This window comes from Massilia aquatica (genome assembly GCF_011682045.1).
Taxonomy (GTDB): domain Bacteria; phylum Pseudomonadota; class Gammaproteobacteria; order Burkholderiales; family Burkholderiaceae_D; genus Telluria_A; species Telluria_A aquatica.
In genome coordinates, this window is the sequence record NZ_VVIW01000037.1 from 1 (window position 1) to 48,109 (window position 48,109).

General features: G+C 66.2%; 42 protein-coding genes, 1 pseudogene and 1 riboswitch. Of the genes and pseudogenes, 29 read left to right on the plus strand and 14 right to left on the minus strand.

The window, feature by feature from the left end; genetic code table 11:
• Positions 1-5 precede the first annotated feature (5 nt).
• The 6 genes from F1609_RS31750 (at position 6) to F1609_RS31775 (ending at position 9,165) form a co-directional block, all read left to right on the plus strand.
• Positions 6-2,252 carry a condensation domain-containing protein gene (locus F1609_RS31750; protein ID WP_441294937.1) on the plus strand — a complete coding sequence of 749 codons (2,247 nt, stop codon included), beginning with the start codon at positions 6-8 and terminating at the stop codon, positions 2,250-2,252.
• Positions 2,253-2,326: 74 nt separating this feature from the next.
• Positions 2,327-3,532: an efflux RND transporter periplasmic adaptor subunit gene (locus F1609_RS31755; RefSeq protein ID WP_196785513.1), complete on the plus strand. Its 1,206-nt coding sequence runs from the start codon at positions 2,327-2,329 to the stop codon at positions 3,530-3,532.
• Position 3,533: 1 nt separating this feature from the next.
• Entirely contained in the window at positions 3,534-6,686 is a 3,153-nt protein-coding gene (locus F1609_RS31760) for an efflux RND transporter permease subunit (RefSeq protein ID WP_167081559.1), read from the plus strand.
• A gap of 149 nt (positions 6,687-6,835) precedes the next feature.
• Positions 6,836-7,219, plus strand: a complete 384-nt coding sequence (locus F1609_RS31765; RefSeq protein ID WP_167081561.1) for a nuclear transport factor 2 family protein — start codon at positions 6,836-6,838, stop codon at positions 7,217-7,219.
• A gap of 75 nt (positions 7,220-7,294) precedes the next feature.
• Positions 7,295-8,698 (plus strand): MATE family efflux transporter, encoded by a 1,404-nt coding sequence (locus F1609_RS31770; protein ID WP_167081563.1) that lies wholly within the window; start codon positions 7,295-7,297, stop codon positions 8,696-8,698.
• The gene (locus tag F1609_RS31775) at positions 8,677-9,165 is read left to right on the plus strand and encodes a hypothetical protein (RefSeq protein ID WP_167081565.1); all 489 of its coding nucleotides are present in this window, start codon (positions 8,677-8,679) and stop codon (positions 9,163-9,165) included. Before F1609_RS31770 ends, F1609_RS31775 begins: the two co-directional genes overlap by 22 nt.
• A 292-nt stretch (positions 9,166-9,457) precedes the next feature.
• Here F1609_RS31775 and F1609_RS31780 read toward each other — a convergent pair whose 3' ends face one another.
• Complete coding sequence (locus tag F1609_RS31780; protein ID WP_167081566.1) at positions 9,458-9,601, minus strand: hypothetical protein; 144 nt, start codon at positions 9,599-9,601, stop codon at positions 9,458-9,460.
• A gap of 202 nt (positions 9,602-9,803) precedes the next feature.
• On the opposite strand from F1609_RS31780, the gene F1609_RS31785 reads away from it, so the two are divergent.
• The 10 genes from F1609_RS31785 to F1609_RS35485 all read left to right on the plus strand — a co-directional run bounded on the left by F1609_RS31785 (position 9,804) and on the right by F1609_RS35485 (position 21,282).
• Positions 9,804-11,990: a sensor histidine kinase gene (locus F1609_RS31785; protein WP_167081568.1), complete on the plus strand. Its 2,187-nt coding sequence runs from the start codon at positions 9,804-9,806 to the stop codon at positions 11,988-11,990.
• Positions 11,987-12,610, plus strand: coding sequence for a response regulator transcription factor (locus F1609_RS31790; protein ID WP_167081570.1), 624 nt, complete (start codon positions 11,987-11,989; stop codon positions 12,608-12,610). The genes F1609_RS31785 and F1609_RS31790 overlap by 4 nt, the downstream gene beginning before the upstream one ends.
• 49 nt (positions 12,611-12,659) lie before the next feature.
• Complete coding sequence (locus F1609_RS31795) at positions 12,660-13,064, plus strand: response regulator (protein WP_167081572.1); 405 nt, start codon at positions 12,660-12,662, stop codon at positions 13,062-13,064.
• Positions 13,061-15,259 (plus strand): EAL domain-containing protein, encoded by a 2,199-nt coding sequence (locus tag F1609_RS31800; RefSeq protein WP_167081574.1) that lies wholly within the window; start codon positions 13,061-13,063, stop codon positions 15,257-15,259. Before F1609_RS31795 ends, F1609_RS31800 begins: the two co-directional genes overlap by 4 nt.
• Positions 15,240-16,187 (plus strand): sensor histidine kinase, encoded by a 948-nt coding sequence (locus tag F1609_RS31805; protein ID WP_167081576.1) that lies wholly within the window; start codon positions 15,240-15,242, stop codon positions 16,185-16,187. The genes F1609_RS31800 and F1609_RS31805 overlap by 20 nt, the downstream gene beginning before the upstream one ends.
• Position 16,188: 1 nt before the next feature.
• Positions 16,189-17,181 (plus strand): cytochrome-c peroxidase, encoded by a 993-nt coding sequence (locus F1609_RS31810; protein ID WP_167081578.1) that lies wholly within the window; start codon positions 16,189-16,191, stop codon positions 17,179-17,181.
• The gene (locus F1609_RS31815) at positions 17,178-18,992 is read left to right on the plus strand and encodes a DAHL domain-containing protein (RefSeq protein WP_229422173.1); all 1,815 of its coding nucleotides are present in this window, start codon (positions 17,178-17,180) and stop codon (positions 18,990-18,992) included. The genes F1609_RS31810 and F1609_RS31815 overlap by 4 nt, the downstream gene beginning before the upstream one ends.
• Entirely contained in the window at positions 18,989-20,320 is a 1,332-nt protein-coding gene (locus tag F1609_RS31820; RefSeq protein WP_167081580.1) for an ATP-binding protein, read from the plus strand. Before F1609_RS31815 ends, F1609_RS31820 begins: the two co-directional genes overlap by 4 nt.
• An 89-nt stretch (positions 20,321-20,409) precedes the next feature.
• Entirely contained in the window at positions 20,410-20,952 is a 543-nt protein-coding gene (locus F1609_RS31825; RefSeq protein WP_167081582.1) for a PEP-CTERM sorting domain-containing protein, read from the plus strand.
• Between the two features lie 165 nt (positions 20,953-21,117).
• Positions 21,118-21,282, plus strand: coding sequence for a hypothetical protein (locus F1609_RS35485; protein WP_370661697.1), 165 nt, complete (start codon positions 21,118-21,120; stop codon positions 21,280-21,282).
• Here the strand turns inward: F1609_RS35485 and F1609_RS31830 are convergent.
• Positions 21,248-21,625 (minus strand): annotated as a pseudogene (locus F1609_RS31830) (TetR family transcriptional regulator); the annotation flags it as partial. The gene F1609_RS35485 and the pseudogene F1609_RS31830 overlap by 35 nt on opposite strands.
• Before the next feature lie 210 nt (positions 21,626-21,835).
• Between F1609_RS31830 and F1609_RS31835 the strand changes: the two are divergent.
• Positions 21,836-23,050, plus strand: coding sequence for an arabinose transporter (locus tag F1609_RS31835; RefSeq protein WP_167081586.1), 1,215 nt, complete (start codon positions 21,836-21,838; stop codon positions 23,048-23,050).
• A 79-nt stretch (positions 23,051-23,129) separates the two neighbouring features.
• Here F1609_RS31835 and ribB read toward each other — a convergent pair whose 3' ends face one another.
• The 4 genes from ribB to F1609_RS31855 form a co-directional block, all read right to left on the minus strand.
• The gene (gene ribB, locus F1609_RS31840; RefSeq protein WP_167081588.1) at positions 23,130-23,801 is read right to left on the minus strand and encodes a 3,4-dihydroxy-2-butanone-4-phosphate synthase; all 672 of its coding nucleotides are present in this window, start codon (positions 23,799-23,801) and stop codon (positions 23,130-23,132) included.
• A gap of 109 nt (positions 23,802-23,910) precedes the next feature.
• A riboswitch (FMN riboswitch) is annotated at positions 23,911-24,082 on the minus strand.
• A gap of 258 nt (positions 24,083-24,340) precedes the next feature.
• Positions 24,341-25,321 carry a magnesium/cobalt transporter CorA gene (gene corA / locus F1609_RS31845; RefSeq protein ID WP_167081590.1) on the minus strand — a complete coding sequence of 327 codons (981 nt, stop codon included), beginning with the start codon at positions 25,319-25,321 and terminating at the stop codon, positions 24,341-24,343.
• Positions 25,318-26,940, minus strand: coding sequence for a RimK family ATP-grasp domain-containing protein (locus F1609_RS31850; protein ID WP_167081592.1), 1,623 nt, complete (start codon positions 26,938-26,940; stop codon positions 25,318-25,320). Before F1609_RS31850 ends, corA begins: the two co-directional genes overlap by 4 nt.
• Before the next feature lie 15 nt (positions 26,941-26,955).
• A complete protein-coding gene (locus tag F1609_RS31855; RefSeq protein WP_167081594.1) occupies positions 26,956-28,158 on the minus strand; it encodes a GNAT family N-acetyltransferase/peptidase C39 family protein in 1,203 nt (400 codons plus the stop codon).
• A gap of 237 nt (positions 28,159-28,395) precedes the next feature.
• Here F1609_RS31855 and F1609_RS31860 point away from each other — a divergent pair, with 237 nt between their 5' ends.
• The 4 genes from F1609_RS31860 to F1609_RS31875 are packed head-to-tail and all read left to right on the plus strand — an operon-like array spanning position 28,396 to position 30,198.
• Positions 28,396-28,707 carry a hypothetical protein gene (locus F1609_RS31860; protein ID WP_167081597.1) on the plus strand — a complete coding sequence of 104 codons (312 nt, stop codon included), beginning with the start codon at positions 28,396-28,398 and terminating at the stop codon, positions 28,705-28,707.
• Positions 28,704-29,342: a ParA family partition ATPase gene (locus F1609_RS31865; protein ID WP_167081599.1), complete on the plus strand. Its 639-nt coding sequence runs from the start codon at positions 28,704-28,706 to the stop codon at positions 29,340-29,342. Before F1609_RS31860 ends, F1609_RS31865 begins: the two co-directional genes overlap by 4 nt.
• Positions 29,343-29,374: 32 nt before the next feature.
• Entirely contained in the window at positions 29,375-29,590 is a 216-nt protein-coding gene (locus F1609_RS31870) for a hypothetical protein (protein ID WP_206752979.1), read from the plus strand.
• Positions 29,587-30,198 (plus strand): GNAT family N-acetyltransferase, encoded by a 612-nt coding sequence (locus F1609_RS31875; protein ID WP_167081603.1) that lies wholly within the window; start codon positions 29,587-29,589, stop codon positions 30,196-30,198. The genes F1609_RS31870 and F1609_RS31875 overlap by 4 nt, the downstream gene beginning before the upstream one ends.
• Here the strand turns inward: F1609_RS31875 and F1609_RS31880 are convergent.
• Entirely contained in the window at positions 30,187-30,786 is a 600-nt protein-coding gene (locus tag F1609_RS31880; RefSeq protein WP_167081605.1) for a manganese efflux pump MntP, read from the minus strand. The two genes, F1609_RS31875 and F1609_RS31880, sit on opposite strands and share 12 nt — an antisense overlap.
• Positions 30,787-31,241: 455 nt before the next feature.
• On the opposite strand from F1609_RS31880, the gene F1609_RS31885 reads away from it, so the two are divergent.
• From F1609_RS31885 to F1609_RS31905, 5 genes are all read left to right on the plus strand, one after another.
• Positions 31,242-31,883 carry a TetR/AcrR family transcriptional regulator gene (locus F1609_RS31885; protein WP_167081607.1) on the plus strand — a complete coding sequence of 214 codons (642 nt, stop codon included), beginning with the start codon at positions 31,242-31,244 and terminating at the stop codon, positions 31,881-31,883.
• 173 nt (positions 31,884-32,056) lie between these two features.
• Positions 32,057-32,710, plus strand: a complete 654-nt coding sequence (locus F1609_RS31890; protein WP_167081609.1) for a protein-L-isoaspartate O-methyltransferase family protein — start codon at positions 32,057-32,059, stop codon at positions 32,708-32,710.
• 12 nt (positions 32,711-32,722) lie between these two features.
• On the plus strand, positions 32,723-33,046 hold the full coding sequence (locus tag F1609_RS31895) for a rhodanese-like domain-containing protein (protein ID WP_167081611.1): 324 nt from the start codon (positions 32,723-32,725) through the stop codon (positions 33,044-33,046).
• Between the two features lie 133 nt (positions 33,047-33,179).
• Positions 33,180-34,538: a TolC family outer membrane protein gene (locus F1609_RS31900; RefSeq protein ID WP_167081613.1), complete on the plus strand. Its 1,359-nt coding sequence runs from the start codon at positions 33,180-33,182 to the stop codon at positions 34,536-34,538.
• A gap of 82 nt (positions 34,539-34,620) precedes the next feature.
• Complete coding sequence (locus F1609_RS31905) at positions 34,621-36,207, plus strand: DUF8224 domain-containing phage-derived protein (protein WP_167081615.1); 1,587 nt, start codon at positions 34,621-34,623, stop codon at positions 36,205-36,207.
• 25 nt (positions 36,208-36,232) lie between these two features.
• Here the strand turns inward: F1609_RS31905 and F1609_RS31910 are convergent, their stop codons facing one another.
• A complete protein-coding gene (locus F1609_RS31910; RefSeq protein ID WP_167081617.1) occupies positions 36,233-36,691 on the minus strand; it encodes a hypothetical protein in 459 nt (152 codons plus the stop codon).
• A 181-nt stretch (positions 36,692-36,872) separates the two neighbouring features.
• Between F1609_RS31910 and F1609_RS31915 the strand changes: the two genes are divergently transcribed.
• A complete protein-coding gene (locus F1609_RS31915; protein ID WP_167081619.1) occupies positions 36,873-38,015 on the plus strand; it encodes a sensor histidine kinase in 1,143 nt (380 codons plus the stop codon).
• Between the two features lie 18 nt (positions 38,016-38,033).
• On the opposite strand, the gene F1609_RS31920 is transcribed toward F1609_RS31915, so the two are convergent.
• From F1609_RS31920 to F1609_RS31945, 6 genes are all read right to left on the minus strand, one after another.
• A complete protein-coding gene (locus tag F1609_RS31920; RefSeq protein ID WP_187363183.1) occupies positions 38,034-39,167 on the minus strand; it encodes a sensor histidine kinase in 1,134 nt (377 codons plus the stop codon).
• Between the two features lie 162 nt (positions 39,168-39,329).
• Positions 39,330-39,743 (minus strand): lactoylglutathione lyase, encoded by a 414-nt coding sequence (gene gloA, locus F1609_RS31925; RefSeq protein ID WP_167081621.1) that lies wholly within the window; start codon positions 39,741-39,743, stop codon positions 39,330-39,332.
• Between the two features lie 90 nt (positions 39,744-39,833).
• The gene (locus F1609_RS31930) at positions 39,834-42,530 is read right to left on the minus strand and encodes a TonB-dependent receptor plug domain-containing protein (RefSeq protein WP_167081623.1); all 2,697 of its coding nucleotides are present in this window, start codon (positions 42,528-42,530) and stop codon (positions 39,834-39,836) included.
• Positions 42,531-42,711: 181 nt separating this feature from the next.
• Positions 42,712-43,140: an OsmC family protein gene (locus F1609_RS31935; RefSeq protein ID WP_187362516.1), complete on the minus strand. Its 429-nt coding sequence runs from the start codon at positions 43,138-43,140 to the stop codon at positions 42,712-42,714.
• 109 nt (positions 43,141-43,249) lie between these two features.
• Positions 43,250-44,563 carry a PQQ-dependent sugar dehydrogenase gene (locus F1609_RS31940; RefSeq protein WP_167081625.1) on the minus strand — a complete coding sequence of 438 codons (1,314 nt, stop codon included), beginning with the start codon at positions 44,561-44,563 and terminating at the stop codon, positions 43,250-43,252.
• Positions 44,560-44,880: a hypothetical protein gene (locus F1609_RS31945; RefSeq protein WP_187363184.1), complete on the minus strand. Its 321-nt coding sequence runs from the start codon at positions 44,878-44,880 to the stop codon at positions 44,560-44,562. Before F1609_RS31945 ends, F1609_RS31940 begins: the two co-directional genes overlap by 4 nt.
• Positions 44,881-45,280: 400 nt before the next feature.
• On the opposite strand from F1609_RS31945, the gene F1609_RS31950 reads away from it, so the two are divergent.
• Together F1609_RS31950 and recN are read left to right on the plus strand one after the other, a co-directional pair.
• Positions 45,281-46,183, plus strand: coding sequence for an NAD kinase (locus tag F1609_RS31950; RefSeq protein ID WP_167081627.1), 903 nt, complete (start codon positions 45,281-45,283; stop codon positions 46,181-46,183).
• Positions 46,184-46,235: 52 nt separating this feature from the next.
• Complete coding sequence (gene recN / locus F1609_RS31955) at positions 46,236-47,900, plus strand: DNA repair protein RecN (RefSeq protein WP_167081628.1); 1,665 nt, start codon at positions 46,236-46,238, stop codon at positions 47,898-47,900.
• Positions 47,901-48,109 lie beyond the last annotated feature (209 nt).

Genomic DNA, 48,109 nt, shown 5'->3' on the forward strand with positions numbered 1-48,109 from the left:
GGGGGGTGGCCCCCCCCCCCCCGCCGCCCGCCCCCCCCCCCCCGCGGGGGGGGCCCCCCCCCCCGCGGGCGCCCCCCCCCCCGGGGGGGGCCCCCCCCCCCCGCCGCATCGGGCTGACCCATGCGCTCGAGCGCGCGCTGGGGGCGCGCACCACGCCGGTGGTGACTTTCAGTTCGGTCAACGGCTGGTTCGGCGGCACCGGTTTCGCCGAGTATGCCGGCGCCTGCGCCTACCAGGCGGCCTACGCCGTGCGGCAAACCCGGCGCGGCGAGCGCCGCCATTTCTGCCTCGATTGGAGCATGTGGAAACAGGTTGGCATGGCCGCCGGGGTGGCGCCCGAGATGGTAACGCTGGCGCGCCGGCGCGGCTTCGACAGCCTCGCGCCGGGCCAGGGCCTGGCCTCGCTGCACGTGGCGCTGGACGCTGGCGGCGCGCGCCAGCTGATCGGCCTGTGCCCGCAGGCGCACCCGGTGCTGCGCCTGCTGCCGGCGGCGCTGGTGCAGTACCAGATCGACGCCGCCGGCGCCGCCGACGGCGCGCGCGTGGCCGCCATGCTGGGCGTGGCGCCGTCGCAGGTGCATTGCACCCGGGGCGCGCGGCGCCCGGCGGGCACGCTGCCGCCGGCCCACGCGGCCGCGCTGCTGGCGGTGTTTCGCGACGTGCTGGTGCGCCCCGGCTTGAGTGAGGACGACAACTTCTTCGCCAACGGGGGCGACTCGATCCGCGCCATCCAGGTGGTGGCGCGCGCCGCCGACCTCGGCCTGAAGTTCAGCGCGCTCGACCTGTTCGAGCACAAATCCGTGGCCGCGCTGCTGGGCCACCTGGCGCTGCAGCGCGACCCGGCTGCGGCCGATGCCGACGAGGGGGGCGACGACGGCCAGCCGGTGCCGGTGCCGGTGCCGCCGATCTTCAGCTGGTGGCTGGAGGGGGCGCAGCGGCGCGCGATGCGCGACCATTTCACGATGGGCATGCGCTACCGGCTCGACGCCGATCTGGCGCCGGCCCAGATCCAGGACGCGCTGCTGGACCTGATCGCGCGCCATGACGCCTTGCGCCTGCGCCTGTACCGCTGCGATGGCACGGGCGCCTGGCGCCTGGCGCCGGCCGGCACGGCTGCGGCCAGCCTGGCGTTCGCGGCGCACCGGCTGGCCGGCGGCGAGGAGGGCGCGCCGGTCGACGCCATCGAGTCCGCCATGCATCGCGGACTCGACCTCGAAGCCGGGGTGCTGGTCAGCGCCGCGCACCTGGCCTTTGCCGACGCCGGCACGGCCCAGCTGCTGCTGGTGATCCACCATGCGGCCATCGACGGAGTTTCCTGGCGCATCCTGGAGGATGAACTGCGCCTGCTGCTCGACGCCCGGCGCCGTCCCGGCGCCGGCGTGGGCGCCGCCCCCGCCATCGGCTTCCTGGACTGGAGCCGGCGCCTGGCGCAACGGGCCCGGCGCAGCGACGGCGCGGCCCTGGCCGACGCCTGGGCCGCGACCCTGGCGCAGCCGGCCGGGGTGCTGCCGGGCGTGGACGGGCGCGCGCTGCGCGAGGCCGACACCGCCATCGCCAGCCGCGTGGTGTCGATCGAGGCCTTGCGCCTGCTGGGCGACGCCAGCGTGTACGAGCTCTTGCTGGGCGCGGTCGGCTGGAGCCTGGCGGCGTGGATGGACAGCCAGGCCGTGCTGCTCGATGTCGAGGGACACGGCAGGCTGAGCCGGGTGATGCCGGAGGACCTGGGACGCACCGTCGGCTGGTTCACCTCGATCGCGCCGCTCAGGCTCGATTTCGCCGGCTGCCGCGATGTGTCCGAGGCCCTGGCAGCGGTGCGCGCCGCCGCCGACGCCCTGCGCGGGCGCGACCTGGAATGGGGCATGCTCGCCCACATGGGGCTGTGTCCGCCGTCGCATCGCTTGCGCGCGCTGGCGCCGCGCCAGATCAGCTTCAACTATCTGGGCTCGTTCGACAGCGCAGCGCAGGGGCACGCCCTGCTGGCGGCCGTGCCCGGTTCGCTCAGCGCCGAGCAAAGCCCGGACGCGCCGCGCCGCTACGCGATCGACATTGCCGCCCAGGTCAGCAACTGGGAACTGGAACTGTCGGTCAAGTATTCGCCGCAGTTGCACGGGCATGCCGTGATCGCCGCCTGGCTGGACGGCTACGAGCGCGCGCTGCGCCAGTTGCTGAGCAGTCCCGGACATCCAGGCATCAGCGCGGCCGACATGCGGCTGGTGCTCGATGAAGTCGGGTTCGACACCGAGCCATGCTAGGGCGGGCGGGCGCAGGCGGAGCGCGGCGCGGGGTTTTTCATACAGGGGACCAGCTACTTATGCAGATACATCACTTGAAGCGAACCCTGGCGCGCATGGCGCTGGCGCCACTGTTGCCGCTGGCGCTGGCCGCCTGCGGGCGCGCCGCCGATCCGGCGCGGGCGGCCGCGGCGGCGCCGCCCGCGGTCGCGTTCCAGGTGGCGCGCGCGCGCGACCTGCCGGTCGCGTTCGAATACATCGGCCAGACCAGCGGCTCGCGCGAAGTGGAAATCAGGGCGCGCGTGAACGGCATCATCGAAAAGCGCTTTTACCAGGAAGGCAGCCTGGTCAAGGCGGGCCAGCCCCTGTTCCAGATCGAATCGGCCTTGTACGCGGCCGCGGCGGACGAAGCCGGCGCGGCCGCAGCCAGCACCGAGGCCGAACTCGGGCTGGCGCAGCGCGAACACGCGCGCCTGCAGCCGCTGGCCAACGCCAGGGCTATCAGCCAGCAGGCCTGGGACAATGCCGCGGGCCGGCTCGAGCTGGCGCGCGCGCGCCATCGGCAAGCCCAGGCCAGGCACGCCAGCGCACGCGTGGAGCTGCGCTACACGCGCGTGTCCGCGCCGATCGCCGGCATCGTCGGGCGCGCCCTGAAGGTGGAAGGGGCGCTGGCCGTGGCCGGCGGCGACAGCCTGCTGGCTACCCTGGCGCAGGTCGACCCGGTGCATGTGCATTTTTCGATCCCGGAGCAGGAGCACCAGGACATCCAGGCCGACCTGGCGGCCGGAGCGCTACGGCTGGCCGGCAAAGGCTATCTGATCAAGCTGAAAAGCTCGACCGGCGCCTGGCTCGCGCCCAGCGGCAAGCTCGATTTCAGCGACTACAAAGCCGACCCCGCCACCGGCAGCTATGCCGCCCGCGCCGCGTTCGCCAATCCCGGCGGCGCGCTGGCGCCGGGCCGTATGGTGCGCGTGGTGCTGATCGGCGCCATCCGCCCGCAGGCGATCGCGGTGCCGCAGCGCGCCGTGCTCGACGGCCCGCAGGGAAAATTCGTGTATGTCGTCGGCCAGGACCAGGCCGGGCAGGCGGTGGCCGAGGCGCGCCCGGTGACGCCGGGCGACTGGGTGGCGGCCGGCCCCGGCCCGCAAGGGGAGGGCGGCAGCTGGATCGTGCGCCAGGGCTTGCGCGCCGGCGACCGGGTGATCGTCGACGGCATGGCGCGCATTGGCGCGCCGGGCACGCCGGTGCAGGCGAGCCCGGCCAAGGAGCCGGGCGCCGCGGCGCCGGGCGAGGGAGGCTGAGATGCTGTCACGTTTTTTCATCGACCGCCCGGTGCTGGCGCTGGTCGCTTCGCTGTTCATCATCATCGCCGGGCTGGCCTCGGCGGGCGCGCTGCCTGTCGGGCAATATCCGGACCTGACGCCGCCGGTGGTCCAGGTGACTGCCACCTATCCGGGCGCGTCGGCGGCGCTGGTCGAGCAGACCGTGGCGGCCCCGATCGAAAGCGCGCTCGGCAGCGTCGACGGCTTGATGTACATGTCCTCGACCTCGTTTTCGAACGGGGTGGCCAGCATCGCCCTGACGTTCGAACCGGGCAGCGACGCCGATCTGGCGGCCCTGAACGTGAACAACCTGATCAAGCAGGTCGACGCCCGCCTGCCGCAGGAAGTGCGGCGCCAGGGCGTGGTGGTCGAAAAAGGCTCGACCGCGTTCCTGCAGGTGGTGGCGTTCTACGCGCCCGACGGCGGCATGGACGACCTGGCGATCTCGAACTATGTCACCCTCAACGTGCTGGACCGGATCAAGCGTATTCCCGGCACCAGCAACGTGCAGATTTTCGGGGCCAAGGATTACGCCATGCGGATCTGGCTCAAGCCCGACAAGATGGCGCAGATGGACGTCGGCGTGGACGACGTGACGCGCGCGCTCAACGAGCAAAATGCGCAGTTCGCGGCGGGCAGAATCGGCCAGTCGCCGGCCGCCCCCGCGCAGCAACTGGTCTATACCGTCACCAGCGGCGGGCGCCTGGAGACGGCGCAGGAGTTCGGCGACGTGATCGTGCGCGCCAGGCCCGACGGCAGCCAGCTGCGCCTGAAGGACATCGCCCGGGTCGAGCTGGGCGCCAGGGATTATGATTTCGTCGGCCGCATCAACGGCAAGCCGGCCACCCTGGTCGGCATTTATCTCAAGTCCGGCGCCAACGCGCTCCAGACCGGGGCCCGGGTCAAGCAGGAGGTGGCGGCGCTGGCGCAGCGTTTTCCGAACGGCATGCGCCACGCCATCCCGTACGACACCACGCGCTTCGTTGAGGTGTCGATCCGCGAGGTGCTGCTGACCCTGGCCGAAGCCATGGCGCTGGTGTTCCTGGTGGTGTTCCTGTTCCTGCAAAACTGGCGTGCCACCCTGATTCCGTTCGCGGCGGTGCCGGTGTCGCTGATCGGTACCCTGGCCGGGCTCCTGCTGCTCGGTTATTCGATCAATACCCTGACCCTGTTCGGCATGGTGCTGGCGATCGGCATCGTCGTCGACGACGCCATCGTGGTCCTCGAAAACATCGAACGCCTGATGCACGAGCAGCACCTGGCGGCGCGCGCGGCGGCGCTCCAGGCCATGCGGGAAGTGACCGGGCCGGTGGTGGCGATCGTGCTGACCTTGTGCGCGGTGTTCGTGCCGATCGCCTTCCTGGGCGGCCTCACGGGCGTGCTGTACCGGCAGTTTGCCGTCACCATCTCGATGGCGGTGGTGTTGTCGGGCGTGGTGGCGCTGACCCTGACCCCGGCCCTGTGCGTGCTGCTGCTCGGTCCCGCCCGGCGCGAGCCGCATGGGTTCTTTCGCTGGTTTAACGCCTGGTTCGCCGCCGTCACGCGGCGCTATACCGGCGCGGTGGCCTGGATGATCAAGCGCAGCGCGCTCGGCTTGGTCCTGTTCGCGGCCATGGTGGCGCTCACGGCCGGCTTGTGGAGGACGATTCCCGGTTCGCTGGTGCCGGACGAAGACCAGGGCTACTACATCGCGGCCCTGTACCTGCCCGACGGCGCCTCGCTGCAGCGCACCGACAGCGTGGTGGGCGAGGCGCTGGCGGCGATCCGCTCGAACCCGGCCAACAAGGATGTGATCGCCTTCACCGGACTCGATTTCATCGGCGGCGGCTTCAAGAACAGCGCCGCGACCTTTGTCGTGACCCAGCAGGACTGGAGCCGGCGCAGCGTTTCCACCCAGGCGCTGGTGGGCGAGTTTTTCGCCAAGACTGCGGGCATCAAGGAAGCGCTGGCGGTGGCCTTCAATCCGCCCGCCATTCCGGGCCTGGGCAATACCGGCGGGATCGAGTTCTACCTGCAAAACCATGGCGAGGGCGGCAACGCCCGGCTGCAGGAAGGCATGCAGGCGCTGCTCGCCGCGGCGGGCAAGAGCGGCGTGCTGGCGGGCGTGCAGACGCTGTCGCGGCCATCCTCGCCGCAACTGCACATCAATGTCGACCGCGACAAGGCCAAGGCGCTCGGCATCGCGCTCGACAGTGCCTTCAACACCGTCTCGGCCATGCTCGGGACTTATTACGTCAACGACTTCAATAAATCCGGGCGCGCCTGGCAGGTGCTGCTCTCGGCCGACATCCAGTACCGCCAGCGGCCCGACGACATCGGCAGGATTTTCGTGCGCAGCGAGCACGGCAGGATGGTGCCGCTGTCGGCTTTTGCCAAGGTCGAGTTCAGCAGTGGCGCCGACAGCCTGGCGCGCTTTAACAACCTGCCGGCGCTGCCGATGATCGGCAGCGCCGCGCCTGGCTACAGTTCGGGACAGGCGCTGGCCGAGATCGAGCGCATCGCCCGCGAGGTGCTGCCGCCCGGTATCAGCCTCGATTGGAGCGGCGCCTCGTTCCAGGAAAAACGGGCGGCCGGCAGCACCGGGCTGACCCTGGCCATGGCCGCGTTCATGGTGTTTTTGATCCTGGCGGCGCAGCACGAACGATGGCTGCTGCCCTTGCCGGTCTTGCTGGCCTTGCCGTTCGGTCTCTTCGGCGCCCTGGTCGCGGTGGCCATGCGCGGCCTGGCCAACGATGTGTACTTCCAGATCGGCCTGGTCACGCTGCTGGGCCTGGCCGCGAAAAATGCCATCCTGATCGTCGAGTTCGCTGTGCTCAAGAGCGGCGAGGGCTGCGACAGCGCCGTGGCGGCCATCGAGGCGGCGCGCCTGCGCTTCCGTCCGATCCTGATGACGTCGCTTGCCTTCATTCTCGGGGTGCTGCCGCTGGCGTTTTCCTCCGGCGCCGGCGCCGAAGCGCGGCGCTCGGTCGGCACCGGGGTCATGGGCGGCATGCTGGCGGCGACCTTCCTGGCGATATTTTTCGTGCCGCTGTTTTATACCGTCGTCGACCGTGTCGCCGCCAGGCGCGCCGGCGCGCCGGCGGCGCAGGCGGAGCGGCGGGCGGACAGGCCGGCAGTGGGCCTTCCGGAGTGAGAAAAGACACGGTTTTCATGCATGCGGCATCGCCGCGGCGCAGAAACGACGCGGCGGCAGCAAAGTTCAACCACGGGAGGCGATTCATGCATAAGATTGTCAGGAACGATGAAACATTGAGGGAAACTTATTCTTTGTATGGAGGAAGCATGAAAGAGACGGAAAAACACACCCTGATCGCGCGTTACCTAGCCGCCTACAACGCCTTCGATATCGACGGCATGATGGCGGTGCTGTCGCCCGAAGTGGAGTTCGAAAATTATTCGCAAGGCACGCTGACGGTGGCGGCCAGGGGCGCCGACGAGTTCAAGCGGCTGGCCGAACAGTCCAAGACCATGTTCTCGGAGCGCGAGCAGCGCATCACCGAACTCGGTCACGCGCAAGACTGCGTTGTCGCCAGCATCGCTTACCGGGGCCGCTTGTGCCTGGACATCCCGGACGGGCCGGCGGCCGGGTCCCTGCTCGAACTGAGCGGCAGGTCGGAATTCTCGTTCGACGGCGACCGCATCAACAAGATCGTCGATCACAGCTAAGTACCCTGCGCGGCAGAAGCTCATCGCCCGCCTGCCCTCGACCTTGGCGGCGCGGGATTTTTTTAAGGAATCATCATGCCAGCTTCGAAACAAACGTCGGTGTTTTCCCTGCTGCGGCAGGCCTTGCGGGGAGACCAGCAGGAATTTACCGACGGTAGCATCAACCGCGCCATTTTTCTCCTGTCCGTGCCGATGATCCTGGAGATGGCGATGGAAGCGCTGTTCGCCATCGCCGATGTGTTTTATGTCAGCCAGCTCAACGATAACGATGCGCTGGCCGCCGTGGTGCTGACCGAATCGATGCTGACCCTGGTGTATTCGGTGGCCATGGGCCTGGGGATCGGCGCGACGGCGATGGTGGCGCGCAGGATCGGCGAAAAGGACCGCGTCTCCGCCGCCGAGGTCGGCGTGCAGGCGATTTACCTGGGCCTGGGCTTCTCGCTGGTGGTCATGCTGATCGGCCTGCTGTGGTCGGACCAGCTGCTGGGGTTGATGGGCGCCAGCCGGCGCGTGGTCGACAACTATGCCGGGTATACCTATTGGATGCTGACAGGCAATATCACGATCGTCATGCTGTTCGTGATGAACGGCATCTTCCGCGGCGCCGGGGAGGCCTCGGCCGCGATGCGCGCCCTGATCATCGCCAACGGCCTGAACCTGGTGCTGGACCCGATGTTCATCTTCGGTTTCGGGCCGGTGCCCGCCTGCGGCGTGGAGGGCGCGGCGATCGCCACCAATATCGGGCGCGGCGCCGGGGTGCTGTACCAGGTCTACTACCTGTTCAGCGGCAAGAGCGTCGTCAAGATCAATGCCGGCAACTTCCGGCCGAATCCGGAAACGATCGTCAACCTGCTGAAGGTGGCCGCCGGCGCCACTGCGCAATTTCTGATCGGGGCGGCCAGCTGGATTTTCCTGGTGCGCATCATGGCGCCGTTCGGCAGCGCGGCCCTGGCCGGTTACACGATCGCAATCCGGGTCATCGTCTTCGCTATCCTGCCGTCCTGGGGAATGGCGAACGCCGCCGCGACCCTGGTCGGCCAGAACCTGGGGGCCGACAAGCCAGAGCGGGCCGAACAGTCGGTATGGCGCACCGGCTTCCTCAACATGCTGTTCCTGGCGGCCGTCACCGTGGTGTTCATGCTGTTCGCCCGCAAGATCGTGGCGCTGTTTACGGTCGACGAGGAAGTGATCCTGCACGGCACGCGCTGCCTGCAGTTCGTCAGCGCCGGCTATGTCTTCTATGCTTATGGCATGGTGATCAACCAATCCTTCAACGGCGCCGGCGACACCCGCACCCCGACCATCCTGAGCCTGGTCGGTTTCTGGCTGTTCCAGATCCCGTTCGCGTATTACCTGGCGACTGCCTTGCGGCTGGGACCGGACGGCGTGTATATCGCCATCGTCTCGGCCGAGACGGCGATGGCCATCGCCGGGATTTACCTGTTCCGCCAGGGTAAATGGAAAGCGGTGCGGATCTGACGGCGCCGCGCGCCGCCCTGCTCGCCATGATGGCGGCGCTTGCCCTGCTGTATGTGCCGGACCAGTTCTTTGAACGCAGCACCCTGCCGGCGCCGGGGCTGTCCGCCGGCGCCGCCCTTGCCTGGCCGGCCTGCCTGCTCAATGATGCCCTGCGCCAGGCGCTGGCGCTGGCGCTGGTGCTCGGGCTCGGTGCGCGCATCAGGATGGCGGCGCCCGGGCATGGCGCTGCCGTGCTGGCGCTGGGGGCGCTGCTGGTGCTGATCCTGCTGCTGGCGCTGGGTGTGCGGATCGTGGCGCCGGCCTGCCTGGCCGACGCTGGCCTGGCGGCATGGATCGACCCGGCCCGGCGCGCGGCCATGGCCCACGCTTTTGCTTTGCTGCACCAGCAGGGCGCGCTGCTGACCGCGCTCTCTTGCGCAAGCTGGGTTTTTATCGCGCTCAGCCCCGCTCGCGTGCCGGCGCCTTGAGCTTGTTGTTGTCCGGCACCTTGTTCCGTCGGTCCCTGCACGGTCCTCCGAAGCACCGTCCGGCAACACAATCCGACGCTGCGACGCGTCCAGGGCAACGCGCACACGCCCCTGCCAGGGCCCGTCCAGTTTCATCCGCTCTACGAGCCGGCTTGTGATAGCGTCGCCTGGCGGTCCCCTTCGAGCCCGGTTCGATCGCGGCTAGGTAGCTCTACTCATACCCGAGCTTGATTGCAAGCTCGGCTTGGCGCATGCCGCAAAGGAGTAAGCGGTAGCTGAGCGGCGTTGTAGATCAGCCGTTAAATCTGTGCAGGTCCGATGTCTGTTCGGTCAGCAGCAGGCGCCCGCTCGGCGCGACGAGGATGAAGTCGGTCTCGCGCACGGCGGTGCCGGTGACCGACATGGCTTGCCAGCCGCTGGGATGAATGTGGGCCATGCAAGCGCGTTGTGGTGGTGGTGCCTCCCATCATATTGCAAGAACGCGGCGGGGGGCGGAACGCAGGCGTGCGCGCGGCCGCCCCGGCGCCTGTTGCCCTTTCCTGCAATATTGTGACAAATATCAACAAATGGCTTCGTCAGGCTTGCAAATTATGATTGAATGGGGATCCGCTGCACTTCTCCCGGACTGGAGCTTGCCGATGCGCCTCGCCATGCATGCCGACCTCTCGAACGCGCCCGGCGTGCGGGTACGGCTGGCTGCGCTGGTGCTCGGCTCGGTGTTGCCGCTGGCGGCGATCGGGGTGTTCCTGATCGAAAATCTGTATGCCACCGAGCGCCGCCAGCTGATCGACGACACGCGCGCGCGGGTGCGCGCCATCACCGCCGCGCTCGACCGCGAATTCGACAGCACCATCGTGGCGCTGCAGGCACTCGGGACCTCGCGCATGCTGGAGGTGGGCGACCTGGCCGGCTTTCATACGCGCGCCCGCAGCGCCCTGGTCAACATGCGCGCCGACAGCATCGTGCTGGTCGGCACCGACGGCGCGCTGCTGATGTCGACCCGGCGCCCGTTCGGCCAGGCCTTGCCCAAGCTGCGCAGCACGCCGCTGCTGCGCCGCATCCTTGCCAGCGGCCAGCCGGGGGTGTCGGACCTGTTCATCGGCCCGCTCAGCGGCGACTATATCTATTCCATGGGCGTGCCCATCCGGCAGGGCGGCAGCATCGTGATGACGCTCAATGCCACCGCCACCCATGCCCAGCTGGCGCAAGTGCTGAAGGTGCAAGGCTTGCCCGTCAGCTGGCGCGCGGCGCTGGTCGACCGCAACGGCCTGGTGGCGGCGCGTAGCCATGCCATCGAGAAATTCCTGGCCAAGGAAATCCCGCCCGCGCTCAAGGCGCGCCTGGCCGCGCACAGCGAAGATGCGGTCGAATCGCAGACCCTGGACGGGATCCGCGTGTATACCGTGTTCAGCCGCTCCGCGTCGTCCGGCTGGAGCACCATCGTCGGCATTCCGCTCGATGAATTGACGCAGGGCTTGTACCGCTCGCTGCGCTGGCTGATCGCCGCCACCGTGGGCGCGCTCGGCATCGGCCTGGCGCTGGCCTGGCGCATCGGCGGCCAGATCGCCAGCTCGGTCCAGGCCCTGGTCGAACCGGCGCATGCGCTCGGCCAGCAGGCGCGCCTGGCGATTCCTCCCTTGTATTTCCGGGAAGCTAACGCGCTGGGTACGGCGCTGACGCGCGCCGGCCAGGATCTGCACGGCGCCCGCGCGGCGCGCCGCGAAAGCGAGGAGCGCCTGGCCCTGGCCGCCAGCGCGGCGCGGCTGGGAATCTGGGTACGCGACCTCGACAGCGGCGTGCTGTGGACTTCGCCCGACTGGCGCGTCCTGTTCGCCTTCGACCCCTCGCACGAGGTCGGCATCGACGACTTTATGCGGCGCATCCATGCGGACGACCGCGCCGGGGTGCAGGCCATCCTGGCGCAGGCGCTGGCCACGCGCCAGCGCTACGAGACCGAGTACCGCATCGAACTGCCGGACGGCAGCTTGCGCTGGATCGGCTCGCAGGGCAACGTGGAGGCCGACGCGAGCGGCACGGCGCGCCTGCTGCGCGGGGTCTCGTTCGACATCAGCACGCGCCGCCGCAGCGAACTCGACATCGAGCAGATGCGCAAGGAAGTGACCCACCTGGCGCGCGTGGCCCTGATGGGCGAGCTGACCGGGGCCATGGCGCATGAACTGAACCAGCCGCTCACGTCCATCCTCAGCAATGCCCAGGCGGCCCTGCGCTACCTGCGCCAGCAGCCGCCGCGCCTCGACCAGGTGCGCGCCATCCTGGCCGACATCGTCTCGGAAGACGAGCGCGCCGGCCAGATCATCGAACGCCTGCGGCGCCTGTTCGACAAGCGCGAAACGCTGCCGCAGCCGGTCGCCATCGACACCCTGGTGGCGGAAGTGGCGCACCTGCTGCGCAACGACCTGATCAACCATGGGGTGATCCTGGCGCTCGACCTGGGCGCGGGCGCGGCCGTGGTCGATGCCGACAAGGTGCAGCTCCAGCAAGTGCTGATCAATCTGCTGATCAATGCCTGCGACGCCATGGCCGAGCGCGGCAAGGACGACAGCCTGGTGCTGCTGCGCAGCGCCTTCGGGCCGGAGCGCACGGTACTGCTGAGCGTGTGCGACAGCGGCGCCGGCATCGCCCCGGCCGCGATGGCGCAGCTGTTTACGCCCTTCTTCACCACCAAGGCGAGCGGCATGGGCCTGGGACTGTCGATTTGCCGCAACATCGCGCAGGCCCATGGCGGGCGCCTGTGGGCCGAGAACAACGCTGGCCCGGGCGCCACGTTTTACCTGTCCCTGCCGCTGCGCGCGCCATTGCCATGACGCCGGCCCAGACCGTCTTCCTTGTGGACGACCAGGCGCTGGTACTGACCGCCCTGACGCGCTTGCTCGATGCGGCCGGCTATGCGGTGCGGGCGTTTTCCTGCCCGCACGCCTTCCTCGACAGCGGCGCCGCCCTGCAAGCGGGCTGCCTGGTGCTCGACCTGGACATGCCGCAGATGGGCGGCCTGGCCCTGCAGCAGCAACTGGCGGCGCGCGCCAGCATGCTGCCGGTAATCTTTCTCACCGGCCATGGCGACCTCGACAGCGGAATCCGCGCCATGAAGCTCGGCGCCGCCGATTTCCTGACCAAGCCGGTCGACGACGAGCGCCTGATCGCCGCCATCGAACTCGCTTTCGCGCGCAACCGCGAGGCGCAGCGGCGCGGCGCCGAACGCGCCGCCATCCTGGCGCGCCTGGCGAGCCTGACGGCGCGCGAGCGCGACGTCCTGGAGCTGGTGATTGAAGGCGCGCTCAACAAGCAGATTGCCGCCGCCCTCGGCACCGCCGAAAAGACGGTCAAGGTGCATCGCGGGCGCGTCATGGCAAAAATGCAAGTGCGCTCGGTCTCGGCCCTGGTGCGCCAGATCGATTGCGTGCGCGCCGGCGCGGCCGGCGAGTAAGACCAAGGTCCCATAGCGGCGCCGCGGCTTTGGCCTTACTGTGGCAAGCATGGATACCACAACCCCCTGGATTGCCATCGTCGACGACGAAGAAACCATTCGCTGCGCGCTGCTGCGCCTGCTCGACTCGGCCGGGCTGGCGGCGCGCGCCTACGCCGGCGGCGCCGCACTGCTCGAGGCCATGCGCGAGCAGTGGCCGTGCGCCGTCATCCTCGACCTGCACATGCCGGACATCGACGGCCACCAGTTGCAGGCGCGCCTGGCGCAACTGGCCCCGCAGCTGTGCGTGATCGCGATGACCGGCCAGCATTCGGCCGCGGCCCGGGCGCGCGTGCTGGCCTATCCGGGCGCGACCTATCTGAGCAAACCGATGGCCGAGCAGGTGCTGCTCGACGCCCTCGGGCGGGCGCACGCGGACTGGCTCGCCGCGCCGCGGGCCGGAGCGCGGCCATGATCGCCGCCGGCGCACTGCTCGGCGCGCGCATCCTGGTGGTGGACGACCACCGCGCCAATCTCGAGCTGCTCGAGATCCTGCTGGGCGCCGCCGGCTACACCAGCGTCACCACCTGCAGCGATGCGCGCGCGGTCTGTGCGCTGCACCAGGCCCACGATTACGACTTGATCATCCTCGACCTCAACATGCCGATGATGAGCGGCTTCGAAGTGCTGGCGCGCCTGAAGCTGATCGACGGCGACGGCTACCTGCCGGTGCTGGTGCTGTCCTGCGAAAGCGACTACAAGCTGGCGGCGCTGCAGGCCGGCGCGCGCGACTTCATCTGCAAGCCCTTCAATCACCCCGAGCTGCTCACGCGCGTGCATAACCTGCTCGACGTGCGCCTGCTGTATGCCGAAGCGCGCGAACGCGGCCAGCGCCTGGCCTGCTACGATATGCTCACCGGCCTGCCCAACCGCAGCCTGTTCGACCGCTCGCTGGAACGCGCCCTGCAGGCTGGCTGCGGGCCGCTGGCGGCGGTGATGCTGGTCGGCCTGGATGGCCTCAAGCGCCTCAACGATACCCTGGGCTACGTGGCTGGCGACGCCGTGCTGCGCCAGTGCGCGCAGCGGCTGGCGCAATGCGCTCCGCCCGGCAGCCTGATCGCGCGCGTCGGCAACAATGAATTCGCCCTGCTGCTGACCGGCCTGGCCACGGCGCGCGACGCGCTGGCGCCGGTGCGGCGGGTGCGCGCCGCGCTGGACCAGCCGTTCCACCTGCCGCACGGCAGCACCGGCCTGGCGGCCGCCATCGGGGTGGCGGTCGGCCCGGGCCAGGCCGGCCCGGACGACCCCGCCAGCACCCTGGTCAAGGATGCCGGCACGGCGCTGCATCAGGGCGCCCAGGACGGCCAGGATGGCTGCTGCTTCTTCACCGACGCCATGAATGCGCGCACCCAGGCCCGCTTCGCCCTTGAAAACGCCTTGCGCCAGGCCCTCGAGCAAGGCCAGTTCGAGCTGTACTACCAGCCGAAAGTGCAGATCAGCAGCGGCCGCGTGCGCGGCGCCGAAGCGCTGCTGCGCTGGAACCGTCCCGGCCATGGCATGGTGGCGCCGTCCGAGTTCATTGCGCTGCTCGAGGAAACCGGCCTGATCGTGCCGGTGGGCACCTGGGTGATCGACCAGGCCTGCCGCCAGCTGGCCGAGTGGGGCCGGCGCAGCCACGGCGCGCTGCCGGTGGCGGTCAACGTGGCGGGGGCCCAGTTCGCCGGCGGCGCCGTCGAGGCCGTGGTGGCGGCCGCCCTCGCGCGCCACGGCGTCGAGCCCGGCCTGCTGGCGCTGGAGGTGACCGAGAGCTCGCTGATGGGCGACACCGCCGCCACCGTGCGCACCCTGGTCGCCCTGCGCGCGATGGGCGTGCGCATCGCGATCGACGACTTCGGCACCGGCTATTCGAGCCTGGCCTACCTGAAGCATTTTCCGGTCGACGCGCTGAAGATCGATATCGCTTTCATCCGCGAGGTGACCAGCAACCCGAGCGACGCCGCCCTGGTCGACGCCATCATCGCCCTGGGCCATGGCCTCGGCCTGGAAGTCATCGCCGAAGGGGTGGAAACCGACAGCCAGCTGAACCATCTGGGGCGGCGCCGCTGCGACCAGATCCAGGGCTACCTGTTCAGCCGTCCGCTCAGTGCCGACGGCTTCGCCCGCCTGCTCGACGAGGGCAGCGGCCTGGCGCTGCCGGCGGCCGCGCCCGCCACCGGGCCGACCCTGCTGCTGGTGGACGACGAGACCTGCGTGCTGTCGGCGCTGGTGCGCCTGCTGCGCCCGGACGGCTACCGCATCCTGAGCGCCAGCAGCGCCGCCGAGGCGCTCGAACTGCTGGCCGTCAATACGGTGCAGGTGATCCTGTGCGACCAGCGCATGGATGGCATGAGCGGCACCGAATTTTTCGACATCGTCAAGGATATCTACCCGGACAGCCTGCGCATCATCCTGTCCGGGCATACCGAGCTCGACTCCATCCTGGGCGCCATCAACCAGGGCGCCTTGTACCGCTTCTACCTCAAGCCCTGGGATAACGACACCCTGCGCGAGCACATCCGTTGCGCATTCCGCCACTACTGGCAACTGCACGGACTGGCCGACGGCATGCCCGCCGCGCCGCCGGCCTTCCCCCCTCATTCAGGAGAGCACCATGTTCGCCATGTTTCATGACAGCGCGCCGCCGCGCGAAGCCGGCCGCGCGCAGGACGCGGGCACGCCCGCGCCGTTGCGCCCCAACGAGGAAGTGGCGGCCTTGCGCTGCGAACTGGCCGAGGTGCGCGCACAGCTGCGCCAGGTCGACAAGCTGGCCACGGTCGGCCATCTGAGCGCCAGCGCGGCGCACGAGATCGGCAATCCGCTTGGCTGCGTGTTCTCCAACTTCATCGTCATGCAGGGCTATGTCGAGGCGCTGCTGGAGATCGTGCAGCAGCGCGGGCACAACCCATACGGGCCCTGCGGCGCCGAGCACGACACGCGCCTGGCGATGCTGCGCCGCGAAGCGACGCTGGCCGGCCTGCGCCATGACTTGCCGGCGCTGATGGAGGAAACCTGCGGCGGCCTGGGGCGGGTGCGCGCCATCTTGCGCAACATGCAAGACTTCGCGCGCAGCGACGGCGGCGCCGGCTGGCGCTGGGTCGACTTGCACCACGGCATCGATGCCACCCTGGCCGTGGCCGCCACCCTGGTGCGCCAGCGCGCCGACGTGGTGCGCGAGTTCGGCGCACTGCCCCCGGTGTACTGCTCGCCGGAACAGATGAACCAGGTGGTGATGAACCTGGTCATCAATGCCACCCACGCCATGGGCGCCCGGCGCGGCACCCTGACCGTGCGCACCGGCGTGCAGGGCGAGCGCGCCTGGCTGTCGGTGAGCGATACCGGGGCCGGCATCGCGGCGGAACACCTGCCGCGCATTTTCGAGCCCTTTTTCACCACCAAGCCGGCCGGCGTCGGCACCGGCCTGGGCCTGGCGCTGGCGCGCGACATCGTGCAGGAGCACCGCGGCCGGATCGAGGTCGAGACCAGCCCGGGCCAGGGCAGCACCTTCCGCGTGCTGCTGCCGCTGCGCGTGGCGGGCGTGCCAGCCGGCCCTGCGTACTGAGATGGGCGCGCCCCTGGTTCGCCTCCCTTCGCTGGGCCCTTGGTCGCTGCGCGCCGTCGCCCTGTTCGCGGCGGCCGCGCTGGCGCCGGCGGCGCGCGCCGCGGCCGGCCCGGCGCTGGGCGAGGAGCCGATCAAGCCCTTGCCGCTGTCGCTGCACCAGGACCCGGCGCGCGCGGCCATCGGCCAGCGCCTGTTCGCCGATACGCGCCTGTCGGGCAATCGCCAGCTGTCCTGCGCCAGCTGCCACGACCTGGCGCGCAACGGCGCCGACACGCGCGCGCGCTCGGCCGGCATCAAGGGACGCCTGACCGCCCTCAACACCCCGACCGTGTTCAATGCCGCCTTCAATTTCAAGCAGTTCTGGGACGGGCGCGCCGATACCCTGGAACGCCAGATCGAGATCGTGGTGGCCGATCCGGTCGAGATGGGCGGACACTGGCCGGAGGTGGTGGCGCGCATCGGCGCCGACCCGGCCTACCGGCGCGCGTTCGGCGCCGCCTACCGCGCCGGCGTGAGCCAGGCCACCATCGTCGATGCCCTGGCCAGCTTCGAACGCACCCTGATCACGCCCGCCTCGCGCTTCGACCGCTATCTGCGCGGCGACGCGCGCGCCATCAGCAGCGCCGAAAAGGCCGGCTACGCCAAGTTCAAGCAGTATGGCTGCGTCGCCTGCCACCAGGGCGTGAATGTGGGCGGCAACATGTTCCAGAAATTCGGCGTGATGGGTGCGCTGCCGCCGGGCGCGGGTGCGGGCGCGCCGGGGCGCTTCGGCGTGACCGGCCTGGCCGAGGACCGCCAGGTATTCAAGGTGCCGAGCCTGCGCAACGTGGCCGACACCGCGCCATATTTCCACGACGCCTCGGCGGCCACCCTGGACGCGGCGGTCGACGCCATGTTCACCTACCAGCTGGGACGGCGCGGCTCGAAGGAAGACAAGGCCGCCATCATCCTGTTCCTGCGCACCCTGAGCGGCAAGCCGGGGACGGCGCCATGAGCGCGGCGCGCCGTGCGCGCCTGGCCTGGGCGCCGCTGGCCGGCGTGGCGCTGGTGCTGGCCGCGGCGCTGCTGTTCTTCCAGTTCAAGACGCGCAGCGTCGACCTGGCGGCGTATGCCGGCGACCTGTCCCTGCTGAGCCAGATCAAGCAGCTCGACGCCCACTGGGAGCTGAGCGCCATGAAATCGCGGATTGGCCTGAACCAGACCTACGACCCGCTGGTCGACCCGGTGCCTGCGCTGCGCGCCCTGCCGCAGCAGTTGCGCATGCTGGCGGCGCGGCCCGAGATGGGCGCGGCGCAGCGCGCCGCCAGCATCGCCGCCTACCAGCGCGCGCTGCAGGCCAAGATCGGCCTGGTCGAGTCCTTCAAGTCGCACAATGCGGTGCTGCACAATTCGGTGGCTTTCCTGCCGCAAGCGGCGCGCGACATCGGCAGCGGCGGCGCCCGCCAGCGGCGCGCCGCCGCGCTGGCGTTCGAGATCCTGCTGGCGACCCTGATCCACCAGCAGGGCGGCAGCGCGGCGCCGGCCGCCGCCATCGAGGAAGCGCTGCTGCGCCTGGCGCGCATGCGCCCCCGGCTGGCGCCGGACAGCGCCCACAGCATCGACCTGTTCGCCATGCATGTGCGCACCGTCTTGCGCGAACACGCGCTGGTCGGCGCGCTGCTCGAGCGCATCGTGCGCGCCCCGACCGCGCAACGGGTCGACGCCATCGGCGCGGCCGTCGGCGCCGGCCAGGCGCGCGCGGTGCAGCAACTGCAGCAGTACCGCTTCTACCTGCTGCTGTTCGCCGCCGCCCTGGTGGCGCTGCTGCTGTACGCAACCCTGCGCCTGGTGCTCAGCCACGCAACCATACGGCGCGGCAACGAGGCACTCCAGCATGCCAACGACCATCTCGAATCGCGCGTCAAGCTGCGCACGGCCGAACTGGCCGAGGCGCAGCAGCGCCTGATCGAGGCGGCGCGCAAGGCCGGCATGGCCGAGGTGGCGACCAATGTGCTGCACAATGTCGGCAATGTGCTCAACAGCGTGTGCGTGTCGGCCGGCCTGGTCAGCCAGCAATTGCGCCATTCGCGCGGCGCCGGCCTGGACCAGGCGGTGGCCCTGATCCAGGCCCAGGGCGCGGGGCTGGGCGCGTTTCTCGAGCACGATGCCCGGGGGCGCTGCCTGCCGGCCTATCTGGCCAGCCTGGCCGGCGCCATCGGGGCCGAGCGCCGTACCTTGCTGGAGGAGCTCGGCAGCATGGTGCGCTGGCTCGAGCACGTCAAGGAAATCGTCGCCACCCAGCAATCGTATGCCGGGGCGTCCTGCCTGGTCGAACTGTGCCGCCCGGCCGAGCTGATCGGCGAGGCGATCGGCATGAGCGCCGCCGCGCTGGCGCACGCGCAGGTGGCGCTGGACACCGACTTCGAGGAGCTGCCGGCCGCCTTGCTGGACCGGCACCGGGTCTTGCAGATCCTGCTGAACCTGCTCAGCAACGCGCGCCAGGCGATGGCGGCGCCGCCGCCGCCGCCGCAACCCGGCCGCGTCGCCATCGCCGTGCGCCTGGGCGCGGCCGGTGCGCGCGCCCTGCGCATCGAGGTGGCCGACCACGGCACGGGCATCGCGGCGGCCGACCTGACGCGCATCTTCGCCCATGGATTTACCACACGCAAGGACGGCCATGGCTTCGGCCTGCACAGCTGCGCTCTGGCCGCGCGCGAGATGGGCGGCCGTTTAAGCGTTCATAGCGCCGGCCCGGGCTGCGGCGCCACGTTCACCCTGGTCCTGCCGACCGACGGCCAGGCCCTGCCCGAGGAGGCCAGTACATGAGTTACGCGAATCGCCGCATCCTGTTGATCGACGACATGCCCTCGATCCATGAGGATTTCCGCAAGATCCTGGCGGCGCGCCCGGTCCTGTCCGAGCTGGACGCCATGGAAGCGCAGCTGTTCGGCAGCAGCAGCATGCCGGCGGCCGGCTTCGTGCTCGATTCGGCCTACCAGGGCGAGGAAGGGGTGGCGCTGGCGCGGCGCGCCTGCGCCGACGGCCTGCCGTATGGGCTGGCCTTCGTCGACATGCGCATGCCGCCCGGAATCGACGGCGCCGAGACCATTGCGCGCCTGTGGCAGCACGACCCGCAACTGCAGGTGGTCCTGTGCACCGCGTATTCCGACCACGCGTGGGACACCCTGCTGGCGCGGCTGGACGTGCGCGACCGCCTGCTGATCCTGAAAAAGCCGTTCGACGCCATCGAAGTGGTGCAGCTGGCGGCCATGCTGACGGCAAAGTGGTCGGCCACGCAGGCGGCGGCGTGCGAGTTGCGGCGGCTCGACGAGGCGGTGCGCGAGCGCACGGCGGCGCTCGACCGCGAAGTGGCCGCCCGCGCGCAGCTCGAAGGACGCCTGGCGCAAGCCGAAAAGCTGGCCAGCATCGGCCGCCTGGCCGCCGGGGTGGCGCACGAGATCAATAATCCGCTTGGCTTCCTGAGCTCGAACCTGCAAACGCTCGAGCGCTATGTGGGCGCCCTGCTGGCGCGCTCCGAGGGCGCTCCCGGCGCCGCCGATGGCGCCGAACTGGGCTACATGAAAGACGACTTGCCGGCCCTGATGGCCGAGTCGCGCGCCGGGCTGGCGCGGGTGGCCCGGATCGTCAAAGGCTTGCGCGACTTTTCTCCCGAGGAGACGGGGCAGGAATGGACGCGCGCCGATGTGCGCGTCTGCCTGGAGGCGACCTTGACGGTGCTGGGGGCGCGCATCGGCCAGGCCATCGCCGTCGAGCGCAGCTACGGGGTGCTGCCCGACATTGACTGCCGTCCGGCGCAGCTCAACCAGGTGTTCATGAGCCTGTTGAGCAATGCGCTCGATGCGATCGGCGCGGTCGCCGGCACGCTGGCCATCCGCGCCGGCAGCGCGGACGGCCAGGTCTGGATCGAAGTCGAGGACAGCGGCTGCGGCATCGGGGCGCAGCACCTGCCGCTCATTTTCGACCCCTTCTTTACCACCAAGCGCATCGGCCAGGGCATGGGACTGGGCTTGTCGCAGGTGTACGGCATCGTCCAGGCACACCAGGGCAGCATTGCGGCCAGCTCGGGCGAGGGGCGCGGCGCCATGGTGCGCGTGGTGCTGCCGGTGCGCCAGGCCGCGCCGCTGCGCGCATGAGGGCGGCCCTGTTTTACCGGCATGCGGCGTTTACGCGACATTCTTCTCATGTTTTTTTGTTAAGCTGATGGTTCTATCAGGAGACCACCATGCTCAAACCATCGTTACTGATTGCCGCCGCCTTGCTGGCGGGCAGTGCCCAGGCTGGCTCAACCCTCAGCCAGTTTACCTATACCGGTTTCTTCCACGAAGAAGCGGGGCAATTCCTGCCGAATGCGCACATAGACGGCTATTTTGAAACCGAAGACTTGAACGGCAATGGGGTCCTGGAACGCAGCGAGGTGTCGTCGTTCGTGCTCAACGGCCAGCAATATGTCGGCGGCTGCGGCCCGGAAGTGTTCCTGTGCGGGCTGTTCGACTTTTCCTATACCCCGGGCGCGGCGCTCAGTTTCAACAGCGCCTGGAGCACCGATCCCTGGAACGAGGCTGGCGTGGCGGGCGGCGAGGCGCTCAGCGGGGTCGAGGTCAAGGAGTACTCCTACTGGATGGGCAACGCGGCGTCGTATACCTTGCGCTGGACCGGGGACACCCTGTTCACCATCTCGCCGGTGCCCGAGCCGGCCACCTGCGCCATGCTGGCGCTGGGGCTCGGGGTGCTGGCCCTGGGCCACCGGCGCCGGCGTATTGTGTAGAAATATATATTGCATGATGGCAATTTCTGTATTGCCACCTCATTCACCAGTGCCTTGCTCATGATTGCTGAATAGAATTTTATTCAACAATCATGACCACGGGCTCATGAAATTTTCCAAAAGAAACATATCGTCTTCATCGACAGCGCCGTGGAAGACCGGACCATGTTGAGCGAGGCGCTGCGTCAGCGCGCCCGGATTGTGGTGTTGCCGGCGCAGTGCGATGGACTGGCGCAGATCGCGCTGCTGCTGGGCGGCCAGCCGCGCATGGCTTGCCCAGCGTCAGATAGCCCATCACCGCGTCGACGATCGCGCTTTCGATCGCGTTGATGGCGAAGCGGGGCGGATCGATCACGGCCGCGTGCACCATCGACTCGATGATGTGAAGCATGACCCAGGTCGCCAGGTCCAGGTCTTGCGGGGTGATCGCGGCGCGCCAGTCATCGAGCAGCGTGCGCACGCGCTGGAAGATGCCCCGGTCGGGCTCGCTCTCCGACCGGGGCGCGTCGAAGAAGGGGAATTCCAGGCCGGCCTTGTCGGCGATCAGGTTGGTGTTGGTGCCGGCATAGCCATGTTCGGCGAAAACGCGAGCCGTCGCCTCGAGTATCGTCTCCACGGTGTGTTTGGAGCGCGCCTGGCGCGGCTCTTTCCTTGGGCGGGGAATCGCTGGCATGAGCGATGTCTAATGCGAGTTTTCAGCATGAGCCACGGATTTTATAATTTGTTCCAATTGCGAGCAAATACTCGCCTTTATTTAAAACGCTTTTATCCATGCAATAAAAGCGGAGAAACGAGAAGCCGCTACCCGATATGGGTAAATCGCCTCGATGATGAATAACTGGACATTTCAACCTGGTAATAAACGCCCGATGAAAAAATATACATGACTTCCCACAAGCCAACAGCAAGCTCTCCCCCGGCAATCACCGGCGCGGGCCAGCAAAGCGTCCTGCAACAACTAGCGCCGATCGTACTGGCCGTGTTTGTCAGCTTCATGACGATCGGCATCGCCCTGCCCGTGCTGCCCCTGCACGTGCACGGCCAGCTCGGCATGAGCACCCTGATGGTCGGCATGGTCGCCGGCGCCCAATTCGCGGCCGCGCTGCTCACGCGCGCGTGGGCCGGCGCCCTGTCCGATACGCGCGGTTCGAAATGCGCGGTGATGACCGGTTTCGGGATCGGCATCGCCTCCGCCCTGGTCTATTTCCTCTCGCTGTATTGGGTGGACCAGCCGCAGTTATCGGTCGCCGTGCTGATCGTCGGGCGTGTCCTGCTCGGCTGCGCCGAAAGCCTGATCGTCACCGGCGCCCTGAGCTGGGGCGTCGGCCTGGTCGGCCCCCAGCGCGCCGGCAAGGTCATGGCCTGGGTCGGCATCGCCATGTACGGCGCCTACGCCGCCGGCGCGCCGGCCGGCATGGCGATCTACAAGGCCTGTGGCTTCAGCGGCATCGCCGCGGCCGGCATGATTGCGCCGCTGCTGGCCATGATCATGCTGTTCAAGGTGGACGCCATCGCGCCCGGCAAGCTGCGCCGCGTTCCGTTCTACAAGGTGCTCGGCATGGTCTGGCTGCCCGGCGCCGGACTGGCGCTGTCGAGCGTCGGCTTCGGCGTGATCACGGCCTTCGTGTCGCTCTTGTTCGCGACCAGGCAATGGGGCAGCCCGGCGCTGGCCTTCACCGCGTTCGGCGTCGGGTTCATCGGGGCCCGCCTGCTGTTCGGCCACCTGCCGGACAAGATCGGCGGCGCCAAGGTCGCCCTGGTATGCGTGCTGATCGAAGTGCTCGGCCAGGCCTTCATCTGGCGCGCCGAAACCCCGCTGCTGGCCTGCCTGGGCGCGGCCCTGACCGGTTTCGGCTATTCGCTGGCCTTTCCCGGCTTCGGCGTCGAGGCGGTCAGGCGCACCCCGCCCCAGAGCCGCGGCGCGGCGATGGGTGCGTACGTGGCCTTCCTCGACATTTCGCTGGCCATCACCGGCCCGCTGGCCGGCGCGCTGGCCAACGTGGCCGGCATCAGCGCGGTCTACCTGGCCGGCGCCGCCTGCGTCGGGCTGGCCGCGCTGGTCGCCATGCGCCTGCTGGCGCCGGCGCCGGCGTCCTGAATGCCGGGGGCGCCAAATTGACAGGGCTGCCGCCCGGCCCGCCAGGGCGCGGCCGGCCGCGCCCCGGGGGGGGAACGGATCAGGCCGGCGTGGCCATGTTACCGATGTGTACGGCCAGCTCATCGATCGTCAGCTGCACCAGGTCGTGCGACGCCGCGTACAGTTCGATCTGTGCGCCCTTGGCCATGCTGCCGTCGGCGTTCATCAGTTCGCACAGCACGGCTGCCGGTTTCAGGCCGGCCAGGCGCATCAGGTCGACCGAGCCTTCGGTATGGCCGCGCCGCTGCAGCACGCCGCCCGCCGCCGCCCGCAGCGGGAACACATGGCCCGGGCGCGCCAGGTCGTCCGGGCGCGCGTGGTCGGCGATGGCGGCTTTGATCGTGGTGACGCGGTCGGCCGCCGACACGCCGGTGGTGACGCCGTGGCGGGCCTCGATCGTGACGGTGAAGGCGGTGCCGTGGCGGCTGCCGTTGTTCTCGACCATGGCCGGCAGTTCCAGCTGCCGCAGGCGCTCGTCGGTCAGGCACAGGCAGACGATGCCGCTGCAGTCGCGGATCAGGCGGGCCATGCTCTCGGTCGAGATTTTTTCCGCCGCGACGATCAGGTCGGCTTCATTCTCGCGATGGAAATCGTCCATCAGCAGCACGGGGCGGCCCGCGCGCAAATCGGCCAGCGCGCGCGCCAGCCGCTCCGGAAACGGCGCCAGGCCCTCGGGTACATAAGGTGGGTTTAATTCAGCAGGTAAAAACATGAGAAACGCTCCGCATATGAAGATTGCAAAAGACGTTACAGGGGATTGGAATAGCCAGACGCAAGCGGCGCAGGCGCGTTCAAGGAACGCGCTGCGCATACCAAGCATGGCACATCGTCTTTCATCCGGACTATGACCGTCGGCCCTGGAATCACACCAGATCTGCTGACCCTGTTCTTTGAAAATGCGACCGAACAGGCGCTCGCGGGCTGATCCGGCCCATCGTGTGATGAACCGGTTTTACCGCCGGTGGGGAATTGCACCCCGCCCTGAAGACGTGCTAACTACCGGTGATTCCGGCACGGCAATTATACGCAGTTCGACGGTTTTGCGTGCCTGACCAGGCTGTTCATGGCGACGATGCGCGCGCTGGAATGCGAGTCGTGGGGCGCGTTTCAGCGACGCTTGCGCGCGCCTTCCGGCCAGCCGCAACCGATATGAAATGCGAGCCGGCCGCCGCGTTTTATTGTTGTTTTTGGCGCGCATAGCGGTTCTGCGAAGCCTGACCGCGTGCTTTCGCAGCGCCGCGCCGCGGGTGCTCAAAGCCATCCCACTCGCTTGAGCCGACGGTGCAGAAAAACGCTCACCAGAAAGATACCAAGCATGACGCAAGGGTAGCTCCAACGCCATTTCAATTCGGGCATGACGTCAAAATTCATCCCGTACAAACTGAATACCATGGTCGGAACGGCGAGAATGGCGCCCCAGCCAGCGAGGCGCTTGACCACCTCGTTCTGCCGGATCGTTACCTGGGCCAGCGCTACCTGCATGGCGGCATCGATCATCTCCCTTACCCGGTCCGCCGACTCCGTTACACGCGCGACGTGGTCGAGAATGTCGCGGTAGTAGATCCGGTTTTCTTTCGGAATAATGTCCCCGTGAAAGCGCAGCAACTGCGTACACACGTCGGTCAGCGGCCCGGCGGCCGCCTGCAAGGACAGCAGTTCGTTCTTCAGATTGTAAAACTCTTCCAGGTTACCGGCCGGAGGATTGGGCTGGAACAAGTCCTTTTCCACCTGCCGGAAGCGGTACTGGAGCGTATCCATGCAGGGCTGGTAATGGTCGACAATGAAGTCGACGATCGAGTACAGGACGTAGCCCGGTCCGGTGGCCAGCCTGGCCGGGGTGTTTTCGGTTTTTTCGCGCACGCTGCCGTACCCGTTCGATTTCCCATGCCTGACGGTGATGACGAAGCGACGCCCGACAAAGACATGGGTTTCGCCGAAGTGAATCGTTTGTCCCGCCAGCGTCACCGTGTGCAAGACCACGAACAAGGTCTCGCCGTATTCCTCGATCTTGGGGCGCTGGTGGGCCTTCTGGGCATCCTCGACCGCCAGTTCGTGCAAGTCGAATTCTTCCTGTACCCGCTCCATCAGTTCATGATCCGGTTCAACCAGGCCGAGCCAGACAAACGTCTCCTGCTGTTCCAGCGCCGTACCGATCTCGTCGATCGTGATCTCGCCGCGCTTGACGCCGTGCCGGTATACCGAACAATTTACCCTTGCCAAGCCCTCGTTCATGCAGCGGATCCGGTCTGCACGCGCGTCAGGCCGTGGGCCATATCGAGCCGGCGCACCAGGTCATGCAGCACGATGCGGTACATGTCGTCGCCCAGTACGGCGTCTTCATTGCCGGCATCGATATTCGGGTTGTCGTTGACTTCGATGACCACGGGACCGCGCGCCGTCATTTTCATGTCCACCCCGTACAGCCCGTCGCCGATCAGATTGGCCGCGGCGACCGCGTATGCCAGCAGGTCGGGCGGGACGTCGTCCAGCGCCACTGCGCGCGCGGCGCCAAACTTGGCCTGGCCGCCGGCATCGCGCTTGGCGATCTGCCAGTGATTCTTGGACATGAAGTACTTGCTCGCGAAAATCGCCTTCCGGTTCAACACGCCGATGCGCCAGTCGAAATCGGTGTACATGTATTCCTGCACCAGGATTAATGCCGACTGCGCCAGCAGGGCCTGGGCGGTTTCCTGGAATTGTCCGGCGTTGGCCACCTTGGTCACGCCGCGGGAAAAGGCGCCGTCCGGAATTTTCATGACCATCGGGTAACCGATTTCACGTTCGATGGCGCCGATGTCGGCAATGTCCGCGCGTTGCAGCGCATAGGTGTGCGGAGTCGGTATTTTGTTCAGGCGCATCAGGTCCGCCAGATACACCTTGTTGGTGCAGCGCAGGATCGACATCGGGTCGTCGATCACCACCATCCCCTCGCTTTCCGCCTTTTTTGCAAACAGATAGGTGTGGTGATTGATGGCGGTGGTTTCCCGGATGAACAGGGCATCGAATTCGGCCAGCCGCGAAAAATCCTTTTTCTCGATCAGGGTGACATCCATGGCCAGTTCGCGGCCCACGTCGACAAAGCGCTCCAGCGCTGCTTCGTTGCTCGGCGGCAGCTCTTCGTCCGGATCGCGCAAAATGGCGATATGGTAGCGGTACGGTTTGACCGGAGCCGGGGCCGGCATCGGTGCACGCTCGATGGCGCGCAGGGCGGCGCGCCCGCAGGTGAGCTGGGCGTCGCTGAGGGTGCTCACATTGTGCACCCGGATGGCGCCAATCTTCCAGTCCTCGCCGCGTTCGAACTCGACCCGCATCAGGGGGGTCGGGAAGGTTTCGAAGATCTGGCGCGCCAGGGCGGCAAGCGGGGTGTATTCGGTGGTGCCGAAATAGATATCCATGGAAAATTCGACGGGCATCGGACGCGCGCCCGCGTCCTCGAGCGACTGGTTCAATGCATAGTCCAGCTCGTCTGTATCAAGGCCGTAGATCGCTTTGCGCGACAAGTCGTTGATGGTTTTCACCGACGGCAGCACCGCCTGGCCGCGCGCCTCGGCCAGCAGCGAGCAGTAGTAACCGACCGACAAATATTTGTAGCTTCGGCACAGGTTGATGACGGTGCTTCCCGGCGCGCCGCCCTGGTCCGCCGAGCCCAGGAACTGGGCCGCAGTGACGATGGTGTACGGGGTGGCCGTATCGGGCCAGTCCTTGAGCTGCTCGACCACGATGATCAGGCGCGACGCCGTGCCGCGTGCGCGCAGCGTGGCAACGCGCGCGGTGGCGGGAGGTTCCTTGGGGTCGTCGTCGGCGCCAGCGGCAAACCGGGCAATCGTAGGGCGGGATAACTTGGTGCGCATGGGGTCCATGATGGGTCAGAAGGTGGGTTGAGCGGCCGCGCGGCCGGGCGTGGGAAAAGTGGAAGGGGGATAGATCACCACCACCGCCTTGGTGGCGTTGCGGCCATAGCGCGCCATGCGCTCGAAGTCTTTCTTCAGGATCGCCATGTTGATGCGCTCGTCCGCCGCCCGTCCGCTGGCGTTGTCGGGATCGTGGATGAAAAAGTAGCGCTCATCGCATCCGGTGAGCACCACCCAGTGCGGCGCACGCTCGCGCGTGAGCCTGTAGGTCGAGATCAGTACCAGCGCGATGCCGCCATCGAGATAGCAGCGGGTCAGTTCGGCCGTGCCGGCAACCCGGTGGTGGACCGCGATGCCGGCCTCGCGCGCCTGGCGCACGAAATCGTCATGCACCAGGGTGATGACGTCGCGCTTTTCTTCGCTGCGCACCGACTCGCGGAACAGCACGCCATCGCCATTGACGTAGATCTCGGTCGGATAGCCGCGCCTGTGCGCCGCCAGGGCCAGTCCGTAGGGCCCGCAGCCGCCGTGGCCGGCCGTCATGAAAATCGTGGTCGCTTCGCGCCAGATCTGCAGTTCCAGCGTACGCTCGAGCACCAGGGCATGGTCGAACGCTTTCATGGCCATCATCAGGCACGACGCGCCGCAGGTAAATCTCAGGGTCTGGCGGTAATAGACGGTCCGGGCCAGCTCGGGGCGCAGCCGCGCGGTGAGCGATTTTTCGAAGCGCAGCGCGTCCATGCCGTCCTCGTAGTAGGCGCCATGCTCGCCGAACACGGCATACCCGTGGCCAAGAAAGAGCCGCTGCGACGCCAGGTTATCCTTGCGGATCTCCAGGCGCATGGCCACGCAGTTGTGCGCCAGTGCCAGTTCTTCGGCGGCGCGCAGCAGTGCCGAAGCGACACCCTGGCCCAGCCAGCCGGGCGCGGTGGCGATCGAATACACGCGCGCCAGCGACACGTCGGCCCGGAACAACAGGGTGATATAGCCGCGCGCCTGTCCATCGGCTTCATCGATCAGGGTCACGGAGTTGCCTTCGGTAAGCAAATGGCGAAAGCTGCGGCGGCTGAGCCGGTCGGACTCGAAACTGGCCTCTTCGATGTCCAGCAAGGTCCTGATGTCTTCCGGACCCGCCTGGCGGATCCGGCCCGCTGCGACGCTGCGCGGCAAGGGCGCCCCGTCGCGTTGCGCGTCCCGCTGATCAATTACAGCACTCATCTCTGCCTCTTCCTTGTGGTTTGCTTGTTGGCAGCGGCAATCGTACACAGCGCCATATAAAAACGGCGTCAAGAACACAGGTCAAAGCGTAAACAACCCGTAAACAGCGCCCCGGCGTGGCGGGCGCCAGTGGGTTTTTACGCTGCGTTTACAGGCGGCGGGGAACTTTTTAGAACATCTTTACGGCTTGCTTGATACGCTGGTCGCAGTCAATCACCTACCACTGGCGGAGGCACCATGAACTCGTTTGCAACCCTGTATCCCTCATCCCGGCGCATCCCTGTCCGATCGGCGGCCGCCATGCGCATCTGCACCATCCGTATGTCGGTCGATGCCGGATCGGTCACGACCTTGCGTCAGCTGGCGATGCGGGTGTGCGGCGAGGCGCTGGAATTCATGCGCATCGCCATCTGCGCCGGCGGCGCCCGGATCGAAGTCTGGCTGTGCGTGCGCCAGTCCTGTGCCAGCGTGCTCAGCGAAACCATTGCGCGCCAGTTGCCCGGCGCCCGCTTCAAGGACATGCCGCATCGGGCGGGAGCGGCGCCATGATCGTCGCCATCGCAAGTATCCAGGGACACGCCCTCAAGGCGCTGCTGGCGGCGAATCTGGCGGTGTTGCGGGCCCGTAGCGGGCGCACGATCTGCATGATCGATGTCGATCCGTGCCGCAGCGCCTATCGCTGGAGTTGCGAGCGCAGCGCAGCGGGCCAGCGTCCCTCCGTGCCCACCCGCACGCTTGATGCGCGCTCGCTGGCGCGCGAGATTGACAACTTGAGTGCCGGCTTCAGCGACCTGCTGATCAATACCGGCGAGGTGGAAACCCAGGAAGCCCGTTCGGCGCTCATCGCCGCGCGCGTCGTGCTGGTGCCGGTGCAGGTCGGGGATGTCGATCTCGATTCGCGCTATCCGCTCATTGCGCGGCTTAATTCGGCCCGCATGTTCAATCCGTCCTTGAAGGTGCTGTTCGTGATCGTATCGGACGGGCCGGCACCGTCGCCGCAGCAGCTGGCGGCGGTGCGGCTATACGTCGCCCATGTCATGTCGGCCACCCTGGTCGCGACGGTGCTGCATGTACCGTGCAGCCATGACTACGGCCAGGGGCGCTGCGCAAGCGACGCGCAAACCTGCGATCCGGACGCCGCCGCCGAACTGCATGCCTTGTATCGCGAAGTCTATACGCACTGAGCGCGCCCCCTGATTCCCATTGCTTGCACCCGATGATGACTTTTCCCACCAAAGCCGTGCCCGTGAACAATCACCCCGCCTGCCGTCGTGGTCGTCGAACTGCCCGCAGGATTGCTCGTGGCAAGCGGCCGCTGGTAGACCAGCACGGACATGCCAGGTATTCGCTGTTCTGGATCACGCTCATTGCCTCGATCGCTGTGCTGGTGTTTTATATCGTGCGGACCATTATTGCCGAAGGTGTTGCATGAATGGTGGCCAGGGCGAGCCGGCTGTGCTCATCGGCAAGCGGGTCAGGCTACGCTTGATCGAAGAGCGCGATGCGCCTGGCTTGTTCGCGCTTTACTCGGACCAGGAGGTCATGCGCTATTGGAACCACGCGCCATGGACAGCGCCGCAGCAGGCCGACAGGGCGGTTGAAGAAGCGCGCTCCGAGCACGCGAGCGGCATCAGCCTGCATTATGTCATCGAGCACTTGTCCACAAAAAAGCTGATCGGCAGCTGCGCCCTGTACGCCGTCGACCGGGAAAACCGCTGTGCGGCGCTCGGCTACCTGCTGGCCAAGTCATGCTGGGGCCAGGGCTACCTGTCGGAAGCGATGCACTGCTTTCTTGATTACGCATTCCGGCAACTGACACTCGACAGTATCCATGCCGATATCCATCCCGCCAATGCCGCCTCTGCCAAGGCCTTGACCAGGCTCCGGTTTCGGCAAGACCGGGACCGGCGCGCAAGCTGGCTCGTCGGCGGCGCGCAATGCGCCACCGCGTCGTATCGCCTCACGCGGCGCGAGTGGTTGCTAGGATTGCACCATGGAAAAATCGATGCTCATCAGTTGCCTTGCCGGTCAAGATGGTAAAACGCTTTGCGGTATTCCTGCCAGGGCTGGCCGCGTATGTTCGTACAGGATAAGGCAGCCGATACTAATCAATACCAGCCCGCCGATAAGTTCCGCGCGCTTGCCGGCAATAGCGCCCAGAAGCCGGCCCATCATCACGCCGGCAGTGACCATGATGAAGGTGGAAAAACCGATCGCGGCCGCGGTAATGAGAATATCGGCGCCGAGTAGCGCCAGGCCAATGCCGACCACCATCGCATCAATGCTTGTGGCAAATCCGGTAAGGGCAAGCATCCAGAACGTGTGGCTTGCCGGCTTTTCCAGCGCCTCGCTCTCTGCGGAGACGGACGACTTGATCATCATCAGGCCGATGGCGCACAAAAGCACGAATGCGATCCAGTGGTCCCAGGCCGCGACATACGGTGCGGCTACCCGGCCCAGCGCCCAGCCGGCCACCGGTGTCAGCCCCTCGATGACGCCGAAGATCAAACCGGTTTTCAATGCTTCCCGCAGGCTCGGCTTGTGCAGCGCCGCACCTTTACCAATGGCGGCTGCGAACGCGTCTGTGGACATGGCAAGCGATAACGCTGCGGTAGATGCAAAATTCATCGATTCTTTCAGGAGTGGCCACGCCGGTCACGATCGAGCCTGGAGGTGCGAACCGGCTGCATGACAGCGACGCAATGGCGCGGCGTGGGTAAGGCGGGAGAGCGGCGCTTGCGCGCACAGCGTCACAGCAGCAGCCCGACGTTTTTGCATCGCCCGCGCGAACGCAGGCGGGTGCGCCGGGCCTGCCCGCATGTCGGGTGGGATCGGGCACGGCATTGGACATATTATAGCTGGCGGCGGACGCGCCTGCCATCCCGGCGGGACGCTGCGCCAGGCAGGATGGCCCTTCCGGGGCAGCCGGGAGCCCGCCGGGCTTGCCGCGCATGCCCCGTCCGCAGGTGCCTTTGTGCGATTTACAGTGCAAGCTGTTGTGTCGTCCAACGACCGCTAAACTTGACGGGGTGAAACCATCGGTCTATATTAATGACTCGCAAGTAAGTTACGGAATAGACCCCATGCAATGTCCCCTTGAGATGAAGCCGCGCTGGGAACGCCGTAAAGACGCGCGTCCCCAGGAGTTGCTCGCCGCCGCCCTCGACCTGTTCGTCGAGCGCGGCTTTGCGTCCACGCGGCTGGAAGACGTGGCCAAGCGCGCCGGTGTGTCCAAGGGCACCTTGTACCTGTATTTCACCAACAAGGAAGAGCTGTTCAAGGCCGTCGTGCGCGACACCATCGTGCCCGCCCTGGGCGCGGCCGAAGACATGATCGCCAGTTTCGAGGGCAACAGCGCCGACCTGTTGCGCGCCGTGATGATGGCCTGGTGGGAAAACGCGGGCGCCACCAAGTCGTCCGGCATGATCAAGCTGGTCATGGCCGAATCGAACAACTTTCCCGATATTGCCGTCTTCTACCGCGAAGAAGTCATCCTGCGCGGCAGCGGCATGATCAGCGGCCTGCTCGAGCGCGCCGTCGCCAAGGGCGAATTCCGCCCGCTCGATGTGTTCCTCACCACCCAGATCCTGATCGCTCCCATGCTCATGCTGATGCTGTGGAAGCATTCGATCGGCCCCTGCGAGATGTCGCAACTCGATCCGGTGGCGTTCATCGATTCCTTCCTCACCATGACCCTCGACGGCCTGCTGCCGCGCGCGCCATGAAGGCGCCGCGTAGGGCGTGCAGCGCCAGGGCGCCGATTTGGGGCGTTCATTCCCTCTAAACTGCAGACTGTCGCAATTTATGGCGATTGGTGGCCCCGGATCGTTAAGATGTGTGTTCCGAGGCCGTTCAACGATAAAATATCGGATTATTATTTTTCCTCACCGAGCACAAGATGAATATCGAACAAGCCCGTTTTAACATGATTGAACAGCAAATCCGCCCCTGGAACGTGCTGGACCAGGACGTGCTCGATCTGCTGGTGGTGGTCAAGCGCGAGGATTTCGTGCCCGCCACCTACAAGACGCTGGCCTTTGTCGATACCGAGATCCCCCTGCCGGGCGGCGAGGCGATGTTCACGCCAAAGATCGAAGCGCGCATCTTGCAAGATGTAGCCGTCAAGAAGCACGAAAATGTGCTCGAAATCGGCGCCGGCTCCGGTTACATGGCGGCCCTGCTGGCGCATAAGGCGCGCCACGTCACCACGGTCGAGATCAACCCGGAACTGAAGGAACTGGCCGCCAGCAACCTGGCCAACGCCGGCCTGAACAACGTCACGGTGGAACTGGGCAATGGCGCCGAAGGCTGGGATAAGGGCGCGCCGTTCGACGTCATCGTCATCTCGGGCGCGCTGGAATCCCTGCCGGAAGTGTTCTTGAAGCAGGTTAAGGTCGGCGGGCGCATTGCCGCGATCATCGGCCAGGCCCCGGTCATGTCGGCCCAGGTGATCACGCGCGTGTCCGAGACCGCGTACGACACGGTCAAGGTGTTCGAGACCAACGTCAAGATGCTGTCGACGTCGGTCAAGTCCTCGCATTTCACGTTTTAAGGCGGGGCCGGCATGCAGCAAATGACCGCCCCCGACCTGGCCGCCTGGCTGGCCGACCCCGCGCGCGCGCGTCCGTTGTTGCTGGACGTGCGCGAAAACTGGGAATTTGAAACCTGCAAGATCGAGGGATCGACCCAGATCGCGATGAACACGATTCCGGCGCGTATCGAGGAACTCGATGAAGAAGCCGAGATCGTCTGCATCTGCCACCACGGCGCGCGCAGCATGCAGGTCGCGGCCTTTTTGGAGCGCAACGGTTTTGCCCGGGTGACCAACCTGACCGGCGGCATCCATGCCTGGGCGTTGCAGGTCGACAGCAGCATGCCGCGCTATTGATGACGCGGTATTGAGCATGACGCTCAATACGATGACTACAAATCGCGGATAGCAATCACGCGCGGCGGCGGTGTCGGCCACCACCGGGCTGCAAGTTTTTTTAACTTTTTTGATGACTCCAATGGAGAATGCAATGCAGAAACCCCTCATGGCCGTGCTGATCGCCAGCGCATTTTTTTCCTTGAATGCACAGGCGGCAGACCTGATCCAGGTCTACCAGCAGGCGCTGGCCAATGACGCCGCGTTTGCCAGCGCGCGTGCGGCCCTGGCAGCCGGCATGGAACGGGTTCCGCAAGGCCGCGCAGGTCTCCTGCCCACGGTGGGCCTGAACGGCAGCATCGTCAAGAACGACGGCGAATCGACGCCGTGGAATATCGGCCAGACCGTGGTCCGCCCTGATGGCACCCGCGCGCTGGTCACCACCGGCGGCGCCAACGAGCGCACCACCACCCATACGCTGTCGCTGAGCCAGCCGCTGTTTCGCTGGGCTAACTGGCAGGCCTACGAACAAAGCAAACTGCAACAGTCGCAGGCCGAAGCCCAGTTCGCCCAGGCCCAGCAAGACCTGATCACGCGCGTCTCGCAAGCCTACTTCGACGTGCTGGCCGCGCAGGATACGCTGGAACTGAGCCGCGCCCAGAAAACCGCAACGACCGAGCAGCTTGCTTCAGCCAAGCGCAATTTCGAAGTCGGCACCCAGACCATCACCGACACCCACGAAGCCCAGGCCGCGTACGACCTGGTGGTGGCGCAGGAGTTTGCGGCGATTAACGACCTGGAAAACAAGCGCAGCGCCTTGCAGGCGATCATCGGCAGCGCCCCGACCGGCCTGGCCACGCTCAAGCCGGGCGTGCTGCTGGCCGCTCCCGAGCCGGCTGTGATCGATCCGTGGGTGAGCTCGGCCGAGACCCAGAACTACGGCGTCGTCGGCGCCCAGCTGGGCTATGAACTGGCCAAGCGCGAAATCTCGCGCACCCGCGCCGGCCATTATCCGACCCTCGACCTGACCGCCAACATCAGCCGCCAGAACATGACGGGCCAGACCTCGCAGTCGGGCAGGTCGGACGGCAAGGCGATCGGCATTTCCTACAATGTACCGATTTTCAGCGGCTTTGCCGTCACCAGCCGCGTACGCGAAACCATCGCGCTCGAAGACAAGGCCCGCAACGACCTGGAGGCGACCCGGCGCAACGCGGCCAACGTCGCGCGCCAGGCCTTCCTTGGCGTCAACAGCGGCTTGGCCCAGGTCAGGGCCTTGCAGGCGGCGGAAGTGTCGGGCAATTCGGCGCTCGAATCGAACAAGCTCGGCTACCAGGTCGGCGTGCGCATCAATATCGACGTGCTCAACGCCCAGCGCCAGTTGTATTCGACCCGGCGCGACCTCTCGCGTGCGCGTTACGACACCATTCTCAACGGCCTGCGCCTGAAATCGGCGGCCGGTTCGCTGCGCGAAGCGGACCTGGTGCCGGTCAACGACTTGCTGGTCAAGTAAGCAGTCAAGCACCGCACTCAAATACGGGGCAGGGCAGCGGGCATAGGCGCCCGCCTGCGCCTGCCCGTTTCACAGGAGCTCCATGATGAGCGATGCATCGCCCGCATTGCGCGGCAACGCCGGCCACGCGCAACTGGTGCGCGCAATCAATGAGCGCTTCAATGCGCTGAGCGGCCCGCTGTTCGCCACCGATGCCAGCGGTTTGTTCGAGGCCTACCTCGATGCGCTGCCCGGGCACGAGCGCCAGGAGTACAACTGCAGTTGCTGCCGCGTGTTCATCGAACGCTTCGGCGGCCTGGCGCAGGTGGACGATGACGGCCTGCTGGTCTCGGCCATCTGGGACGGCGACACCGCCCCGGCCGCGTTTCGCGGCGTGGCCACCACGCTCGCTCGCCTGGTCAGGCAGGCGGGCATCACCATGCCATTCCTGTCGAGCGAGGCCATGTACGGCAAGCCGGCCGCCGGCGGCTGGCACCACTTCGCCATCGAACCGGCCAGGGTGTATCGCGACAGTGAGCTGGAGAACGCCTGGCAGCATGCCTGCTCCAGGCGCGAAGCCTTCGTGTCGGTGCGCCGCGCCCTGGACGAGTACAGCGCGCCGGTGTGCGCGACGGCGCTGCGCCTGCTCAAGGACGATTCCCTGCACAACGCCGAAGCGGCGCTGGGCCAGGCCCAGTTCCTGGTCGACCTGCACGCCGCGCGCGACGCGGTCCACGGCGAGCACTGCAAGGACAACCTGGTGTACCGCATGGTGGCGCTCGCGCCCATGGGGTTTTGCCATCCGCGCACCAGCATGATCGCCACCTTGCTCGACGATATTCTCGCCGGCAAGAGCTTCGAGGCCGCAGCGGCCAGCTGGTCCGCCAAGATGGATGGACTTCAGTACATGCGCCCGCAGGCACTGCCGACGGCGGGAGCGATTGCGGCGGCAACCGAGGCGTTCGAAAAACTGGGGGCGGCCAGCGCGCTCGAGCGCCGCTTCGCCACCATGGACGATATCCAGGAAACCATCTGGCTGCCGCGCGCGCCCGCCTCGCCGCCGGCGGCAGGCGGCATCTTTGCCAGCGTGACGCCGAAACCGGCCAGTTCCCAGCCCGCCAGCATGACGGCGCCACCGGTTGTGATGACCCTGGAAAAATTCCGGCGCACGGTGCTGCCCGACGCGGACAGGATCGAGATGGCTGCGCCCATCACCAAAGTGCTGTTTACTGCCTTGACCAGCGCAGTGCATGCCGATGCGCGGCCGATCATGCAATGGGATACGCCGGCTCAGCGCAATCCGGTTGCCTGGTATGTCTACTCGGGCGGCTCCGATCCCCAGGACTTTAATCTGTCCGGCGACTTTTACGAGGTAACGGCCATCACGCCCTTACCCCATGAATGGGCAGGCCAGTCGCATCCCCAGCATGGAAAGGGCCTGGTCTTGCTGCTCAAAGGCGCGCGCGACCTGTCCTGCAAGAGTAGCTGCATCTTTCCCTCGTGCCTGAAAAGTGAACTGCGGGCCTTCCGCTCCACCATCGAAGCGTATAGCCAGGCCAATGACCTGTCGGGGTCCGGCGAGGACAATGTGGCCGGGATGGGACTGTACCAGGGCGGGCAATGTGCGGTACTGCTGCGCGTGACCAGCAAAGGCCAGGTCAGCGACTACCGGATCGACCGCTGGGACTGAGCGTGCACCAGCGCCGCCCGCTCGGTCAAGCCTCGCTCTGCGGCAGCGGAAACTCGAAGCAGATCGACCTGACCGGCATGCTCGAACGCAGCGCCGTATCCCATTTCTTGCTGTAATCGGCCGTGTCGGCCAGGCCATCGACGATGATCGTGATTTCGGAGGCGTGCCCGCCCTTGAACATGTCGAGCAGCGTGGTAAAGCGCTCGGGCGACTGGTGGATGTCGACCACGCACAGCGACTTGCCGGGCGCTACCTTGTAATTGACCCAGCCGGGTGGCTCGGTCGGGGGCAGGTTTTCCGGGTTGTGGCGCCGGATCGTCATGCTCCAGGCGGCGTGGTTGATCATGAAGGAGTCCGAGGCATAGATCTTGGGCGCGCCGGTCAGTTCCAGTTGCAGTGCGATTACCGGGTCGAGTTCGATAATGCCCTCCTGGCGCAACACGTGGTAGCTCAATCTGCTTTCGAACACTAACTCGGCCGTCATTGCTTCTCCTCTTCACCCTGTATCCGGCCATCTTACCCGTTCTTGTTTCCCACTGTAAGCAACAGTGTGAATAAGCCACATGCGCCGCCCTGGGTGGCGCTGCGCCTGCCGTGCGCCGGGCGGGGACCGGCATAACGGCGTAGACTGATGGGAACGCTCTTTTGCGCTTCTTCAGGACCTCATGCGCCTTTCAAAATTTATCAGCGACAATATCGAAGTTATTTTGCAGGAATGGGAAGATTTCGCCGGCACGCTGCACGCGCTCGATTCCGCCACTAAAGCACAGTTGCGCGACCATGCCAAAGCCATCCTCGCGGTGATCTGTGTCGACCTCGATACCTATCAGAGCGTCCAGCAAGGCATCGACAAAGCGCAGGGCAACGCGCCGGAAGCGGCCGGCGAAACGGCGGCCGAAGCGCATGCGGTCGACCGCTTGCAGGCCGGTTTTAAGGTCGAGGAAGTGATGGCCGAATACCGCGCCTTGCGCGCCAGCGTGCTGCGGCTATGGCAATGCCGGGTCAAGCAAGCCGACGCGTCGGACCTGCAAGACATGCTGCGCTTTAACGAGGCCATCGATCAATCGCTGACCGAATCGCTGGCGCATTTTTCGGCCATGGTGCGCGATTCCCAGAACGTCTTCCTCGCCATTCTCGGCCACCATGTGCGCAATCCGCTGGGGGCGATCAGCATGGGCACCCAGCTCATCCTGCAAGACGGCACGCTGGCGCCGCGCCACCTCAAAGTGGCGGCGCAAGTGTTGCGCAGTACGCAGCGGGTGAGCGATATCGTCTCCGACCTGCTCGACTATTCCACCAGCCACCTGGGAGGCGGCATTCCGGTCACGCCGGCGCCGTACGACTTGTCGGCCGAATCGCGCTCGGTCGTGCAGGAGATGAAGTTGTTTCACCCGGAACGCGAGTTCAGGGTCGATGTCGAGGACGACATCGGCGTCTGCTGGGACCGCGCGCGCATGAGCCAGGCGCTGTCGAACCTGCTGGCCAACGCGGTCCAGCATGGCGCGGCGGCCAGTCCGGTCTGGGTCACGGTCAGCCGCCAGGGCGGCGATGTGCTGCTGGTGGTGCAGAACGAAGGCGAGGTCATTTCGCCGCGCAGGCTGCGCACCATGTTCGATCCCGCCAAGAGTTTCGCCATGAAGAGCACCAGCGAACGCAGCGCCAGCCAGAGCGGCAATCTCGGCCTCGGTCTGTACATCACCCACGAGATCGTTCTGGCCCATGGCGGCAAGATCTGGGTCAGCTCGACCGAACTCGAAGGCACCACCATCAAGGTGCGGATTGCCACGGCCGGCAAGGCGGCCGGGTAGGCCGCGCGCGGCGCGCCATTACGTGGGCATGCTGTTGCGCGGCAGGCTGATGGTAAACACGCAGCCGACCCCGTTCAGGCTATGGACGGTCAGGGTGCCGCCATTCGACGCCACCGTCTGTTTGGCGATGGTCAGGCCGAGGCCGATCCCGGTGCGGTTGGCGCCCGACTGGGAAAACGGCAGGAACATGGTTTCTTCGACCCCGGCGGCCAGGCCGCCGCAGTGATCCTTGACATCGATCAGGATGCGGTCGCCCTGCGCATACGCGGTCAGCAACACTTCGGTGCCCGGCGCGGTGAATTTGAAGGCGTTCTGCAACAGGTTGGCCACCGCCGCGATGAGCAGGTCGCGCGTGCCGCGCAGCGCCAGCTCGGGCTCGACCGGCAGAATGCGGAAGGTGCAGCCATACATGACGGCCGAGAGCGCGGCGGCGTCGTAAATCTCCTGGATGAATGTGTCCAGCGAAAAAGCGTCCAGGCTTGCCTCGCGCATCGACGTGACGCGCACATCCTGGATCGAATTGGCGATCATTTTGTCCAGGCTGGTCAGGCTGCGCTCGAGAATCGATCCGGTGGCGCCGGCCAGGTTGAGATTGCCCGCTTTCGCCGCGGCGAACGCCAGCGACGCGGTCCCGAGCAAATTGCGCAGTTCGTGGGCGAAAAACCCCATTTGCCGATTGCTGTGTTCGGCGTTCATCACGTCGTTGAGGCCGTCGCGTTGATAACTGAATTCCGATACGGCGTCGGAAATGGCGTTGTCCAGGCAGCGGTTCAGGGTGCGGAATTCATCGACCGCGAACGGCGCGTCGTGCTCAAAGGCCAGGTCGGTAATCGACTGGCACAGGTCGCCGTAGTCGTGCACCACCTGGTCGACCGTCAGGCCCAGTTCCATCAAGTCCTTGCCGTGCTGGGCCGCCGACACGCTCACTTCGGACAGGGCCACGCCGCCGCCGGCTGGTCCGGAAATGAGTTCGCTCAGGTGCCGTTCGGGCGACTGTTCAATGCGCAAGGTCCGGATCAATTGATCGAGAAACATGGGAATGCCGTTTTGCAGTTGCGCCTCCGTCGCCGAGCGGCCGGGACGGTTTCCGACCTTGGCGCGGCAACGCGCTGCCAGCTCGTTGCGGTGATTCGACAAAAATTCGTGCAACATAAAGTGCTCCATTTCGTACCTGGCCAGTGCCTGGCCCAAGTCCAACGCCGATATGCGAAGCAATCTTGACGAACTTTTATCGTACAACGGAAATTACCCCGATTCCATATACTCTCGGTAACTACTTTCCTGTAACCAAAACTAAATGCCGGGAGGGGCGCCTTACTCGTTCAAGCCATTCGCGCGCACGCCGCCCTTGCGTTCGATCAGTTCGATCTTGTAGCCGTCGGGATCGGTGATGAAGGCGATGACGGTGCTGCCGCCCTTGACCGGACCCGGTTCGCGCGTGACGTTACCGCCGTTGGCGCGCGCCGCGTCGCAGGCCGCCACGATGTCGTCGGCGGAAATGGCGATGTGGCCGTAGGCGCTGCCCAGCTCATACTTGTCCACGCCCCAGTTGTAGGTCAGTTCCAGTTCCGCATGCTCCGGATTGCTGCCGTAGCCGACGAACGCCAGGGTGTACTTGTACTCCGCGTTTTCACTGGTGCGCAGCAAGGTCATGCCCAGCACCCTGGTGTAGAAATCGATCGAGCGCTGCAGGTCGCCGACCCGTAACATGGTGTGCAAAATACGCATCGCAGTCCTTGGTAATCAAATCAAGCCACGATTTTAAGCGCTCCACCGATTCTCTGCCGGCCGCGTACGCACGCGGCCGGCCTTCTTTGCTCAAGAACCGAAGTGGTAATTGAACTCCAGCCAGATCTGGCGTCCGACCGGGCTGTAGCTGCCGGTCGGGTAGTTCGGCCAGCCGCCCGTGCTGTCGCGCTTGATGCGGTTGTTGACGTTGTTGATCGCCACCGAGACTGTCGCACGCGGCGTCACCTTGTACACGCTCGACAAATTCACCAGCGTAGTGGGCGACAGGAATGCGGTCTGCGCTGAATTCGGCACCTTGCCGTAGCGCTGCGCAAACACGGTGTTCGACCAGTCGCCCACATTCCAGTTCAGGCTCACGTTGAGCTTGTCGCGCCAGTCCTGGTTGGTGAATTTGTCCAGTTCGTCGACCAGCACATCGCCGGCAAACTGGCGCGAATTCTTGCTCAATGACTTGGAATAATTGCCCTTGAGCGTAAATTTGCCCCAGCTTTGCGTGCGCACCGCGTAGCGCGCGCTCAGGTCGATCCCGTCGGCATCCTGGTAGGCGGCGTTGATCGGATTGACCCGGATTTCGCGGATCTCATCGGGCTTGTTGAGCGCCGTCGGCGCATTGCGCGTGATGCGGCTGATGGCGTCGAAGCAGGTCGGTGAAGTCAAGTCCTTCGCGATGCGGCATTCGGACTCCTTGCGCAGCAGGTTGTCGGCGTCCAGGTTGGTGACCAGGTCGTCGATCTTGATGTTCCAGTAATCGACCGTGACGTCGAAGTCCGCGCTCGGCGACCAGACCGCGCCCAGCCCGTACGATTTACCTTTTTCCGAGCGCAAGTCCTTGCTGCCGGTCTGGACGTAATTGCTGCCTGGCGACACATCGGCGAACTCGCAGTCGTCGATGCTTTTTCCGGCCTGGGCGCAGCGGTAGTGATCGGTGGTCGAGGAATAATAGCCGGTGCCGCGTGCCTTGAAGATGTAGTTCATGTCGGGCGCGCGGAAGCTGGTGGCGTAATTGCCGCGCACCAGCAGCGCCTTGGCCGGACGCCATTCCGCGCCGGCGTTGTAGGTCAGCTTGCCTTCGTTGCGGCCGGCGTAGTTGTAGCGGTCGTAGCGGCCGGCCAGGGTCGAGCTCAGGTCCTTGAGCAGCGGCACGTTCGCTTCCACGCCCAGCGCATAGCGCCGGCGCGAGCCTTCGGTAATATCGCTGTTGGGCAGGTTGAACAGGCCCTGGTTGATGCGCGCATCGGGCTTGTTGGCGAAGCGCTGGTGGCCTGCCTCGGCGATCGTTGCCAGCTTGACCGGGCCGGCCGGCAGATCAAACAGTTCGCCGTTGGCGCTCAAGCTCAGGGTCTGGCTGCGCGAGCTGTCGTCGCTGTTGGTCTGCCCGGTGATGCTGTTGAATTCCTCGGGCGTGAGGCGGCGCGTCAGGCGCGCCTGGTCGGGCGCGTAGATGGCGATGCCCTCGGCGTCCACCCCGAGTTTCGGTCCCAGGAAGAAACTGTCGATATTCGCGAGCGGGCGCTGCACATGGTTTTCGCTTGTGTAGAACGAACCGCTGTAGCCGGCTTCGTAGCGCCAGCTGGTACCGGGAATGTCGCCCTTGGCGCCCAGGCTGACCGAGCTGGCCTGGTCGTCCCAGGTGCGGTTGTAGCGCTTGACGCCGCCCATTTCCTCGGGCGAAATGTACTTGGTCCAGGCTTCGTACACGCCGCTGTTCTTGTTGAAGAAGTAGCTGTCGCCGAGCGAGGACGCGGTCCAGTTCGGGCCGCGCGTGTTGTTGGCGGTCTTGTTCTGGCCGAACAGGAATTCGGCGAACAGTTCGGTGCTCGGCGAGAGCGCATAGTTGGCGCTGCCGAACAGATTGGTGCTGAGGTTCTTGGTCTGGGTAGTCCAGAAGGTCGGGCTGACCTTGTTGCTGGCGCAGTAAGTGCCTTTTTTGACGCTGTGCTTGAACTGGCTGCCGCCGAACAGGTCGCCGAGCGCGCCGCAGGTATCGCCCAGGTCATAGTAATTGCCGGTGTTGACGTTCTTGCGCGACAGGGTATTGGTGGGCGTGCCCTGGCGTACGGCCATGAAGTCGCGCTGGTTGCTCCACAGCGGATCGCGGTCGAGCACTTCCAGGGTGAACAGCGTGTTGAGCTTGTCGAAGCTGCGCCCGCCGGTCACTTGCAGGCGCCGGTCGCCGCCGCCGCCGCGCGAGGTGGTGCCGGCTTTCAGGTTGACGTCGACGCCGTCGGCCTGCTTTTTGAGGATGATGTTGACCACGCCGGCAATGGCGTCCGAGCCGTACACGGCGGACGCGCCGCCGCTCAGGATTTCCACCCGTTCGACAATGCTCGACGGAATATTGGCCAGGTTGGTAAAGTTGACCGCGCCTTCATACGCGGTCGGGAAGTCGGCCAGGCGGCGGCCGTTGAGCAAGATTAATGTGTGATTCGGACCGAGCCCGCGCAGGCTGATGGTGTTGGCGGACGGCGTGTGGGTGTTGCCGAAATCGGCGCCGGTGGTAAAGCCGCTGTTCTGCGCCTGGTTGTTGAGGGCGTCGAACAGGTTCTTGTAACCCTGCTTGGTGATTTCTTCGCCGGTAATGACGACCACGGCCGACGGGCCTTCGAGGCTGGCGCGCGGAATGCGCGAGCCGGTCACCACTACCGACGGTGGCGTGCCTTGTGCGCCGGCGCCGGCGATTTGCGCCAGTGCCAGCTGTGCCGGGCCGCAGAGCAAGGTGATCGCCGCTGCCGCCAGGGGTGTCAATGTGAAATTTATGATTTTCATTGGCGTGCTTTATGGTAGTCAAAAATCAATGATACCAAGGGGAAATCACGCCGCGAACGATTCTTTTTGCGTTTGTATATACGAAAATGCACAACGATGGTGCGTGGAGTGAGGCGGCTGCGCGATGCAGCACCGTCATTCCCGCCGGAGCTCCTGGCGCGGGAAATGACGGGCAATACGCTTACTCTTCCAGGCGCGCGTCCAGGGTAATGGTCGCGTTGAGCAGCTTTGATACCGGGCAATTGTTTTTCGCGCGCAGCACCGCCGCTTCGAAGGCTTCCTGGTTGGCGCCGGGAATGGTTGCCACCAGGTTCAGGTGCACGGCCGAAATCGTGAAGCCATCGTCGGTCTTGTCCAGGGTGACCGTCGCGGTGGTCGCCAGTTTTTGCGCCGTCATGCCCGCTTCGCCCAGCTGGCCCGACAAGGCCATGGTGAAGCAGCCCGCATGCGCGGCACCGATCAGCTCTTCCGGGTTGGTGCCGGGACCATTTTCAAAACGGGTGTTGAAGCCGTACTGAGTATTGTCGAGCGCGCCGCTTTGGGTCGAGATGTTGCCTTTGCCATCTTTGATGCCGCCACTCCAGACAGCGCTTCCTGAACGTTTGATCATGGTGTTTCTCCTTAGAACTTTTGTGAATTCAATAAAACCATCATGCGCCGCGAATGCGGGTTTATCTGTTCGCCAGCGCACCAAGCTTGTATGGAATGCTGCGCCGCAGCTATTTGCCGGTCGGCGTGATGCGCCAGACCGTGTTGCCGACATCGTCGGCCACCAGGATGCCGCCGCCCTGGTCCACCGCCACGCCCACCGGGCGCCCGAAAGCGCGGCCGTCGGCGCTTAAAAAGCCGGTCAGCACATCCTGCGGCGGACCGTTCGGCTTGCCGTCGGTGAAGGGTACGTAGATCAGCTTGTAGCCGGAGAAGGGCTTGCGGTTCCACGAGCCGTGCTGGCCGATCAGCGCGCCGTTCTTGAATGCCGGCATCAGGTCGGCGTTGTAGAACGCCAGCCCGAGCGAGGCCGTGTGCGCGCCCAGCGCGTAATCGGGCGTGAGCGCCCTGGCCACCAGGTCGTGCCGCGCCGGTTCGACCCGTGCATCGACATGCTGGCCGTAGTAACTGTATGGCCAGCCGTAGAAGGCGCCATCTTTTACCGAGGTCATGTAGTCGGGCACGAGGTCGTTGCCGAGTTCGTCGCGTTCATTGACGCTGGTCCACAGCGCACCGCTTTGTGGCTGGAAACCCATGCCGACCGGATTGCGCAGACCGCTCGCGAACACGCGCGACTTGCCGTCGGCCGGGTTGAATTCCCAGATCGCGGCGCGGCCTTCTTCCTTGTCGAGCCCGTTTTCGCCGACGTTGCTGTTCGAACCGACCGAAATATACAGGCGCGTGCCATCGGGACTGGCCACGACATTCTTGGTCCAGTGATGATTGATCCCGGCCGGCAAGTCCATCACCTTCACGCCACGGGCGCCGATTTTGGTCTGCCCTTCCTGGTAGGGAAAGCGCAGCAGCGCGTCGGCGTTGGCCACGTACAGGTCGTTGCCCACCAGCGCCATGCCGAAGGGCGAGAACAGGCCGTCCAGGAATACCGAGCGGCTGGCCGCCTCGCCATTCGGGCCGGTGCCGCGCAGCAGGGTGATGCGGTTGGCGGACGGCACCGCCGCGCCGGCCTTTTTCATCTCGTGCTTCATCACCATGTTGCGCAGGCTGAAGCCTTCGTCGGGCTTGGGTGGTTTATTCGTTTCGGCCACCAGCACGTCGCCATTGGGCAGCACGTACAGCCAGCGCGGATGCTCGAGGCCGCTGGCGTAGGGCGCCACCGCCAAGCCCTGGGCCACGGCCGGTCTGGCGCCCTTGGGCCAGGGATCGGCCGGAGCGATGTTCATGGTCGGCAGCATCGAGCGCGAGGGCGCCGGCAGGGCCGGATTCGGGCCGAAGCCCGGCGGCATGGCTTGGGCCCGGACGTTCGCTACCACACCCAGTGCGGCGCCGGCCAGGCTCAGGGCCAAACACAGGCGCGTACGCCTCATACTGCGTCCTTGCCCTCGTCCTTGCCCTTGGTCTGGTCGGACGGCTCGTGATGGCGCATGCCGCTGCCGGCGTCGGCCTTGGGGCGGGCCTGGCCGGAGCCGCTGGTGGGGACCGCTTCCTCGACGCCGCGCATGCCGTGCATGTCGGTATCGACCAGGCCCTGGGCCAGGTCGTCGGCCGCCTGCTTCATGACGCCGCGCGGTTCCTTGTCGTGGCCGTCGGGCGATTCGTCGCGCTCGTGCGGCAGGCGTTTGACATCGTCGTCGTGGATCTTGGCGTCGGTGTTGATTTTGCGGTCTCGTGTTTCGGTAACCATGGTGCTGCTCCCTGTGGGTGAACTCATTGTGCAAATGGTATCGCTTCGCAGGGGAACGGGCCGTTCAATTGACATCGTTGGAGCAGCAAGCTTCCTCCGTCTCCCCCGCGCCAAGGCGGTCCTCGGCAGGGGCCTATAGCATCTATGAGCACAGGTGCTATGGACCCCCGCCTGCGCGGGGGAGACGCGGGTGGGCTGAGGTGAGCGGTCGATGGATGCTGCGTCGGCAGGCGGCAATAACGCGCTCATCTCATCACGCGCGACTTGCCCGCGCGCCCAGTCGCACTTATACTGCGCCACTGTGAATGCATACAGTAGTGCCGCCGACGGCCGCCGTATAGCGGAAGCAGGCATTATGGGGTAATCTCCTGCGTGTCGCCCCTCAACCGCCGAGAAGTCTATGCCCGCTACGCCTCAATCGCAAAAAACCATCGCGCTCGTCGTGCGGCCGAACACGGTCGGCATCGGCGAGCCGGTCGGCCGCCTGCTTGCCTTCCTGCAAGGCGCCGGCTACCGCGTGGTGCTGGAAAGCGAAACCGCGGCCCATCTCGGCCTGCCCGGGATCGAGGCGATGAGCGTGGGCGGCATCGGCGCGGCCGCCTGCGCCGTCATCGTCATGGGTGGCGACGGCACCATGCTCGGCATCGCGCGCCAGCTCGCGCCCTTCGATGTGCCGCTGATCGGCATCAACCAGGGGCGCCTGGGCTTCATGACCGATATTCCCATCGAGCGCATGATCCCCATCGTGGGCGATATCCTCGGCGGCAAGGCGCGCGCCGAAAAACGCACCCTGCTGGAGGGGCGCGTGATGCGCGGCGGCGCCATGATCGCCTGCGGGCTGGCGGTCAACGATGTGGTGGTGGCGCGCGGCGCCGGCGCCGGCATGATCGAGCTGAAAGTGACGGTCGATGGCAATTTCATGTACAACCAGCGCTCCGACGGCCTGATCATCTCCACCCCGACCGGATCGAGCGCGTACGCCTTGTCGGCCGGCGGGCCGCTGCTGCACCCGAGCCTGGGCGGCATCGTGCTGGTGCCGATTGCGCCGCACGCGCTGTCGAACCGGCCGATCGTGGTGCCCGACAGCAGCGAGATCGTGGTCGAGATCGTCGGCGGGCGCGACACCAGCGTCAACTTCGACATGCAGACTTTCGCCAGCCTCGCGCATGGCGACCAGATCGTCATCTCGCGCTCGCCGAACCAGATTACCTTCCTGCATCCGGAAGGCTGGAGCTATTACGACACCCTGCGCGAAAAATTGCACTGGAACGAATATCCGTCGGGCGAGGGCAAGCTGCGCTAAGGCGCTGTCCCGCACGCCATTCACCATTCGAATACTGGACTGACACACCTTCATGCTGCGTACCCTTACCATCCGTGATTTCGTCATTGTCGATACCATCGAACTTGAATTTTCCAGCGGTTTTTCCGTCTTTACCGGCGAAACCGGGGCCGGCAAGTCGATCCTGATCGATGCGCTGCAACTGGCGCTGGGCGGGCGCGGCGACGCCAGCGTGGTGCGCGAGGGCGCGGCCAAGGCCGACATCACGGCCGATTTTTCGGTCAGCGCCGCCGCCAAGGCATGGCTGGAACAGAATGAATTCGCCGTCGACGAGGGCGGGGCGCTGCTGCGCCGCGTGATCGACAACGCCGGCCGCTCCAAGGCGTTTATCAACGGCATCGCCGCCACCGCCGCCCAGTTGCGCGACCTGGGCGACATGCTGGTCGATATCCACGGCCAGCACGCGCACCAGTCGCTGCTCAAAAGCGACGCCCAGCGCGCGCTGCTCGATAACCAGGCCGCCTTCAAGGATGCCGGGGCCGGTGATGACGCCCGGACTGTGGCCGCCACCCACAAGGCCTGGCGCGCCCTGGCCCGCCAGCGCGAGGAATTCGAAACCAACGCCAAGAATGTGCTGATCGAGCGCGAACGGCTCGAATGGCAAGTGGCCGAGCTGCAAAAGCTGGCGGTGAAACCCGGCGAATGGAGCGAAATCACCAACGAGCACAGCCGCCTGTCGCATGCCGCCAGCCTGCTCGAAGGGGCGCAGGAAGCGCTGGCCGCGATTTCCGAGTCGGACCATCCGATCCTGTCGCAACTGTCCTCGCTCAACCAGAAGCTGGGCAAGCTGGTGGCGGTCGATGCGCAAATGCAGACCGTGCTCGACTGCATGGAACCGGCCCGCATCCAGTTGCAGGAAGCGGTGTACGCACTGAATAACTACCTCGACAAGGTCGACCTCGATCCCGAGCGCCTGCGCACGGTGGACGCGCGCATGGAAGCGATTCATACGACGGCGCGCAAGTTCCGCGTTACGCCGGACGAATTGCCGGAAGAATTCGCCAGCCTGTCGGAGCGCCTCAAGCAACTGGCCGACGCCACCGACCTGGACGGCCTGCGCCTGCAGGAAGAGAAAATCAGGGAAAGCTATATGGCGGCGGCCACGCGCCTGTCGGCCACGCGCGCCACGGCGGCCAGGCTGCTGGGCACGCAGGTGACGGCGGCCATGCAGGAGCTGAACATGACCGGCGGCTGTTTCGTGGTCGGTTTGAATGCCTGCGAGCCGACCAGCAACGGGATCGAGCAGGTGGAGTTTTTGGTGGCCGGCCACGCCGGCGTGGCGCCGCGTCCGCTGGCCAAGGTGGCCTCGGGCGGTGAGCTGGCACGGATTGCGCTGGCCATTTCGGTGATTACCTCGAACGCCACGACCACGCCGACCCTGATTTTCGACGAGGTCGACAGCGGGATCGGCGGGGCCGTGGCGGAAGTGGTGGGGCGTTTGCTCAAGCGGTTGGGGCAGGAGCGCCAGGTGCTGTGCGTGACGCACTTGCCGCAGGTGGCCAGCCAGGCCAACCAGCATTTCCAGGTGGCCAAGGGGACCACGGGGGAGGGCAAGACCGTCTCGCATATCGACGTGCTGGACAACAAGGCGCGGGTGGAAGAAGTGGCGCGCATGTTGGGTGGGGTGGAGATTACCGCGACCACGCGCAAGCATGCGCGCGAGTTGCTGGCGTTATAGGGGCGAATATACGCGTTATTGCCGTCTGCAAACTGCGACTGCTTATTGTTGACCACCGGCCGCTTAGCCGTCGTTCCCGCGCAGGCGCTACTGTGTACCCACATTTCTGCAACCTTCGTCGTTGGCGTATGTCGAAGCGATAATGTCAGATTGTGGAGGCGGCGATGGAGGCGACAATGTTGGTAGCCGATGCTCCTTGCATCGGGGAG

Bases quoted from the DNA above. Each gene is read 5' to 3' on its own strand.
- F1609_RS31870 (WP_206752979.1), top strand. From the start codon at position 29,375: ATGATGACTTTTCCCACCAAAGCCGTGCCCGTGAACAATCACCCCGCC.
- F1609_RS31820 (WP_167081580.1), top strand. From the start codon at position 18,989: ATGAGTTACGCGAATCGCCGCATCCTGTTGATCGACGACATGCCCTCG.
- F1609_RS31790 (WP_167081570.1), top strand. From the start codon at position 11,987: ATGACGCCGGCCCAGACCGTCTTCCTTGTGGACGACCAGGCGCTGGTA.
- F1609_RS31910 (WP_167081617.1), bottom strand. From the start codon at position 36,691: ATGACGGCCGAGTTAGTGTTCGAAAGCAGATTGAGCTACCACGTGTTG.
- F1609_RS31780 (WP_167081566.1), bottom strand. From the start codon at position 9,601: ATGGCCCACATTCATCCCAGCGGCTGGCAAGCCATGTCGGTCACCGGC.
- F1609_RS31940 (WP_167081625.1), bottom strand. From the start codon at position 44,563: ATGAGGCGTACGCGCCTGTGTTTGGCCCTGAGCCTGGCCGGCGCCGCA.
- gloA (WP_167081621.1), bottom strand. From the start codon at position 39,743: ATGCGTATTTTGCACACCATGTTACGGGTCGGCGACCTGCAGCGCTCG.
- F1609_RS31935 (WP_187362516.1), bottom strand. From the start codon at position 43,140: ATGATCAAACGTTCAGGAAGCGCTGTCTGGAGTGGCGGCATCAAAGAT.
- F1609_RS31895 (WP_167081611.1), top strand. From the start codon at position 32,723: ATGCAGCAAATGACCGCCCCCGACCTGGCCGCCTGGCTGGCCGACCCC.
- F1609_RS31890 (WP_167081609.1), top strand. From the start codon at position 32,057: ATGAATATCGAACAAGCCCGTTTTAACATGATTGAACAGCAAATCCGC.
- F1609_RS31855 (WP_167081594.1), bottom strand. From the start codon at position 28,158: ATGAGTGCTGTAATTGATCAGCGGGACGCGCAACGCGACGGGGCGCCC.
- F1609_RS31860 (WP_167081597.1), top strand. From the start codon at position 28,396: ATGAACTCGTTTGCAACCCTGTATCCCTCATCCCGGCGCATCCCTGTC.
- F1609_RS31920 (WP_187363183.1), bottom strand. From the start codon at position 39,167: ATGTTGCACGAATTTTTGTCGAATCACCGCAACGAGCTGGCAGCGCGT.
- corA (WP_167081590.1), bottom strand. From the start codon at position 25,321: ATGAACGAGGGCTTGGCAAGGGTAAATTGTTCGGTATACCGGCACGGC.
- F1609_RS31930 (WP_167081623.1), bottom strand. From the start codon at position 42,530: ATGAAAATCATAAATTTCACATTGACACCCCTGGCGGCAGCGGCGATC.
- F1609_RS31950 (WP_167081627.1), top strand. From the start codon at position 45,281: ATGCCCGCTACGCCTCAATCGCAAAAAACCATCGCGCTCGTCGTGCGG.
- recN (WP_167081628.1), top strand. From the start codon at position 46,236: ATGCTGCGTACCCTTACCATCCGTGATTTCGTCATTGTCGATACCATC.
- F1609_RS31865 (WP_167081599.1), top strand. From the start codon at position 28,704: ATGATCGTCGCCATCGCAAGTATCCAGGGACACGCCCTCAAGGCGCTG.
- F1609_RS31900 (WP_167081613.1), top strand. From the start codon at position 33,180: ATGCAGAAACCCCTCATGGCCGTGCTGATCGCCAGCGCATTTTTTTCC.
- F1609_RS31810 (WP_167081578.1), top strand. From the start codon at position 16,189: ATGGGCGCGCCCCTGGTTCGCCTCCCTTCGCTGGGCCCTTGGTCGCTG.
- F1609_RS31815 (WP_229422173.1), top strand. From the start codon at position 17,178: ATGAGCGCGGCGCGCCGTGCGCGCCTGGCCTGGGCGCCGCTGGCCGGC.
- F1609_RS31945 (WP_187363184.1), bottom strand. From the start codon at position 44,880: ATGGTTACCGAAACACGAGACCGCAAAATCAACACCGACGCCAAGATC.
- F1609_RS31775 (WP_167081565.1), top strand. From the start codon at position 8,677: ATGGAAAGCGGTGCGGATCTGACGGCGCCGCGCGCCGCCCTGCTCGCC.
- F1609_RS31835 (WP_167081586.1), top strand. From the start codon at position 21,836: ATGACTTCCCACAAGCCAACAGCAAGCTCTCCCCCGGCAATCACCGGC.
- F1609_RS31805 (WP_167081576.1), top strand. From the start codon at position 15,240: ATGTTCGCCATGTTTCATGACAGCGCGCCGCCGCGCGAAGCCGGCCGC.
- F1609_RS31905 (WP_167081615.1), top strand. From the start codon at position 34,621: ATGATGAGCGATGCATCGCCCGCATTGCGCGGCAACGCCGGCCACGCG.
- ribB (WP_167081588.1), bottom strand. From the start codon at position 23,801: ATGTTTTTACCTGCTGAATTAAACCCACCTTATGTACCCGAGGGCCTG.
- F1609_RS31760 (WP_167081559.1), top strand. From the start codon at position 3,534: ATGCTGTCACGTTTTTTCATCGACCGCCCGGTGCTGGCGCTGGTCGCT.
- F1609_RS31765 (WP_167081561.1), top strand. From the start codon at position 6,836: ATGAAAGAGACGGAAAAACACACCCTGATCGCGCGTTACCTAGCCGCC.
- F1609_RS31915 (WP_167081619.1), top strand. From the start codon at position 36,873: ATGCGCCTTTCAAAATTTATCAGCGACAATATCGAAGTTATTTTGCAG.
- F1609_RS31880 (WP_167081605.1), bottom strand. From the start codon at position 30,786: ATGAATTTTGCATCTACCGCAGCGTTATCGCTTGCCATGTCCACAGAC.
- F1609_RS35485 (WP_370661697.1), top strand. From the start codon at position 21,118: ATGTTGAGCGAGGCGCTGCGTCAGCGCGCCCGGATTGTGGTGTTGCCG.
- F1609_RS31885 (WP_167081607.1), top strand. From the start codon at position 31,242: ATGCAATGTCCCCTTGAGATGAAGCCGCGCTGGGAACGCCGTAAAGAC.
- F1609_RS31800 (WP_167081574.1), top strand. From the start codon at position 13,061: ATGATCGCCGCCGGCGCACTGCTCGGCGCGCGCATCCTGGTGGTGGAC.
- F1609_RS31785 (WP_167081568.1), top strand. From the start codon at position 9,804: ATGCGCCTCGCCATGCATGCCGACCTCTCGAACGCGCCCGGCGTGCGG.
- F1609_RS31875 (WP_167081603.1), top strand. From the start codon at position 29,587: ATGAATGGTGGCCAGGGCGAGCCGGCTGTGCTCATCGGCAAGCGGGTC.
- F1609_RS31795 (WP_167081572.1), top strand. From the start codon at position 12,660: ATGGATACCACAACCCCCTGGATTGCCATCGTCGACGACGAAGAAACC.
- F1609_RS31850 (WP_167081592.1), bottom strand. From the start codon at position 26,940: ATGCGCACCAAGTTATCCCGCCCTACGATTGCCCGGTTTGCCGCTGGC.
- F1609_RS31770 (WP_167081563.1), top strand. From the start codon at position 7,295: ATGCCAGCTTCGAAACAAACGTCGGTGTTTTCCCTGCTGCGGCAGGCC.
- F1609_RS31825 (WP_167081582.1), top strand. From the start codon at position 20,410: ATGCTCAAACCATCGTTACTGATTGCCGCCGCCTTGCTGGCGGGCAGT.